Source organism: Brasilonema sp. UFV-L1 (assembly GCF_012912105.1).
Taxonomy (GTDB): Bacteria; Cyanobacteriota; Cyanobacteriia; order Cyanobacteriales; family Nostocaceae; genus Brasilonema.
Genome location: NZ_QMEA01000001.1, coordinates 115,344 through 173,014 on the forward strand (window position 1 = coordinate 115,344; position 57,671 = coordinate 173,014).

At 41.9% G+C, this 57,671-nt stretch carries 45 protein-coding genes and 3 pseudogenes (2 of these 48 cut by a window edge); 14 read left to right on the forward strand and 34 right to left on the reverse strand.

Features of this window, described 5'->3' with window-relative positions:
* Positions 1-878 carry the 5' portion of a TIGR01777 family oxidoreductase gene (locus tag DP117_RS00430; protein ID WP_169216366.1) on the reverse strand. 43 nt of this gene lie to the left of the window's left edge, so 878 of the gene's 921 nt are visible here — the first part of the coding sequence; it begins with the start codon at positions 876-878; its stop codon lies off the left edge, out of view.
* A gap of 208 nt (positions 879-1,086) precedes the next feature.
* Between DP117_RS00430 and DP117_RS00435 the strand changes: the two genes are divergently transcribed.
* Positions 1,087-1,434: a hypothetical protein gene (locus tag DP117_RS00435; RefSeq protein WP_169216367.1), complete on the forward strand. Its 348-nt coding sequence runs from the start codon at positions 1,087-1,089 to the stop codon at positions 1,432-1,434.
* A 135-nt stretch (positions 1,435-1,569) separates the two neighbouring features.
* On the opposite strand, the gene DP117_RS00440 is transcribed toward DP117_RS00435, so the two are convergent.
* The 4 genes from DP117_RS00440 to DP117_RS00455 all read right to left on the reverse strand — a co-directional run bounded on the left by DP117_RS00440 (position 1,570) and on the right by DP117_RS00455 (position 8,625).
* Positions 1,570-2,073, reverse strand: a complete 504-nt coding sequence (locus DP117_RS00440; protein WP_169216368.1) for an FHA domain-containing protein — start codon at positions 2,071-2,073, stop codon at positions 1,570-1,572.
* A 222-nt stretch (positions 2,074-2,295) separates the two neighbouring features.
* Positions 2,296-4,755, reverse strand: coding sequence for a heavy metal translocating P-type ATPase (locus DP117_RS00445; RefSeq protein ID WP_169216369.1), 2,460 nt, complete (start codon positions 4,753-4,755; stop codon positions 2,296-2,298).
* 1,299 nt (positions 4,756-6,054) lie between these two features.
* Positions 6,055-6,330 carry a hypothetical protein gene (locus DP117_RS00450; protein ID WP_169216370.1) on the reverse strand — a complete coding sequence of 92 codons (276 nt, stop codon included), beginning with the start codon at positions 6,328-6,330 and terminating at the stop codon, positions 6,055-6,057.
* Between the two features lie 714 nt (positions 6,331-7,044).
* Positions 7,045-8,625, reverse strand: coding sequence for a CPBP family intramembrane glutamic endopeptidase (locus DP117_RS00455; protein ID WP_169216371.1), 1,581 nt, complete (start codon positions 8,623-8,625; stop codon positions 7,045-7,047).
* 247 nt (positions 8,626-8,872) lie between these two features.
* Here DP117_RS00455 and DP117_RS00460 point away from each other — a divergent pair, with 247 nt between their 5' ends.
* Positions 8,873-9,664, forward strand: coding sequence for a COP23 domain-containing protein (locus tag DP117_RS00460; RefSeq protein WP_169216428.1), 792 nt, complete (start codon positions 8,873-8,875; stop codon positions 9,662-9,664).
* Positions 9,665-9,811: 147 nt separating this feature from the next.
* Here the strand turns inward: DP117_RS00460 and DP117_RS00465 are convergent, their stop codons facing one another.
* From DP117_RS00465 to DP117_RS00480, 4 genes are all read right to left on the reverse strand, one after another.
* Entirely contained in the window at positions 9,812-11,305 is a 1,494-nt protein-coding gene (locus DP117_RS00465) for an inorganic phosphate transporter (protein WP_169216372.1), read from the reverse strand.
* 280 nt (positions 11,306-11,585) lie between these two features.
* Positions 11,586-12,209 carry a heme-copper oxidase subunit III gene (locus tag DP117_RS00470; RefSeq protein WP_169216373.1) on the reverse strand — a complete coding sequence of 208 codons (624 nt, stop codon included), beginning with the start codon at positions 12,207-12,209 and terminating at the stop codon, positions 11,586-11,588.
* Between the two features lie 78 nt (positions 12,210-12,287).
* Positions 12,288-14,030: a cytochrome c oxidase subunit I gene (gene ctaD, locus DP117_RS00475; protein WP_169216374.1), complete on the reverse strand. Its 1,743-nt coding sequence runs from the start codon at positions 14,028-14,030 to the stop codon at positions 12,288-12,290.
* A gap of 75 nt (positions 14,031-14,105) precedes the next feature.
* Positions 14,106-15,194, reverse strand: a complete 1,089-nt coding sequence (locus DP117_RS00480; RefSeq protein WP_169216375.1) for a cytochrome c oxidase subunit II — start codon at positions 15,192-15,194, stop codon at positions 14,106-14,108.
* Positions 15,195-15,852: 658 nt separating this feature from the next.
* Here DP117_RS00480 and DP117_RS00485 point away from each other — a divergent pair.
* Complete coding sequence (locus tag DP117_RS00485; protein ID WP_169216376.1) at positions 15,853-16,827, forward strand: heme A synthase; 975 nt, start codon at positions 15,853-15,855, stop codon at positions 16,825-16,827.
* A gap of 143 nt (positions 16,828-16,970) precedes the next feature.
* Positions 16,971-17,927: a heme o synthase gene (locus tag DP117_RS00490; protein WP_169216377.1), complete on the forward strand. Its 957-nt coding sequence runs from the start codon at positions 16,971-16,973 to the stop codon at positions 17,925-17,927.
* Positions 17,928-18,583: 656 nt separating this feature from the next.
* Here the strand turns inward: DP117_RS00490 and hemE are convergent.
* Positions 18,584-19,639: a uroporphyrinogen decarboxylase gene (hemE, locus tag DP117_RS00495; RefSeq protein ID WP_169216378.1), complete on the reverse strand. Its 1,056-nt coding sequence runs from the start codon at positions 19,637-19,639 to the stop codon at positions 18,584-18,586.
* Positions 19,640-19,785: 146 nt separating this feature from the next.
* Here hemE and DP117_RS00500 point away from each other — a divergent pair, with 146 nt between their 5' ends.
* Positions 19,786-20,517 (forward strand): hypothetical protein, encoded by a 732-nt coding sequence (locus DP117_RS00500; protein WP_169216379.1) that lies wholly within the window; start codon positions 19,786-19,788, stop codon positions 20,515-20,517.
* A 232-nt stretch (positions 20,518-20,749) separates the two neighbouring features.
* Here the strand turns inward: DP117_RS00500 and DP117_RS00505 are convergent, their stop codons facing one another.
* The 4 genes from DP117_RS00505 to DP117_RS00520 form a co-directional block, all read right to left on the reverse strand.
* Complete coding sequence (locus DP117_RS00505; protein ID WP_169216380.1) at positions 20,750-22,477, reverse strand: hypothetical protein; 1,728 nt, start codon at positions 22,475-22,477, stop codon at positions 20,750-20,752.
* 1,052 nt (positions 22,478-23,529) lie between these two features.
* Complete coding sequence (locus DP117_RS00510) at positions 23,530-23,730, reverse strand: type II toxin-antitoxin system VapB family antitoxin (RefSeq protein WP_169216381.1); 201 nt, start codon at positions 23,728-23,730, stop codon at positions 23,530-23,532.
* A gap of 53 nt (positions 23,731-23,783) precedes the next feature.
* Positions 23,784-24,710 (reverse strand): LD-carboxypeptidase, encoded by a 927-nt coding sequence (locus DP117_RS00515; RefSeq protein WP_169216382.1) that lies wholly within the window; start codon positions 24,708-24,710, stop codon positions 23,784-23,786.
* 295 nt (positions 24,711-25,005) lie between these two features.
* The gene (locus tag DP117_RS00520; RefSeq protein ID WP_169216429.1) at positions 25,006-26,085 is read right to left on the reverse strand and encodes a glycosyltransferase family 4 protein; all 1,080 of its coding nucleotides are present in this window, start codon (positions 26,083-26,085) and stop codon (positions 25,006-25,008) included.
* Between the two features lie 614 nt (positions 26,086-26,699).
* Here DP117_RS00520 and DP117_RS00530 point away from each other — a divergent pair.
* Positions 26,700-27,425 (forward strand): Uma2 family endonuclease, encoded by a 726-nt coding sequence (locus tag DP117_RS00530; protein WP_169216383.1) that lies wholly within the window; start codon positions 26,700-26,702, stop codon positions 27,423-27,425.
* Between the two features lie 70 nt (positions 27,426-27,495).
* Here the strand turns inward: DP117_RS00530 and DP117_RS00535 are convergent, their stop codons facing one another.
* Both DP117_RS00535 and DP117_RS00540 read right to left on the reverse strand, forming a co-directional pair.
* A complete protein-coding gene (locus DP117_RS00535; RefSeq protein WP_169216430.1) occupies positions 27,496-28,662 on the reverse strand; it encodes a peptidoglycan-binding protein in 1,167 nt (388 codons plus the stop codon).
* A gap of 313 nt (positions 28,663-28,975) precedes the next feature.
* Positions 28,976-30,049: an EamA family transporter gene (locus DP117_RS00540; RefSeq protein ID WP_169216384.1), complete on the reverse strand. Its 1,074-nt coding sequence runs from the start codon at positions 30,047-30,049 to the stop codon at positions 28,976-28,978.
* Between the two features lie 316 nt (positions 30,050-30,365).
* On the opposite strand from DP117_RS00540, the gene DP117_RS00545 reads away from it, so the two are divergent.
* From DP117_RS00545 to DP117_RS00555, 3 genes are all read left to right on the forward strand, one after another.
* Positions 30,366-30,989 carry an NUDIX hydrolase gene (locus DP117_RS00545; RefSeq protein ID WP_169216385.1) on the forward strand — a complete coding sequence of 208 codons (624 nt, stop codon included), beginning with the start codon at positions 30,366-30,368 and terminating at the stop codon, positions 30,987-30,989.
* Positions 30,990-31,060: 71 nt separating this feature from the next.
* Positions 31,061-31,723, forward strand: coding sequence for an HAD family hydrolase (locus tag DP117_RS00550; protein WP_169216386.1), 663 nt, complete (start codon positions 31,061-31,063; stop codon positions 31,721-31,723).
* Between the two features lie 947 nt (positions 31,724-32,670).
* Positions 32,671-34,014 (forward strand): hypothetical protein, encoded by a 1,344-nt coding sequence (locus DP117_RS00555; RefSeq protein ID WP_169216387.1) that lies wholly within the window; start codon positions 32,671-32,673, stop codon positions 34,012-34,014.
* Between the two features lie 106 nt (positions 34,015-34,120).
* Here DP117_RS00555 and DP117_RS00560 read toward each other — a convergent pair whose 3' ends face one another.
* The gene (locus DP117_RS00560; protein ID WP_169216388.1) at positions 34,121-35,770 is read right to left on the reverse strand and encodes a Ppx/GppA phosphatase family protein; all 1,650 of its coding nucleotides are present in this window, start codon (positions 35,768-35,770) and stop codon (positions 34,121-34,123) included.
* A 275-nt stretch (positions 35,771-36,045) separates the two neighbouring features.
* On the opposite strand from DP117_RS00560, the gene DP117_RS00565 reads away from it, so the two are divergent.
* On the forward strand, positions 36,046-36,927 hold the full coding sequence (locus DP117_RS00565) for a 4-hydroxybenzoate solanesyltransferase (RefSeq protein ID WP_169216389.1): 882 nt from the start codon (positions 36,046-36,048) through the stop codon (positions 36,925-36,927).
* A gap of 81 nt (positions 36,928-37,008) precedes the next feature.
* On the forward strand, positions 37,009-37,497 hold the full coding sequence (locus tag DP117_RS00570; RefSeq protein WP_169216390.1) for an LOG family protein: 489 nt from the start codon (positions 37,009-37,011) through the stop codon (positions 37,495-37,497).
* Between the two features lie 591 nt (positions 37,498-38,088).
* Here DP117_RS00570 and DP117_RS00575 read toward each other — a convergent pair.
* From DP117_RS00575 to DP117_RS00590, 3 genes and pseudogenes are all read right to left on the reverse strand, one after another.
* Positions 38,089-38,259 carry a hypothetical protein gene (locus DP117_RS00575; RefSeq protein WP_169216391.1) on the reverse strand — a complete coding sequence of 57 codons (171 nt, stop codon included), beginning with the start codon at positions 38,257-38,259 and terminating at the stop codon, positions 38,089-38,091.
* A 128-nt stretch (positions 38,260-38,387) separates the two neighbouring features.
* Complete coding sequence (locus DP117_RS00585; protein WP_248277468.1) at positions 38,388-39,260, reverse strand: carbonic anhydrase; 873 nt, start codon at positions 39,258-39,260, stop codon at positions 38,388-38,390.
* 813 nt (positions 39,261-40,073) lie between these two features.
* Positions 40,074-41,033 (reverse strand): annotated as a pseudogene (locus tag DP117_RS00590) (aldo/keto reductase).
* 97 nt (positions 41,034-41,130) lie between these two features.
* Here DP117_RS00590 and DP117_RS00595 point away from each other — a divergent pair.
* Both DP117_RS00595 and DP117_RS00600 read left to right on the forward strand, forming a co-directional pair.
* The gene (locus DP117_RS00595; protein ID WP_169216393.1) at positions 41,131-41,727 is read left to right on the forward strand and encodes a DUF1802 family protein; all 597 of its coding nucleotides are present in this window, start codon (positions 41,131-41,133) and stop codon (positions 41,725-41,727) included.
* Between the two features lie 270 nt (positions 41,728-41,997).
* Positions 41,998-42,258, forward strand: coding sequence for a hypothetical protein (locus DP117_RS00600; RefSeq protein WP_169216394.1), 261 nt, complete (start codon positions 41,998-42,000; stop codon positions 42,256-42,258).
* A 20-nt stretch (positions 42,259-42,278) separates the two neighbouring features.
* Here DP117_RS00600 and DP117_RS00605 read toward each other — a convergent pair.
* The 8 genes and pseudogenes from DP117_RS00605 to DP117_RS00640 all read right to left on the reverse strand — a co-directional run.
* Positions 42,279-42,664 (reverse strand): annotated as a pseudogene (locus tag DP117_RS00605) (gamma-glutamyltransferase); the annotation flags it as partial.
* Between the two features lie 67 nt (positions 42,665-42,731).
* Positions 42,732-44,153: a serine hydrolase gene (locus DP117_RS00610; RefSeq protein WP_169216395.1), complete on the reverse strand. Its 1,422-nt coding sequence runs from the start codon at positions 44,151-44,153 to the stop codon at positions 42,732-42,734.
* 46 nt (positions 44,154-44,199) lie between these two features.
* Positions 44,200-44,877 carry a DevA family ABC transporter ATP-binding protein gene (locus DP117_RS00615; protein WP_169216396.1) on the reverse strand — a complete coding sequence of 226 codons (678 nt, stop codon included), beginning with the start codon at positions 44,875-44,877 and terminating at the stop codon, positions 44,200-44,202.
* A 288-nt stretch (positions 44,878-45,165) separates the two neighbouring features.
* The gene (devC, locus tag DP117_RS00620) at positions 45,166-46,410 is read right to left on the reverse strand and encodes an ABC transporter permease DevC (RefSeq protein WP_169216397.1); all 1,245 of its coding nucleotides are present in this window, start codon (positions 46,408-46,410) and stop codon (positions 45,166-45,168) included.
* Positions 46,411-46,815: 405 nt separating this feature from the next.
* Positions 46,816-48,027 (reverse strand): HlyD family efflux transporter periplasmic adaptor subunit, encoded by a 1,212-nt coding sequence (locus DP117_RS00625; RefSeq protein ID WP_169216398.1) that lies wholly within the window; start codon positions 48,025-48,027, stop codon positions 46,816-46,818.
* A 200-nt stretch (positions 48,028-48,227) separates the two neighbouring features.
* Positions 48,228-48,965: a phytochelatin synthase family protein gene (locus DP117_RS00630; RefSeq protein WP_169216399.1), complete on the reverse strand. Its 738-nt coding sequence runs from the start codon at positions 48,963-48,965 to the stop codon at positions 48,228-48,230.
* Between the two features lie 36 nt (positions 48,966-49,001).
* A pseudogene (locus tag DP117_RS00635) lies at positions 49,002-49,184 on the reverse strand (hypothetical protein); the annotation flags it as partial.
* 9 nt (positions 49,185-49,193) lie between these two features.
* Entirely contained in the window at positions 49,194-49,943 is a 750-nt protein-coding gene (locus DP117_RS00640; RefSeq protein ID WP_169216400.1) for an ATP-binding cassette domain-containing protein, read from the reverse strand.
* A gap of 366 nt (positions 49,944-50,309) precedes the next feature.
* Between DP117_RS00640 and DP117_RS00645 the strand changes: the two genes are divergently transcribed.
* Positions 50,310-50,909, forward strand: a complete 600-nt coding sequence (locus tag DP117_RS00645; RefSeq protein WP_169216401.1) for a superoxide dismutase family protein — start codon at positions 50,310-50,312, stop codon at positions 50,907-50,909.
* A 7-nt stretch (positions 50,910-50,916) separates the two neighbouring features.
* On the opposite strand, the gene DP117_RS00650 is transcribed toward DP117_RS00645, so the two are convergent.
* The 6 genes from DP117_RS00650 to DP117_RS00675 all read right to left on the reverse strand — a co-directional run.
* The gene (locus DP117_RS00650; RefSeq protein WP_248277470.1) at positions 50,917-52,899 is read right to left on the reverse strand and encodes a hypothetical protein; all 1,983 of its coding nucleotides are present in this window, start codon (positions 52,897-52,899) and stop codon (positions 50,917-50,919) included.
* A 71-nt stretch (positions 52,900-52,970) separates the two neighbouring features.
* Positions 52,971-54,014 carry a hypothetical protein gene (locus DP117_RS00655; protein ID WP_169216402.1) on the reverse strand — a complete coding sequence of 348 codons (1,044 nt, stop codon included), beginning with the start codon at positions 54,012-54,014 and terminating at the stop codon, positions 52,971-52,973.
* Positions 54,015-54,427: 413 nt separating this feature from the next.
* A complete protein-coding gene (locus DP117_RS00660; protein ID WP_169216403.1) occupies positions 54,428-55,006 on the reverse strand; it encodes a Uma2 family endonuclease in 579 nt (192 codons plus the stop codon).
* A 46-nt stretch (positions 55,007-55,052) separates the two neighbouring features.
* The gene (locus DP117_RS00665) at positions 55,053-55,475 is read right to left on the reverse strand and encodes a PIN domain-containing protein (RefSeq protein WP_169216404.1); all 423 of its coding nucleotides are present in this window, start codon (positions 55,473-55,475) and stop codon (positions 55,053-55,055) included.
* The gene (locus DP117_RS00670; RefSeq protein WP_169216405.1) at positions 55,472-55,747 is read right to left on the reverse strand and encodes a hypothetical protein; all 276 of its coding nucleotides are present in this window, start codon (positions 55,745-55,747) and stop codon (positions 55,472-55,474) included. Before DP117_RS00670 ends, DP117_RS00665 begins: the two co-directional genes overlap by 4 nt.
* A gap of 100 nt (positions 55,748-55,847) precedes the next feature.
* A protein-coding gene (locus DP117_RS00675; RefSeq protein ID WP_169216406.1) for a tetratricopeptide repeat protein crosses the window boundary here: on the reverse strand, positions 55,848-57,671 show its 3' portion. 24 nt of this gene lie beyond the right edge of the window; the window shows 1,824 of its 1,848 coding nt (coding positions 25-1,848); its start codon lies beyond the right edge, outside the window; its stop codon occupies positions 55,848-55,850.

The following is a 57,671-nucleotide window of genomic DNA, read 5'->3' on the forward strand; positions in this document are numbered from 1 at the left end:
TTGTACTCAAAACCGCTTTCTAAAGTCCGCTTAGGAAGAACTTGTTGACCTTCCAAAACGACCATTGCTCCGTCACCTAAAAGAGCCTCAATAGCAAAAGCCGGAACAGGTAACCAGGAAGGACGATTCATGACTTTTCCCATAGCTTGGCTTAGTTGAGCCATTCGCACAGGATACGGGGCAGTAGCATTATAGACCCCTTGCATTTGGGTTTTGGTTAAAGCTTGCAAAATCAAGTTAACGACATCATCTACGTGAATCCAGGAAAACCATTGCCGACCACTTCCGATAGGACCACCAGCAAAGAGTTTGAAAGGTGTAATCATTTTACCCAAAGCACCACCCAGACCTAAAACAATACCGAATCGTAGAATGACAAGTCGTACACCTGCATCTGTGACTCTTGTTGCTTCTGCTTCCCAAGCTTGGCAGACTTGGGCAAGAAAATCGTTACCTGATGAGCTAGTTTCATCATAGGTAGCCGTTTCACTTGTACCGTAGTAGCCAATAGCCGAGGCATTGACTAACACACTCGGCTTGGGGTTAGCGTTGATTATTGCGTCCACAATATTTTGCGTAACGAACTTGCGGCTGTTTAAAATTTCCTGTTTACGTTCGGTTGTCCAACGTCCTTCACCAATGGGTTCACCTGCTAAATTAACAACACCATCACAACTAGAAATGGCACTTTGCCAAGAACCGGATGTATTCGGTGTATAGGCAACAATTTCTACATTGGGAAAAGCCGTAGGTGGAAAAACTTTTTGGGCATAGGTTGTGTTACGAGTTAACACAAGCACTTTCATACCCTCTCCATGTAGTCTTTCTACCAAACGACTACCTACAAATCCTGTTGCTCCAGCAATTGCGATTTTCATAATTTATCTCCCCCAGACTGTTATTTTAAAGTTTTTTCTCAAACTTTTGGTTTCGCCACTGCAGTATGAAGTGAGAAATTGCTTGTGTACTGTGTACTGCTTTTCTTTTAACTCAAAACTTTCGTTCTTTAATGAATCTATAATGACTTGGCTTTTAGGTGGTTCTATATTATAGGATGGACGGAGTGTTGCAAGGCGTGGGGCTATTATGGCTCGCTATACCTGTTCATTTATTCTTTCTGTTCCTATTGACCAACTTCAATCTTTACTTGTAGAACTTCTGCAAGATTGTCAGTTTGAAGTTCAGTACTATACATCTGACTATATTCTGGCACGGGAATTTCTTGGTTCTGTACCCATTTCCAAGTTAGTGACCGTAGAAGTACTGATTGACAAAAGCACTGCTACTGAAATAGAAACCCGGATGAGTATTGTGATTAAAAACGAGGAATTACCACTTCAAAAAGACAATCACTGCCGACAAGTCTTTGAATACGTTAAGCAGGCTATTGAAAATTGCCGCTATTGGAATCTTATTGAGAGCATTGCAGGCTAGTAGGTAGCTATTGGTACTTGTCCTCAAAAAAGGCGTCTGCTTGGGCTAGCGAAATCACTAGGCTAGCTTATAGTAAAACGCCCCTCCAAAAAATGTGCAGGCTAAGAGTAGAAATATTCCAGAATTAATATGCCTTCAGTCCTCAAAATCCTCAGTCATTCCGGGATTTATGAGTGTAATGTCATATTCACTGGAATCTGTTTGTCCTCCTGTCCGCATACTATCTCGCAGCAAGTAATAAATAGCACGTACTTGAGGACCAAAAACAATTTCGTCCTCATTTTTCAAGTCATGAACTGGTATCTTTCGCCCGTTAATCATCAGACCATTAGAACTTGGTTTACCAGCGTCACCATCAACAATTCGATAATAATAGCTATGCTTCTTATCATCGCGCAGCATCCTCATGAGTGTGGCATGGCGGCGCGAGACAAACTGCGAGATGAGACGGATATCGCAGCTGCGATCCCTACCAATCGAGTAGACAGGGCGATCAAGAATAAATTCTTTGCGTCCTTGATCATCTTGTATTATCAGTAGATGGCTTTCATTTGTTTGTGCTGCCATTGACAAATTGTTACTAAATTCTTTAGTTGAACTGTGATTAATCAAGATGTGTTTAGTATTGTTTGCTGCCATTCTTTGAAGTATTGTTTATGGTAATTATCTTATGTGCATTAAACTTATTTGGTTGTGTAAAAGAGTAGAACAGTTTGTTCTACTCTTTTAACTACTATAGATGTTGTAGCAGCCTCAAGCAGGTTTTGTGCATCTCAAAACACTTATCTATCGACGTAGTTGCACCTGAGACTGGCAAAACCAAATATTTACGTTCATAAATAATAGCTCGAAAAGAGAATATTATGAGTGATGAGCAAAACGTCGTAATAAAAGGGAATTAGTGACGACGCTCACAGAACTAAAAGCCATAAGTGCAGCTGCACCGGATGGACTCAAGACGAAACCGAAACTGGGTAACAAAACACCAGCTGCTAAAGGAATCCCAAGAGTGTTATATGCAAAAGCCCAAAATAAATTTTGACGGATTTTGCTCAAAGTTGCACGACTCAGTAGTATGGATGTTACGACATCAGTTAAGTTATCCCGCATCAAGACAATTTCAGCTGTTTCCATCGCGACATCGGTGCCAGAGTGCAAAGCAATGCCCACATCAGCTTGAGATAGAGCTGGGGCATCATTAATACCATCTCCTACCATTGCGACGACAGAGTGCTGAGTACCTCCTGCCTTTGTTAAGCGTATCTGTAATTCTTGTATCGCAGCAGCTTTTTTTGCAGGTGGAACACCAGCCGTAACATCTGCACAAGTCAGCCCCAGTTGTTTTGCTGTTGCACTTGCTGCGTCTTGCGTATCTCCACTGAGCAGCATAACCCGTAAACCCATTTGGCGTAACTTTTCTATCGTAGCTTTTGCATCTGGTCTTAGGGTATCTTGAACAGCAATCAGTCCGGCTATTGTATCTCCAAGTCCCACGAAAACTATCGTTTTTCCATCTGCTGCTAACTCTTGAGCCTGTTTTTGGACAGTTTCACTGATAGAAATACCATGCCATTGTAACCAGTCGCAGTTTCCTAAAAGCACTAAAGTACGTTCCACGACAGCAGAAACACCAAGTCCCGGTTCTGTGTGAAAGTCCACAGCATGTGGAATAGATAACTCTTGCCGTTGCGCCTCTTGTTGAATTGCTGTTGCTAAAGGATGAATCGTGCCACTTTCTACTGCTGCAGCCATTTGAAGAAGAGTAACAGAAGTTACAGAAGCATTTTTTTCCTCTGCTTCAAAAGGTATGCAATCTGTCACGACGGGACGACCTGTGGTCAGTGTACCAGTTTTATCAAAGACGACCGTGTTTAACTGGTGGACTTTTTCTAAAATATCACCGCCTTTGATTAAAAGACCCCGTTCCGCACCAATCGCTGTTCCTACTAGAATTGCTGTTGGCGTGGCAAGTCCTAAAGCACATGGACAAGCGACGACCATGACAGCAATTGCGAGCTTTAAACTCACCAGGAACGGTGTGTAAATTGTCAGGTGTGGAAGATGAGATGTACTGAGTAACGAGTGATGAGAAGTTTCCATAGCATATGCCATAACGGCATGATGCCAGATGTGAGTGCCGAGAAAGTACCAAAAGACAAATGTTACCAAAGCAGCTGTCAAAACACCGTAGGTAAAGTATCCAGCGACTGTATCTGCTAATTTTTGTACAGGCGCTTTACGAGTTTGTGCGGCTTCCACTAAAGCGACAATTTGAGCGAGAGTTGTATCATTTCCAGTACGAGTCGCTTGAATGGCGATCGCCCCTGATTGATTAAGTGTCCCTGCTGTCACCAAATCTCCTGGTTGCTTTGTCACTGGTACTGCTTCCCCAGTCAGCATGGACTCATCGACTGTTGTTTGCCCATCTACAACTTCACCATCAACTGGGATTTTCTCTCCTGGTAAAACCTGTAACCATTCGCCAACACGTACCAACTGGGCTGGAATTTCTACGACTCCCGCACCAGAAGATAATGAGGAAGTTGTTTCAGTCGTCTTAGGCTTGCCAATTAATCGTGCGACTTGTGGCCCAAGGGCAAGTAATTCCTTAAATGCTGCTGCAGCACGACTTCTAGCTTGTTTTTCTAGTGTCCGTCCTAGCAAGATAAAGCCCAACATCATCACTGGTTCGTCAAAAAAGCACTCCCAACCAAGCTGGGGAAATATTAGAGCAACCAAACTCGTGGTGTAAGCTGTCAGTGTTCCCAATCCCACCAAGGTGTTCATGTTTGGTGCATTGTGTCGTAAACCCACCCAGCCATCCACTAAAATTGGACGACCAGGAAACAGAAGCGCTACCGTTGCCAATCCACAATGAAGCCAGATGTTATGCAAAACTGGTATCACATGACCATTAATGTTACCAAAATGACCACTCAATGAGATAACTACCAGGACGACAGCAATGACCAATTGCCGCTTTGCAGCTTGCATTTCTTGGCGCTGTCGTTGAGCGGGATCTTGTATTGATTGTGTCTCAAGAGCTACTTTCCCACCAAGCTTCCGAGGGTGAGTTGGGAACCCAGCTGCTGTTAATTCCTTTGCCAGTGCATCTGCATCTACCGCACCAGCTTCCAATTCTACAACTGCGACTTCTGTTGCCAAGTTTACACAGGCACTTTTGACTCCAGGATACTGAGTCAGCTGACGTTCTACTGCCCTCACACAGCCAGCACACTTCATACCTCCGACATCCAAAGTCATTTTCTCTGTTGTCGAAGCTTCTTCTGGGGAAAGGTTAGTTTTTGAGACAATTTGCATGGAAAGTTTTTAATTTGCTACGAAACTTTAACGCTTGTCTAAAAGCGTCTCTAATTTGAGCGTAGGCGAAATCAAGAGCTTTGACGGAATGTCAAAGTTGTTAATTTTTGTTAATTTATGAGTATGTCAGGGTACAGTTGTGCATGTCTTATAGAAGAATATTTTCAGTTTTAAATTTCTAATTTAATTGTCTTAGCATATCCATATTTTTTCACCAAAAGGGAACGTTATGATCGACGAGTCCAACGTAAATATGTCACATATATTACTACAACGACTTGTAGTGACATCAAGGTTATTTCACTTTTCCAAAAAGGATTGACTGCCATATTAGATATAGTGCAGAAATACACTAGTCCGAATACGGTGAGTATTGTCCAGGTTACATTTTTACGTTTAAGCGTTAACATTTTGTAAAAGTCAAATATTTGTTAAGTAAAGAAAAACTCTGTTGAAAGTTATAGACTAGAAAAGAACTCCAAGAAATAAATTATTCCGCTTGAAATTGTTGAGTGTGTACAGTTGAGTGTTAAGAGGTCATTTATAAAGTAAATATTAAGTAGGGTGTGTTACGGCTATGTAAGGTATGAAGCGTCTTTAGAGAGTAGGAATGAGCCGCAGGGCACCGCATCTAGTGGTGCGTTACGCGTTGCTTTAACACACCCTACAATTTAAGGTTTACTTTATAAATCATCTCTAAGTGTCAACAACCAACAATTCAATGGGATATTTTTGTATATGGAAGTCCCAAAATATTGGTAACGCAGTGGGATCGCTAGTCGCTTCTATCGGGAGACAAAAACTCGAACTTACGCTTACTGATCACTGAATCACTGATAATTGATTGAATTTTCCGGTTTATGACACATGAGCAAGGTATAGGAAATAGTAGCTCTCAACCGCAAATAGCCATGACATTCATTGCGTCTTCATTCATCAGATAGGCGATGCGTCCATCTTACTGACGTAAAATTATGACCTATCAACAAAGAACTCAGTTCTGGCTGAGGCGCGAATACAGCTTAGTATTGTATGCGACTAGCGAGACAGCCCTGTTCTTTGTAACGTCACGCATTGTCCCCTAGAAATTGAGCCAGCCCTCTTTTTGTGGATCTATCTTCCAAGTCGGGTACTCGTTGTATTAGGGCTGGCTCAATTTCTTACGTGTTAGACCCCGTCAAGAATCAATGAACAATCAACAATGAGCAATAAACAATTATCAAATCGATAATTGATAACTGAATTATGTACTTAAAATAGAACCACTAAATAGAGATTCAATGCTGAAGATAAGGATTGTTAAAACCAGCCCTGCTTTTTAATGAAGTAGGTGTCAACAAACTCATTATGAGATTTGTTTAAATAAATCATGCCTTCAATTAAACCGACAAGTTGCATAATCAGCAATGTTAACCCGTAAGTAAAATAGCTACCGACTAAAGAAATAACTAGCATCATAAATCCTTCTGGTGCATACCCAAGAATGAATTTATGGATACCAAAACCTCCAAAAATAATGCCGCAGTATCCAGCCAAAAGTTGTTTGGTGGCGTGACTAGGGGTAAGATTTGCCATATGTATCAAGCTCCTGCACTTTCTAAGTGATCTCTAAAATCAAAGCTCTATATTTTTATTCAGATAAGTTATGTTTATTTGCTTACTTGGCGTTCATACTTTTTTGAATTTCAGTAGAAACACAACCTAAGCATAAAAACAAATATGGCAAAGCTGCGTGCCACTCGTTTACAAGGTACGCTAAAGTTAGAGTCTAAGAGCAAGCAGGTTTTCAGAAAGCATCTGAAACTGCACTCCTCAATAACCCCTCTTTCTTTACTTTAACGAGAAATTCTAGTACAGCAGTTTTGCAACGAAATCTTATTCCCGAAAAGAATCTTCGGTATAAGATGCGCACCGTTTACTCTTTACAATTTAAGCAATGTTATTTCCGGAACTTTTGAAGTTTTGTTGACATACGAATAACATACAGATCTGTTTTTAAACGCTTAATTACCTTCCATAAGCAGATAAACTTGTGCATCCCACATCACACGCCTCTTAAGGATTTGTGAAAAGTGGAGTTGCCAATTTGTTTGTTATTTCATCTTATGAAGGGTTTCAGCTTTTAAACTTACTACTAAACTTACTACAAATTGTAGTAAGTTTTACCCTTAGCTATATGTGTGCATTCAAATTAGCACTGATATGCACCAAATACCAATAAGTTATTTGTAAATTTTTGTAAAATCAACGACACTTTTTTGAAGTCTTGTTAAAGACAAACACAAAGTCTTATTGACTACTACTGCCTAAAACAAACAAGCTTAACAGAGTGCCGCTATTCCAAAGGCTGTGGAGAAGGATGGGAGCAAGGAGGTTGCGCGATCGCGTGTAAACAACACCCAAAACAATACTTAGAGCAAACAGCGGTAAAATTTCTGATAAGCTGAGGTGAGCGGCGGCAAACAGAAGACTACTTGCCAGAATTGATCCCCACACAGGTAGGTAACGAGTGAGGGAGGGCAACAAAAAGCCGCGAAACAAAACTTCTTCAAAAATTGGGGCAGCAACAGCAGCGGTAGAGAAGAATATAGCAAGTGCCACAGTATCTTGGCTTTCTAACGCCAGTTGCAATAAGGGATTGCTACCACCTTGTCCTTGCCATAGCTGTTGATTCACTAAAGACACGATCAAAACTACAGGGAAAGCTACGCAATAGCCACCCAGCCCCCATAAAAACCATCTACCTTGTAACCGAAAACGAAACCAGTCCTCTGGTAGAGGAAAAAAGCGTTTGATAGAGAAATACAGCACTAATAGGGCACCAAATGCCACTAACAGGTAACTGACCAAGACATATAATGCCTGTATTCTCACATTTTCGATAGGACGCGGGATGGGAAGTAGGGATATTGTCAGAGGCACAATAATTTGTCCCATCAAGAAAAAGCCTAGGACAAAAACTTGTAAAATTGTCTCACCATTCCAAGGTGTTGACCAACGCACATCCCAATTTTGAGCTAACACAGATGCTTTCCCTTTGACAACACGCTGACCGATGAGAAAAATCAGCAGCCCTACACCAAAAAATGCTGTTAAGGCGGGAACAGTTCCAATAATTGCTAATTTCAAAATAGCTTGTTCAGCAGCTTCTTGCTGAATGCTGTTGAGTTCTGCTAAAGCATCTTGACGTTGTTGAAGTTGATATAGCCGCTCTAGAGCAGTATAGCGAAACCAACCTTCTAAATTATTTTGAATCGGTTGCTCAGCATTAGGCAAAATACGCGGGGGATTACTCCAAAGCCCCGCTAACACAGCAGCAGTGTTATCGAATTGAGGATTAATGTCTGGTTGTTGCTGCAATTGACTCCAAGTTTTGAGGGCTGTTTGTGTCTTTGCTTGCTGTGCTTGTAAAATTCCTAGCCGCAAGTCCAATTCAGCAATCAATTTTTCCAGTCCTTTGAGCGATTGTAGCAACTGTTGTTGCTGTAACTGACTAGAGGTGTTAGTGACAGGAGGATATTCCGATTGAGATTTAGGGATTGTAGGAGTTTTAGCGGGTTCAGACTGAAGCTGTGCTAGTTGCTTTTTCGCTTTTTCCAAATTCGTTTGAGCAGAGTTGCGCGCCTGTTGATATTGCTCTGTTGCGCTTTCAAGAGGTTTGACGCCAAGGAGTGCATCCTGCAATGGCTTGAAATTCGTCTTGTTATCATTTGGTGCTTCCCAAGAAGCAGCTTGCAGCACAATATTTGTTTGGTAAAGTTCCAAGCGACTTTGGAACTGAGGTTCTTGCCAACTACCTAACAAAGACGAACCTGCAAACAGTATGACAACCAACGTCATTATAATTAAACCCAATCGTTTGAGAGTCATCTCTCCTCCGTTTACTAGACCAATGTAGAGCGCGATTCGCTCACCAAGCTGACTCCTTGGGAATTATCGCAAGAAAATGCCGTCAGAATATAGATTTCTGAAATAGAGACAGTGTAAGGCTGCTCACAGCAGCTTTACTATATTAAGGGACAAATCATTGCACTCGCCGATGAATCAAAATCACAAGATTATTCGTCACGAGAATTATCAGCTTCCGACTTCAAATTCACCAGTGTTAGAACAGTCTATGCTATCTCAACCTCTAAAGTTTATTTTTTTGAGTGGTCTTAGTTTATCCTTTGTTCTGGGTCATTGTGCTGCCTTTGCACAAGTGAATCGCTCTGGTGATGTTGTCGTACCAACTTCACCAGCAGGAAATGGTACAACAACAACTACAACCACAAGAGATGGTAGATCCTCAACAACGACAACAAATACCTCAACACCGATTGATAGCGATAATCGGTTTTTCTGTCAGTCATACAACGGTCAGTATACCGTTATGTATCAACCACAAAGTCAACCTGGTCAATACTTCGCTTGGGCGATTCCCAGAACTTTGGGTGGTGGCTGGAGTGCCCAACAGCGTTGTGAAACAATTGCCCAGCGCCTAGAAACATATCGCCCAGATGGCTTAGTGGAACTGAAGACAGCGGTAGAGAATAGAGAAAATATTCTCTGTGTCACTACTGAGGTGAATCCTGAGTGTCGAATTGTACTGACAGTACCTCCCGAAAAAGATCCTTATGTTGTCCGTGATAGCGTTTTCCAAAACTTAGCATCTGCTGATAACGGACAGCAAACTATTGGCGTTAACACTTATACAAGTGGTAATGATAATCTATCCAATATAGGGCGAACAATTTTTAATGGTGGCAAAAAACCCTCTGCTTCTTCTAAAAATCCCATCAATCTCAAACCTTTTCTGGATCGTGCTGATCGCGGTACCGGAGAAAAACTCCGTAATGGTGTATCGCTGAATCGTCAGCAGTCTCAACCTCAAACTGGCAATCGTCTAGATCCTAAAAAATTCCGTTAAATTTAGTTTTTCGGTCTTGACAGTATTTGGTTAACGTCGGACTCTCCGGCTATAGAGTCGCGTTTTTGACAAAAAAAGACCTAGCGTTCGCCTAGCAAACGCTAAGCATGATCATTTGGTGCAAAAATTTTGCACTCATGCTTTGTGTCAATTCATACCAAATACATTGAGAATCAAGAACAGACCAGCTGCGAATGTCAATGCGCCCAGAAAAATGCAAGCGGGTAATGTGAGAACCCAAGCGAGTAAAAGATTCCGGACGGTTTCCTGCTGGATTCCAGATCCGTTTGCTGTCATTGCGCCTGCTACCCCAGAAGACAAAACGTGTGTTGTGCTCACAGGCAAACCAAATTGATCAGCACCTATAATCGTGGACATCGCAACAAATCCAGCCGAGGCACCTTGAGCATAGTTGAGCTGATCTTTGCCAATCTTTTCACCGACTGTGACCACAACCCGCTTCCATCCAATCATTGTGCCTAGTCCCAGCGAGAAAGCAACGGCAACTTTCACCCAATAGGGAATGAACTCCGTGACTTTTTCTAAATCTTTCTTGTAGTCTACTAGAAATTTGTCCTCAGCTTTTTCTGTAAACGTACCTTGGGAATTGAGTTTACCGATTGTCTTACTGAGTAAATAGATGTCACTTCTCAAAGTGCGGCGATCAGCTTTGGAGATGTCTTTAATGCTGCTTTTACTAGATAACTGGGCTGAGATCTCGCGATTTTTAGTAGCCAAAGCGGCAAACGTCTTGTCGTCGGCATAACCTGATTTGAGGAAGTTAGACAGTTCGGGGTCTACGTCCTTCCCCTCCAAAGACACCCCAGACGGAACGTATTTGTCAAGAGTCACAATAGCAGCTTTTGACCCTTGAGATAACTGGCTGAATGTTGCCGGATCAACATTCAAATCTAATGCATACAGACCTGGCAGAATGCCTATCAAAATGAGCATAATCAGCCCCATCCCTTTTTGCCCGTCATTCGAGCCGTGGGCGAAGCTGACTCCTGTACAAGTTAGTATCAGCAAACCTCGAATCCACCAGGGAGGGGGAGTCTCTCCTTCTGGTGCTTTATATAAGTCTGGCTGCTGAATGAGTGCCTTGGCAGCAAAGATAAGCAGTGCTGCAGCAGTGAAGCCCACCAATGGTGAGAACAATAGTGATGTGAAAACTTCTAACGTTTTTTCCCAGTTCACGCCTTCGCCAAAACTGCCATTCGTCAAAATGGAGTTCGCAAAACCAACTCCGAGGATAGAACCAATGAGCGTATGTGAGCTGGATACAGGTAGCCCCAGATACCAGGTGCCAAGGTTCCAAATGATAGCTGAAATTAACAGACCGAACACCATCGCAAATCCTGTGCCCGAACCCGCGTTGATCACCAACTCAACAGGTAACAGTGAGATGATCCCGAACGCTACCGCTCCTGTGGAGGTTAACACTCCCAATAAGTTCATACAACCCGACCAGATAACGGCGTAGACTGGCTTGAGTGCATTAGTGTAGATGACGACAGCTACCGCATTTGCAGTATCGTGAAAACCATTGACAAATTCAAAGCCGAGTGCTAAAGCCAAAGAAAGCAGTAGGAACAAACTACTGATTGTGGTTAAGTCTCCAAAGAAATTCATACTGGTCATAGAACCCAATTACAAGAGAACTTAGAATTAAGAAGTTAAAATTTCGATAAACCAAGGTTAAAACTCGATCATTAATTCAACTTTTGGCAAAAAAGTTAAGGTTGGGGAAACCATGACAAAACAGCACAACCATTAAAATAACTTACTTCTCATTTGACGCTTTATTGAGAATAAAATCAACATGACCCAAAAAATAAAACCCCCTACAGGGGGTTGACTAGTAAATGTAGATACGTTATGCGCAACGTCTTCAGTGGAGCGAAAAACTCATCACTCACACTCAAAGCAAATACAGCAAACCAAAGAGGATAATCCAAATGACATCAACAAAATGCCAGTAGATTTCGGCGGCTTCTATACCAAAGTGATGTTCATTGCTATAGTGACCTTGAGTGCGCGATCGCCACAATACGGCAAGAATTGCCAAAACTCCAAGAGTTACGTGCAAACCGTGGAAGCCAGTCAAAACATAAAATGCACTGGCAAACAAGTTGGTTGTCAAGCCAAATTCTAGATGGGTGTATTCATAAACCTGCCCCACCAAGAAAATAATACCCATCGCGGCAGTGATCCCGAACCAGAATTGCATTCCCCGGACATCATTCTTTTTGATGGCGGTATCAGCATTGTGGATGACAAAACTGCTAGCAATCAGATTAATGGTGTTCACTCCGGGTAGCAATAGTTCTAATTCTGGCGTGCCTTCTGGTGGCCAAACAGGTACTGTAGAACGCATAGCCAGATACGCTCCGAACAACCCCATAAAAATCATCCCTTCAGCAATCAAGAACATAACCAGTCCAAACAGACGATGATCTGGATGTTCTTCGTGATGAGCTTCTGCGGTAGCAGCGTGATGATGATTAAGGGCTGTCTTTGCTGGGTCAATTGTTTGACTTTGCATGAATTTTCCGTTGAATTATGGATTACGAATTATGAATGATGAATGTTAAAAAATTCTTCATTCATCATTCATAATTTATTAGCGCTCTTCTTTCTCGGCAGTGATAGCGGGATACGGCTCGTCAGGTTCGGCACGTAACACCGAGTTAGGACCGGCAGACAAGACTGGATCGCCAGAAGATAGGGGGACACCCTTTGTTGTGTTCTCTAAACCATAATCGTATGGTCCAGTCGCTAAGACTGGTGGTTTATCAAAATTCTCAATCGCTGGCGGTGAAGTTGTCATCCACTCTAGGGTTAGTGCATTCCAGGGATTATTACCTGCTTTCGGTCCGTACATCCAACTCCAAATCGCATTGATGATGAAGGGGAATGTCGAAACCGCGAGTATATACGCCCCATAAGTACAAATTTCATTCAAAAACGTAAATTGGGGGTCGTACTGAGCAACACGACGGTTCATACCCATCATCCCCAGCTTATGCATGGGTAAGAAGGTCATATTTAAACCGATAATTGTCAAAGCAAAGTGAACCTTACCCCAAAATTCGTTCAGCATCCGCCCTGTCATTTTGGGGAACCAGTGGTAGATTGCCGAATAAATGCCCAAAACACTACCACCAAAGAGCACATAGTGCAAGTGTGCCACTACAAAATATGTGTCGTGAACGTGAATATCAAACGGAACAGCCGCCAACATCACGCCACTGATCCCACCAATCACGAAGGTGCCAACAAAACCTATGGCAAAAAGCATTGCACTGTTGAGGCGAATTTTGCCACCCCACATTGTTGCCAACCAGCTGAAGATTTTGATCCCCGTTGGTACGGCGATAATCATGGTGGTGATCATGAAGAACATCCGCAACCAACCGGGAACACCACTTGTAAACATGTGGTGCGCCCAGACGATGAGTCCTAAGAAGCTAATTGCCAGACTTGAGTAGGCGATCGCCTTATATCCAAAAATCGGCTTACGGGAATGAACCGGGATCACCTCAGAAATCGCCCCAAAGAAGGGCAAAATCATGATGTAAACGGCTGGGTGGGAGTAGAACCAGAACATATGCTGGTAAACAACCGGATCACCACCGCCAGTCGGATTAAAAAATGTCGTTCCTGCAAGTAAGTCAAAGGAAAGCAAAATTAAACCGGCTGCTAACACAGGCGTAGACACCAGAGTTAGTGCTGAGGTTGCCAACATTGCCCAGCAAAACAAAGGCAATTGAAGGAAACCCAAGCCTGGGATACGCATCTTGAGCATCGTCACCAGGAAATTAATTGCCCCCAGAATCGAAGACGTACCAAGCAAAAGAACGCTCAGAATCCAGATACCCTCACCCACTTGACCTGTGACCAAGCTCAGAGGAGGATAAGAAGTCCAACCGGCGTCTGGTGCATCACCCACCACTAAACTAGCGATGAGCAACAAACCAGCAGGGGGAATCATCCAAAAGGCAACAGCATTAAGGCGTGGAAATGCCATATCCTTTGCCCCAATCATCAATGGGATCAAGAAGTTAGCAAATCCTGCGCCTGCAGGCACAATCCACAAGAAAATCATGATTGTGGCGTGCAGCGTAAACAGACTGTTGTAGACCTCAGGGGTGACAAAATCGGTGTCTGGGGTTCGCAGTTCTGTGCGAACCAAGTCAGCCAAAACGCCACCAATACAGTAGAAAATGAACGTCGTGACTAGATATTGAATTGCAATGACCTTGTGGTCAGTGTTGAAGGTAAAGTAGTCTCGCCAATGCCTGATCCCTGGTTCTTCAGTTTGAGCGGGGATATTGGCTTTTTCTTGTACCTGTGCTTGTGTCATAAAAATCTTAGTTGTCAGGAGTCACCAAGTCAGCAATCAGTTGCTAGTAACCAATGACCAATGAGTACCAATGACTCATGAGTGATGGTGAATTTGATGTAGCATTTCTGGATGAATTCCCATATGGCTGGTATGAGGAGCAAGGAATTCATCTGGAGATAGATCAGCAGGATTGACAGCAACTGCTTGCTTGAGTTCTTCAGTGCTTGCAACTAGCTGTTCTTGCATCCACTCGTCAAATTCTTCCGGTTTTTGAACAAAAACTTGTGTCCTCATAGCACCGTGGTAAGGACCACACAGTTCAGCACAAATAAGCGCATATTCACCTTCTTTGCTGGGTGTAAAGCGAATCGCACTTTGCCGTCCTGGCATGACATCCTGCTTCAAGCGAAACTCTGGCACCCAAAAAGCGTGGATGACATCGTTCGCTGTCATGTCTAATTGCACTTCACGCCCAATAGGAACGTGTAATTCACCAGAAACAACACCTGTTTCAGGGTAGGTAAAAATCCAGGCGTACTGCAAACCCGTGACATTTACCACAATCGCGGGTGGTTTCCCTTCATTTTCCGGAGTTGCTCCAATGTTAGGAGCAACACTTCCGACGCCGGGAGCATCCTGCTTTTGGGGAATTTGATCAGCATTGCGGACTGATGCTGTGGCTGGATCTTGCATTGCCTCATCAGATTTTTCCTGATTAAGGTTAGCTTCTGTAGTGGGGGGGGTATCGCTTAAAGTTGCCGCTATAGCCGCCCCAGGCATATTCATCGCTTGTGGCGTCATCGGGGCTTCATGGATTGCATGGGGATTGAAGCCGCCCATTTCGTTGTAAACGTCGAAGCTGTAAACAGAAATACCGATAACAATAACAGCTGGGATCGCTGTCCAAAGAATTTCTAAGGGTACGTTGCCATGTACTGGCGAACCATCTGCATTGTCACCTGCACGCTGACGGTATCTGATAGCAGAGTAAATTAAAACACCTTCTACGAGCAAAAATATACCTGTAGAGACGGTCATCATTGTGTTAAACAAACCGTCTACTAACGAGGCTTCATCAGAAGCTGCTGTTGGTAGTAGACCATGATTTTGACCGTACCAGAGACTGACTAGGGTCAGCCCGATGCCAATAAGTAACGTCCAGATGGAGCTTGGGATTTTCACGGTTTTTTTGAGTTAACGGCTTTACTATATTCGACTGAGCAGTTCACTCACTTACTACACTAGTCCAGCCTAAAAGATAAGTCAGGGGAAGGCGTGAAAATTTTATTAAATTTTATTAATTTTTAGAGTGATATTGAGAATCTTGAACAGAAACTTTTTTTGAGATGTGTGACAAGGCGGATGTGGCTTAACAGGTGAACTGTGTCAAAGATTCAGTATAAGGTTATTCACAAGTTTTCTTTTGCAGAGATGGGGAGCGCGGCTCCTGGAGAGCGCCCTTGAAAGCCGGAGCATCGCGTGCCTTCTGTGAATAAGTGATTGGGCAGATTGTCGTAGCCGTGGGTAGGTAAGGTTACTCAAAACTGCATAGGTTAATGATCAACTGTCGAGTAACACCGAGCCGCGCCGCCTCACGATCAAGTGCTTCAATCATCCATATTCAGAGACGTTGACTCGCCGTACCAAAATAATCCCCCCAAACTCAGAACTTCACAACTTAAAAATCCCTAAAGCTTCCGGCAAAAAGTCGCTAGAGTGATTCACAGTATAGTGAGAGCCAGTCTCGAACCTAAGTTGTACGCTAGGGTGGGAGATGGCTAGGTACTGACTAGTTTTTGAATGTAGATATTTCTCAAAGAGCGGCAAAAGGTATCTTTACATGAGCGAATTTGTCCTAGAACAACAAAACATAACGACTGCGCCGCAGCAGGTTCCACAGGAACGAATTCGTCGCTTGGTGTGGAGAATGTGTGTAGCCACTTTGATTTTGATGGCAATAGGCAGTGCCACCCGTGTGATGAATGCTGGACTTGCTTGTCCTGATTGGCCTTTGTGTTATGGAGAACTCGTGCCAACCAAGCAAATGAATTTCCAGGTTTTTTTGGAGTGGTTTCACAGATTGGATGCAGCATTAATTGGTATCAGCGCGATCGCACTCGTTGGAATGTCCTGGTGGTATCGTCGCTCTTTACCCAGATGGCTGCCTTGGGCATCGACATTCGCCCTATTTTTAATCGTTTTCCAAGGAATTTTGGGCGGACTCACCGTCACTGAACTTTTGCGGTTTGATATCGTCACCGCTCACTTAGGAACAGCGCTGTTATTTTTCACAACCCTACTAGTGATTGGTACTGCACTTACTCCTTACCAGGCAACTGGAACCGTAGGTAACTTACCTTGGGTAGGTTTAACAGCAGCTATCTTAGTTTATCTGCAAAGTCTACTCGGTGCTTTGGTAGGCTCTCGTTGGGCGCTACACCAATGCTTTGGCACATCCCAACTTTGTGCTGTAATGTATAGTCATATTGCTGGCGTAGTACCTCCAACAGTAGCAACATTGGCTGTGGTAATTCTTTCATGGCGGACACCAGCACTGCATCCTGTTTTACGGCGACTAGCAAATATAGCTGCTGGATTACTCATTGTACAACTCCTGTTAGGAGTTGCTACTTTCCGGCTGCATCTTCAAGTCGAACCACTCACCGTCTCTCACCAAGCTGTGGGGGCGGCAATGCTTGGTACTTTAGTGGGTTTCACAGTTCTCGCACTACGAGACTGGATTCATAGTCGTGGGATCAACGCTAACAGCTTGATTATCAACGCAAACACGACAACTGAACAAGCAATTGAATAAAAGCTGTACACAGTACATAGTACACCAGGACAGTGCAGGAAGTGACGACAACCTGCAGCAGGAGGATTTCCCACGCCCTGGTGACAAGTGAACCCGAAGAGTACACAGTTATCTTGGTTTGAAAATAAGGAAATAGTGCCAAAATGATTGAGACTAATGTCTCTCGCCACCATCAAACATTTCTACAGGTTATTCAAAGCTACTATCAGCTGACGAAGCCTAGAATCATCCCTTTGCTACTTATTACCACTGCTGGAAGTATGTGGATTGCAGCTAAGGGAGAAGTAGATCCATTGTTGTTACTCGTTACACTTACTGGTGGTACTTTGGCAGCAGCAAGTGCCCAGACGATTAACTGTGTCTATGATCGAGATATCGATTATGAAATGGAGCGCACACGTCATCGCCCTCTGCCTTCTGGTAGAATACAGTCGCGCGATGCTCTGATTTTTGCTAGTGCTTTGGCTGTCATTTCCTTTACTTTGCTTTACGTCTTTGCCAACCTACTAGCTGCTCTGTTAGCAATGTCTGGTATTGTTTTTTACGTGCTAATTTATACGCATTTTCTCAAGCGACATAGCACTCAAAATATCGTTATTGGCGGAGCAGCAGGAGCAGTTCCGGCTTTGGTTGGTTGGGCTGCTGTCACTGGTACATTAAGCTGGGCTGCATGGGTACTATTTGCAATTGTCTTTTTGTGGACACCGCCTCATTTTTGGTCACTAGCTTTAATGATTCGGGATGATTACGCAAAAGTTGGCGTACCAATGTTACCAGTCATTGCAGGAACTACACCGACGGTACGGCAGATTTGGTTGTACACCTTAGTGACAGTAGCAGCAACATTTTCATTGATTTATCCTTTGCAAGTCAGTGGAATGATTTACGGAGTTATTGCTGTGAGTTTAGGAGGAGTTTTTATTTACAAAGCTTGGCAATTACTGCACAATCCAGAAAACCGCGATTTAGCTAAAGGATTGTTTCTGTATTCCATCTCATACATGATGCTATTGTGTCTAGGCATGGTGATTGATAGTCTTCCCATCACTCATCATGTCATTAATGTTGTGGTAGGTAAGGCGTATTTGTTAATGGGATAGAAGTTAGAGGTAGTGATCGCTCTTTTTGGGCGATCGCCCAAAAGGACTAATGACGACTCTCACCGCAACTGCAAGCAGCATCGTCTAATCACAACAAAAAACCTCGGCGAAACCAACCGAGGTGAGGAGGAGAAGTCCAAATGTCGATAAGTAGCGATACCGAAATCTAAAAATCTTAGCTAACGCCCAAAGCAACCAAAACTACAGCAGTCACGAAAAAGAGTACAAGGCAAGACTGTAAAACATGATTACGTTGTTCTCAAATTGCAGGACACTCAGTGTAGTACATGTTGGATTTAGTTGCGTAGCTATTAAGAACGCTGTCTTCATTAACAGCGGTATAGATAGCTTGGTCTTTTTGTTTTTTTGTATTCTTTTGTTATGTAAATAAATATAACGTTTTTGTTACAAAAGGTCAATAGGACTTGACACAAAAAGACTGATAGCATTAATAAAATTTGCTTATCAGGAAGGAGCGATGATTGTGATGGGGCTTCTTGTGTTGCGTGTTATACACATTGGACAACTTGAAAAACTTAAAGCCGTTCTTAACTGGCAAGAACGGCTTAGAGATTTTGTTGATCAGCTTATATCTGACGTACCGGTAGAAGTGGGTAGGAATTAAGTTACAGTTTCTAATCCCTAACCTCGGCTGCTCATACAACTGCACTACTGAGTTGTTTCGCCGTTTCAAAGAAGAAAGCGACATTCTCTTCTGGAGTTTCCGGAAGCACACCGTGACCAAGATTGAGAATATGTCCTTTGTTACCAGCTTTGTGAACAGTATCGAAAATGCGATCGCGAATAAATTCCTTAGAACCAAACAGCACACCAGGATCAAGATTTCCCTGCACTTTAACGTGCTTACCTAATCTTGCCCGTGCGTCTGCCATATCTACTGTCCAATCTACAGTGATCACATCTGCACCCGATAGTGCCATTCTCTCAAGCAAACCAGCACTACCACTCACCAGTAGAATCAGGGGTGTATCAGGATGAGTTTCTCTCACTTGTTGGAAAACTCGTTGCTGATAGGGTAGTGCGAAAGTTTCATAATCTTGAGGACTTAATTGTCCTGCCCAAGAATCAAACATTTGCACAACTTGTGCGCCACAATCAATTTGATAGCGGACATAAGTTGTGATCGCATCTGCCAATTTTGTGAGCAACTGATGCAGCAAAGCTGGTTCCGAGAACGCCATGTTTTTGATGATGGAATAGGTTTTAGAACCTTTTCCCTCTACCACATAAGCGGCTAATGTCCAAGGTGCGCCCACAAAGCCCAACACAGTTGATTGGTTGCCGACTTCTTGCCGCAATGCCTGTAAGATTGTTTTAATGAAAGGCAGGGATTGCTCAGGTTCTAGGGGATGCAGGTTCTCAACTTGCCCGGATGTGCGAATGGGCGAGTGAATAATTGGTCCTTTACCTTCAGCGATATCCATATCAATACCCAAACCAGGAAGCGGCGTGACGATATCAGAAAACAAAATCACTCCGTCTGGTTGAAAGGCTTTCCACGGTTGTAAGGATATTTCAATCGCTACTTCGGGTATTTCCGAGCGTTCACGAAAAGAAGGATACTTCTCCCTTAAATCTCGGTAAGCTTTCATATACCGTCCTGCTTGTCGCATCATCCATACGGGGGGACGGTCTAACACTTCACCACGAGCTGCCCTGAGAAGATAAGGAGCATTGGAGGAAATACCCATTTAACAGTTCATCCTAAACTCTTTTTTCTGTCATTGTTTAGCTTATCATCCCAGGATTGCCCTTTTTTCAAGAAGCTTTATATAGGGTGCGACTTGCAAAAATTCTACTTAAATTAGACTTAAAACTTAATAATTATTCAACTCTTATGCCACCTGATTCAAAACAACCACCACAAAAAGTTTTTTCTGGTAAACCTAAAGCGCGAAGATTTTTAATACCTCCAATCGAGAGACGGAGTTTCTTCATCCAATTTACCCTCTTGACTGTTTTAGGATGGGTTGTAGGCGGAATTGCCAGTATAGGTATTGAAATAAATATCGTAAAAATAGTGCCACCAGCGATTTTGCAGCAGAAAATATGGTACGACTTCACAAAATACTTCAGCAATTGTGTGTTTGCGCTCATTTTCAGCACAGATCAAGCACTTGTTCTATATAAATACATATCTGGTTGGTGGTGGATGTTTGCCACAACTCTCGGTTGGCTAATTGCTAACAGCGTTTCTGCACAATGGATTCACGACATTGCATCTATTGCTTCATCATTCAATCAAAATTTATCTCCAAAACAAATAGTCATCTTAGGTTTTTTGTCAACCATCGCATATATCCTCTCTGGAATTTGGCTTGGGTTTTTCCAATGGCTCATACTGCGAAGACACACCACAAGTGCTTGCTGGTGGATTTTTCTGCCCTCCATTTCATTTCTATTCATCAGTATTTTGGTAGTGGTGCTTTCCCTTGTGCAAGAGTTTATTCCAGCAGTGAACCGCGATCAAGTTGTATATTTGTGTAAACAAGGGTTGACAGCGGTGGTTCTCGGAGCTGTTCCGGCTATTGGCTTGTGTATTTTGAAAAGAAACTCAGGTTCAACTTAGCGCTGCTCGATTGGCTGTAGAGCATTTAGTCAGTCTTGGACACAGGTGTATTGGTTACCTGGGTGTGGGCGATAAGCGTCCTTTGAGTGCGCCCCTGGAGGGGCTAGCTTGCTGCCAAAGGCAGATCGCAGTAAGTCAAACCAGCAGCGCAATTGATACTTAAGTTCTTGCTTCTTTACTCTGTAACTATCGTTCCTAGCTGTGGAGTACTTTTTTGGTCAACACTTTACTACTACTGCCCAGTCAGGTTTTTGGTCAAGTAGTGCCAACATGGCAGGAAGTCATTGGCGATAGCATCATCGACTTCCCAAAACTCAGCATAGCTATTGTTGGAGCAATAATTGCCAATAAACACGAGCAGTAACTCTTGAAAAGGAAAATGAGGAGATGAAGTCTTGAGTGTTGGATCAGTGCAGAGTTCGTTCACTACATTTTGCAAGTAGAGCAGATTGCTAATGATTTTGGCAAAAACACCAATTTCGCTCGTGATAGTAGGCAAGTATGTGGTGTTATATTCTTGCAAGAAAATTTGAAACAGGTGGGCGATCGCTCTTTTTAAACTAGAACGTAACTCCAATGATTGCACTGGATATCCCAACTTACCCCAATCTCCTAGCATGTCAGATTCTAATACAGACTCCTCAAATGCTGATAATTTGACTTCTAGTAGGGGTTGCAAAACCTGTAAAAATAAGAAGTATAGATCGCTTAACTCCAAATCTAACTTAGTAGGCACATTTTTAAAAACAGAAGAACAAGGCAACTGCTTACTGAATTCAGGAAAGTCTCTGACAAATTTAAACTCTGTTACATCAGCCATTATTTCTGCAATGACATGAGTAAACACAAGCCCTAAGCGTTGCCGAACTTCTCCGTGGAAAAACAAGCACGCTAAATCCTGATTGACTATTACTTGTTCTCCTTTTATCTGAAATAATTCTCGGCAAGTCAATGGCCCATCACAAGTGTAAGCTGTTTTTCCTCCATGCAACGGTTCATTGCAGTTAGCCAATATGGCGTAGTCACTCTTGAACTGAGTTAACATCGACTGCCAATTGTGTCCCCAAATGTCGTGAATTAAATATTTTTCAGCATTTTGGGTGGCAAGTATACTAACTGAGCAACTCAAAGCCTGAGTGATTTGAAAGCGAGTCAAGCCCGTTAACACAGCGAGGTGTTCGATCCACTTTGGATTCATTTGAGCCGAGTCACATAGACTAAAAGTAGGAAAATGGCGAAACTTTTCAAAGGTAGATCTATCCAGCGACTCAAGAAACTCTTGCAATTTCACTTGCTGTGGGATTTCCAAACGATTCCAACAGTCTGGGTTACACAGTTGACTATCCTGGTAGTCAATACAAAAAAAAATTTGAGTCTGCGTATATATACAGCCAATCGCCTCTACAGGCATGGGAATTTCCCCAAACAGTTTATGAAATAGATCCACAACAGCATGACTCTTCTGTGCATTCGAGTCGGCTATCAGATTTGCATCTGTGAGTACAGCCTGAATAATCTGCTTTTGTTGAGCAATTTGGCAATCAACTGTCTGCACTAAGGTAGCAATGTGTTCCTCATACTCAGCACAAATGTGAAAAATTTGACACAGACGGGCTAGCGTTGCTTCTGAAATCAATCCATCAGCAATCGTGTCAAACCTGTATTTACTCAAGGTAGGGGAAAATAAAGTTCCTTTCCAAGCCCCACCTCCTAACTCGTGATAGCGTGTTACTAAAGCTACCGCTTTAACAAAGGCTTGGCGTACTGCAATTGGAATTGCATCTACAGGATAAGCCTCACGGCGAATAGGGTGGGCAAATTTTCTCACAATCTCCTGCTGCAATTCAAGTAGCCGTAGTTGCCGTCGTTGTTTTTGGGCATCACTAGTACTACTATCATTAGCCAGAAACTGAGATAGTTGTATCACCTCAGTTAGCAGATTGTGTCCAAAAAAATTCATACAAGAGGCTTCGTCTATTTGGAGATTAATGGTTTAGCATTGACTTGTCCTTTGAAACTGCTAGACCAACAGGATTTTAACAGCTAATATCATGTTACTTGCAGTTTTCTTCAACTAGCTCCGCAAGGAGTCCCACACCTTATCTATTGATTCGGTGTTACGCATTTGTCCCCTAGAAATGGGGCAGGCTTTCTGGGTTTCACTGTTTTCAAGTCGCGTATTTGTGTTGCTACTAAGCCTGCCCCATTTCTTACGTGTAAGACCTCGTCGGGACGGCAGACGCTTCAAGCCGGGGAACCCGGACGCCAGATACCTCTGTCGGGAGACACTCATCAAGTACTGGCTCTCCAACGCGCTGCCTCAGGAATTGTGGGTTTGGTTTGTTGCGTCCTGTGACCAATTTCTCGCATAGCGAGAAAAGGAAGGGGGTCGAGGTCTTACACGAAAAAAATTGGGCAGGCTTCGTTTGGTTGATCTGTGGGGCAAGACGGGTACTCGTAGTAATAAGCCTGCCCAATTTTTTAGGGTCTAGCACGACTAGGCTTTGTTGGCATAAGTGGTTTTCCGTCTTTATCTAATACTGGTACTCGCATAAAGTGATAAACCTCCGAGTAGAGTTATAAGTCCCTTAGCCCAACTTGTTTAGCATGTCCTTTCTAGAGCCAGCGCCTTGGGGAGCCAGCCTCGTGCGGGGGTTCCCCCCGTTGAGAGGACTGGCGTCGGGTTTCCCGACTTGGGGCGTCTGGCGTCAAGCGCCTACAACCAGTAGGCTTGGAGATAATCCGAACTAGGGAAACATTCAGAAGTCCGTAACAAAACAAGTCTCGTGGGCTAGTCATCTCTTACGTTGAAAGCTGGTTCTTTCAAGCCCACACTATACACGAAGTGTTAGTGTGGGTAGTTGACCAGTTTAATTTCCCAAACTCAAAATCCCCGCGCAATCCGTATTCCTTTCACTCAAGTAAATTGAAAACTCTCAAAATCCTTAATTGCTTCTGATGGAGTATTTCGCCGCAGTGCCAACGACCATACAGAGGTGTCTACGACAACTTTCATTGCCTCTGTCGCTGCTGTTTGTAGTTGTAATCAGAGTCGTAATCAATTGTCCCAAACAAATCCAGTATCATTCGTTGCTTGCGACGTTGTACATATTCGCGTAGTGCTTCTTCTACCACATCACGCTCTGTTTGTTGATTCCCAAGAGCTAGAGCTTCTTGAATCAAGGCTTCGTCTATTTGGAGATTGATGGTCATGCACTTGCTTTTGGAGAAACTGCTACACCATCAGGATTTTACCAGCTAACAGTTTAATTTCCCAAACTCAAAATTCCTTGCTCTGCATCCAAAGTTGCCAATACACCAACTGGTAAAGCCGCGTTGGGGGCTTCATGACCAAAAGGCAAGTTGGAGACAATGGGAATATTTAAATCACCTAGGCGATCGCGCAACACTTCCTCAACACTAAAGCTAGGAACATTTGGAGGCGCTTCACAACGGCTAAAGCTACCCAGCGCAATTCCACGAACTTTTAATAAGACACCACTCATCCGCCACTGTGTCAGCATGCGATCAATGCGGTAAGGAACTTCTGTCACGTCTTCCAGTGCCAAAATCACACCATCCATATCTGGTAGCATTGGCGTACCAAGCAGATGAGTTGCCACTGTGAGATTCCCTGGTAATAGGATACCATTCACCACACCTCCACCCCAACCACAACCTTTTAAAGCTGCAAGAGGACGACCTTCCACACAATCAAATAATCTTTGGATTGACCAATCTGGTTCGCAAGCAAGAGTTGTCAGCACGGGACCATGAACGCCGGAAATTCCTGCTGTGTAAAGGCTCCACAAAAGCGCGGTAATGTCAGAAAAGCCTATGAGCCATTTAGAAAGTGTTGAGTTTTCTAAATCGTGCCAAGTCCAATCTTCCAAAATACGAGTGCTACCGAAACCACCTCTAGCACACAGGATACCACGACACTCTGGCTCTTTCCATGCTGTTGCTAGCTGGTCGCGCCTGTATTCATCTTTGCCTGCTAAATATCCCCATTTGTCTTCTATCTCTGGAGGGATTTCTACTCGATAGCCACGCGCTCGCCAAATTTCTACCCCTTTTTGGAAAGCCTCAAATTCTCGTAAAGCACCGCTAGGAGCAATCACTCGTAATAAATCACCTGGTTTGAGAGGTGGAGGAAGAATTTTAGATTTTAGATTTTGAGTGTTGGATTGCATCAATAATCTTGTTTAAGAACAAATGATAATAAATGTTGATTGATACGCGCGTTGCATTCATGACTTACACCCTCCGGAGATGACCTCCGGTCACGCTGCGCTAACGCCAGATGCAGCCCGGTGGGAAAGCCGTCATTCGCACTGGTCTCACCTCACCCCTATCCCCTCTCCTTGCTAAGGAGAGGGGTGCCCGAAAGGGCGGGGTGAGGTAATTGAGCCAATAAGTCAATTCGCTATTTATATCTTTTTATCCGTGCAAAATCCAATATCAAAGCCAAAGATATGGCTGATGAATTCAAAAATCTAAAATTTTCATGAACCATTGTTCAAAGCGATCGCCCAAAGCTTCCAGAGAAAATTCAGTTTCTGCCCAAGCGCGACAAGTTTGACGATTGATTTCATCCAGGCGAGAAATAGCATTCACTAACCCAGGAATACTATCGGGTTCGACCAAAAAACCTGTTTTCTCATCTTGAACAATTTCCGCCGGACCACCACGACGATAAGAAATCACAGGAACTCCACAAGCAAGTGCTTCTATTGCAACATTTCCGAATGCTTCCACCCAACGGTGTGTCATCAACAACGCCCGACATTCGCGTACAACTTGTTGCATTTGAGAAGTTGATAGAAATCCTAAATATTCTAAAGGTGCATTTGGGTAATCTTGACAAATCTGCTGCCAGTATGATTCATCTTGGAGTTTACCCATAATTTTCAGCGGGATGTTAGTGATTTGTGCCACAGCTACCGCATCTTCCAAACCTTTCTCTGGGGAAATTCGACCTACCCAGGCTAACTGTTGCTTTGGTTGAGCACAAAACTCATACACTGAGACATCAATTCCATTACTTAAACAAAAAAATTGTTCGTCGAGAGCGAAAGTGTCAGCTTGTGCAAGACTATGAAAACCAATTGTACCAGGAAACTGCTTGCCAACTTTTCTGATAATTTGGTCTAAGGCGTCACTAAGCGAACCCATACTAACCAAATGGGCAATCGGACATCGAAAAAAAGGTGTTAAGTAGAACGGTAACCAATCATAAGCAAAGTTGACAATCAGGTCGTACTCATCTTGAACCTGACGAGCATAATCCCACATATTCGCCAGCACAGAATTTTCTGGCATAGTAACAGGGGCTGTGCGTTCCTGACTCTGGGCAATGATTTGTAAATTGCCGGGAATTTGTACAACAAATAAAGAATCCCATGTAGAACCAGAAGGGGCAACTATTTGCAATTTATGACCGCGCCGAAGCATTTCTTGGGCAATGTTATGCAAAGTTAATTCCACACCGCCACCTAGTCCAGTACCAAGTGGTCCAACAGATGTGGAGACAAAGAGTAGTCTCAGAGGTTTGGAAGTCATCTGCATTTCCTTCAGCAGTGCCACTATCTTGTGATTAACATATAGTAGTATCCCCTTTTGCGGTGTAAGTATCGAGGATTGCGAGATGAAATTATCAGACCTTTCCCCAGAAGCGTTGGATAAAATTAGAACTGTTCGGTGGGATCGTATTATTGAAAAACATCAAGGTCCAGAAAATTGGGATTGGTGTTCTTAAATACTATGAACCAGAATTTATGATAATTGAGGAGCGCTCTGTACTTTTACCTGTCAAGAAATCTCATCATTCTAATATTACTATTCTTCGCTCTATTTAGAGTGCTGATGGAAAGTCATTAACTGTTTTTCTTAAGGACACTACTTATGATGATGACCCCTTTTTCTCTGGTTATGTGGCAGTATGCGATCAAGTTGCAGGTGATGATTTCTTTCTGGCAACTCTCTATCATGAGTGGTTTGTGATTGAGCGATCTGCCGAAGCGCGTAGCGTGCGCTTTGCGCGTAAGGCAAGCGTTAGCGCAGGCCCCCTAAGGGGCTAGCTATCGCCTATATTCGCTTAATCAATGTTAAAGACTTCCTGAGATTTGTATTGAACTTGAAAAGTCTTTCCAGATTTACTTTTATATTTTTAAAAACAGTACATGGTAAAATACGACCCGTTCTCTAAACTACCAAGCAGTGCTGAACTTCCTTGTTCAGACGACACTCCTGTGGATAACGAAAATCAAAATTTTGTCCCGAATTTATTGTTATTTTTGCTCAAGTTTATCTGGGCTAATCGCTTAGATTGGTTTTTTGGGGTTGATATGGCAATTTATCACACAACAGGTGTCAGTCATCTTGTACCTGTTGTGCCAGATGGTTTTTTAAGTTTAGGAGTAGAACGATTTAAAGGAAATGTTTTACGTAAAAGCTATGTTCTTTGGGAAGAAAACGATGTTGTCCCGATTTTTGCTTTAGAAATTGTCTCCCTCACCTACGGCGGCGAATACGATAAGAAAATGTCAGTTTATGCCCGCTTGGGTGTTCTATATTATGTTATTTACAATCCTGAATACTGGCGACGTGACCAACATCAGCCACTTGAAGTTTATCGTTTAGTCAATGGAGAATATAAGTTACAGATTGGAGAACCTTTTTGGATGCCAGAAATTGGCTTAGGAATTGGTAGAGGAAGCTACATTGATGGAGAAGTAGAACTGGAAGTGCTTTATTGGTATGATGCACAAAGCGTTAGGTACCAGACACCAGAAGAAGTTGCACAGCAAGAGCGTAATCAGCGACAACTCGCGCAACAGCAAGCAGCAGAGATGACAGAGTTACTTGAGCGCTATCGTCAACGCTTTGGCGAATTACCAGACGCTTAAATCAGTACACAGTACACAGTAAACAGTAAACAATGAACAGTGATAACTGATAACTGATAACTGATAACTGTTAAAAATTCTCGTCTTCCTCTTCCTCCTCTTTTGTATCTTTATCCCGCTCATTTGCATCACCAGGCAAAACACGGATACGATTCATTTGTGAAAGAGCATACTTTGCTGTAGCTTGCACGTCTGCATCAGAATCTCGCAAAGCATGAGATAAAATTTGGCTCATTTGAGCCATCATGTCATAGACACGAGTTAAGTCACGAATGGCATTTTGTCGGACTTGTGGACTTTCATCTTGCAATGAAATTGCCAAAGCACGATTCATAGGTTTGAGTGTACGACTGCTAATTTCTGCTAAAGCAGCTAAAATCAAGCTGCGTTGCTGAGAATCTGCATCCACCATCAGATCAACCAACGGCTGAATTGCTCGCGAGTCTCCTTTTTGACCTAAATCCCAGATAGCTTTGCGTCGCAGTGTTGGATCAGGACTACGTAAATCATCAATCAACTGATCAATGATGTCAAGTTTGGCAAGCCGAGATGTTGTTTCCATTGGCAAAAGTTGTTTTGGGGGTGATACGGTTGTTTCTTGTGTACTGATGACATCAGTATTATGAAACTCCCCATCGTTTTTTACATGTAACTTTTGTATGGTTTGCGGAACTGGACTGTTATTTACTTGACTATAACTTTCTGGGTATTTTGCAACTTTTGTACCCTTCTCAAGCCTTCTTACTATATAGAGTAACGCCCCAATACTTCCCAAAACACCAATACCTACGAGTAACCACCAAACTATGTCTGTTTGTGTTTCCTTCTCAGTCGTCGGTTGTGCTGTAGAACTGATTGCAAGAGAAGAAGACGGCAATTCGTTGTTTATTGCTGTCTGAAGACTCTTTCTTGTTATATCACCAAAGATACCGTCTACAGTTAAACCATTTGCTTTTTGAAATTTAGTCACAGCAAGGCTTGTACTTTTGCCATACTGTCCATCTATCTCACCATCGTAGTATCCTAACTTTTGAAGTCGGGTTTGCAATGACTTCACCTGTACACCTGTGCTACCAAGTCTAAGAATGGACTGCTTGGCAGTATCTTTAGAACTGACTTGAGCAAGTTCTAAGTTTCTTAAAACGAGTTTAGGTGTAACTGCACTTGTAGGATGTTGGTTAAATCCTAAGCAAGCAAGGCAAGCAATGAAAATAAGTGAGGAATAATGTAGCCGTATCATCAGAGAACCAAAAAACGGAGCACAACTGATTATTCTGGGAGAAATCAGAACGCATAATTATATCCATCCGATAAGTGGAGTTTGTTGAACTTGTTTGGCAGTCCACCTATTCTCTGCTTGTTTATGCGGATTGCGTCGTTTTAGCGACTACCCTCATATAGCAAGTTTTAGCCAGAATGTGCATTGGAAGCCATACACACCACAATAACTATAAGCCATGCAATATCAAATGTCTTGTTGGCTTCAGTATATTTAACACACGCTGACTAATACTTAATTCAATTTTTAAAAATCTGTTTACGACTTTTGTTTAAATGTCAGGTTTAGATTCTCTTACAAGTAAGGTGAGTGTGTTCATCTTCTTTGTAGACACTTCTGAAAGTTGTTGTTGCTGTGTGATAGTTTTTTCATTCGTAACAACCTTCTTGGTTGCACCTGGGAGAGTTTCGCGTTGGTTGATGAGATAGATACTAACCAAAGTCAGGCTAACTCCTACCCACTGTAGAGGACTGAGAACTTCTTTAAGTAATAAATTGCCAAATAACAATGCGAATACGGGTGTGAGAAAGGTGAGGGAACTAAGACTGGTGAGATTACCGCTAGAGGCAAAGTAGAAAAACAATCCGTAGGCGATCGCACTACCAAATACTGTGGCATAACCCAGCGCCAACCAGTCAGATGGGACAATATTCTGCCACTGTCCAGATTCTACAGCTGATGAAATTCCCCATAGAGGCAAACCACCAATAATCATATGCCATCCTGTAGCCATCACAGGGTCAGCATGATGACTGACGAACCGGATTAATACTGTTCCTACTGCCATACTCAACGCTGCTAAAAGCATCAACCACTCACCGCTGGCAAACAGTTGTTCTAGAGAGATTGTACGCAACATCTCTACAATCGTGTCTGAGTCTAGAAAATGGAAAATCAACTCATCTGGTAAACCAATCAAACTAATGCCTGTGACTCCTAATCCTAGCCCTAACCATCCCCAAAAACCGATATGTTCTTGAAATAGCCACAAAGACAGCAACGCTACAGCCAAGGGTTGAGAGTCAATCATCACAGATCCTAAACCAGCACCTGTTTTGAGCAATCCTTCTGCTAAAAAGCCTTGAAACAGGGTTCCGTCCACCAAGGCAAATAAAGCAATCCACAGCCATGCTACCCAACCCTTGGGCAAAGGTCTACCCATGAATGCTGCTGCTATCAAAATAAGTACCCCAGCGGGTATCAAACGCACTCCCGCCATAAATAATGGTGTCGTGTGGGGTATCACTCCTTTCATCGCCACCATTGCTGTACCCCATAAGAAAAACGGGGCTATCAAGAGTACGGATGAGAGGGATAGTGGAGATGCACTGACCTTCAGTTGCATGGGATTGCTAATGCCTTGGTTTTACAAATATGAAAATCGCTTTAACTAATTTTACCGAATTATTGCGATTTGTGAAGGAAAGAATACTTAGTGATGAAGGTCGCGATTATATTGTTGAGTGGCTTTGAGTGGGTTGTATGTAAGGGCGGTAACTCAATTGACAGCAGAAAATGTTCCATGTTTTGTTTGTCTAACAAACAAATTATGATGACATCAACAATCAGTACGAGCAAAGTTGGTTAGATTCTCGACAACTTTTGCGAAGTCGGGGATCTTGCAGCCCATTAATTAAACAATCCTGGAGTAGAAATCTAAAATGAGTTATGAGTGGTTAGAGTGGGCGCAACAACTGCAAGCGATTGCCCAAAATGGACTGACATACAGCGAAAATCCGTTTGACCTTGAACGCTACCAACAACTACGCCAGATAGCAGCCCAAATCATGGCGACACACTCTAATACTGAATTTAGCTATATCCTTGATTTGTTCAACAGCCAAGTAGGATATGCCACGCCAAAAGTTGATGTCCGGGCTGCTGTCTTTCACTTTGATAAAATTCTCTTGGTTCAAGAAAAAGAAGATCGCTGCTGGACATTACCGGGGGGATGGGCAGACATAGGCGAATCGCCGAGTCAGGCAATCGTCCGAGAGGTCTATGAGGAATCTGGATATCACACACAAGTAGTCAAGCTACTCGCTGTCTATGACAGGAATCACAGCCGTCATGGGCATCCACCAATGGCGCACCATGTTTATAAGCTGTTTTTTCTATGTGAATTGATGGGTGGAATGCCGACACGAAGTCTTGAGACTGAGGACGTTGCCTTTTTTGGAGAACTGGAAATTCCAAAGCTGTCGCTGACTCGTGTTGTCCCATCTCAGATGACTCGGCTGTTTGAACATTACCGCAATCCAAACCTTCAGACAGATTTTGATTAACGGAAGTTTATTGACGAGTTATTTCCGACGCGAAAACATGACGAGAGAGTAGTAAGTAGCAGAGTGTAATCATGAAAGGAACTATAACCTTAAAAGGAATTATTTTTGACTTGGATGGCACGCTAGCAAACACCTTACCTGTTTGCTTTACAGCCTTTAGGCAAGCTTTTTTTGAATATTTAAACCGTCATTTCACTGATGAAGAAATTTCATCGTATTTTGGACCAAGTGAGGAAGGTATATTTCAGCGACTAGTGCAGTCAGAATGGCAAGCGTGCCTGCAAATGTATCTAGATGAGTATGAGAAAGCCCACGCAATTTGCGAGCAACCTTTTCCTGGAATTGAAACAGCCTTGAGTTACTGTCAACAGAAAAATATTGCTTTGGGAATTGTCACGGGAAAGGGGAGAGATAGTGCTGCTATCTCGTTACGATATCTAGGATTAGAGGATTATTTCGATACTATAAAAACAGGTTCTGCCAATGGTGGAATTAAGCCTTTGGCAATTAAAAGTGTTCTGGAAAAATGGAAGATTGCGCCAGAGTGCGTCGCTTATGTTGGTGATTCTCCTTCTGATATGGTGGATGCAAAAGAAGTGGGTGTGATACCTTTAGCAGCTGCTTGGGCAAAAACCGCAAGTTTTGAGCGTTTAGAAGCAATGGCTCCTTTGGCAACATTTAGCACTGTAGAAAATTTCATTGATTGGATTCGTCTTCATGGTCAAATTCAATAATGTAACGTGAATTCGACAGTTCTAAAAACAGCGCAAAAACAACAGTGAGTTCGTGATTGATGAACTCACTGTTGTTTTTTACTGAAATTAAAGTCTAAAAAATGACATTGAAAACGCTTTTATTTTGTAAATATACGGTGATTTATATTATCTTTCACTGAGATAATATTTGTTAGCTTTAGTGCTCAACTTGACATGATATTTCGTCTGTAAAGTTTATGAAAATTTTATACTACTGCATCTTGATTTTTTAACCGTAGTCATAGTAAAGTTTTACAGTCTGTCGTAATTGCAACTTTACATAAGGGATAAAGGTTTTTGTCAAGAAGACTCAGCTTGCATCTTAGTTTTGTAAGAGTGTTGACCAGTTCTGTATTAGCGCTTCATATTGCGCGCATGATACAAATCTCTATCCTTATTTCTTGGTAAAGAAACTTTTGTATTCAGAAAATAAAGTTTTTGATGAATACAAAAAATTGCGTGATGTTATCAGAAAAATGCACAACGAGATTTTTTATATGGCTTGTGATGAATAACCTAGCAATCTTGTTTTGTTCTAGTCAAAATCAATGAACAATGAACAATGAACAGTGAACAGTAATAACTGATAACTAGTAACTGGTAACTGATAACTGATAATTGACAATTGATTAGTCAGGTCTTTTTCATCACTCCCAAAATTTAAAGGTGATTTTTCACGGCATGTGAAAAAGTCATTTTGAGGCTTGAGAAAGCCTCAGTTTTGCAGTTGCTTATTTTCATGAATTCACAACTATCAAAAATCAGACTGTGGAAAAGACCACGCTGTTTTGTGGTTTGGAGACAAATTGTGAAAACTCAGACCAAAAGACAAGCGATCGCTTGTTACTGAACTCTATCAACAAAGCCAAATCAGCGATGAGGAGTTATACAGACTGTTTCATTTACTCAAATTAGGAAGGTGAAAAATGAAAAAAATCTTCATTTTGTACTTGTTTGTCATTGGAATTGCTTGGGCTATATTCACCCAAATACCGCTTCCACTACAAGAAGGATTCTCCACAGTCGTTTCTGCAAGACAACCAAAAAATTTATCTTATGAGGTTTGGGCGATTGACCAAGCAAATTCTCTTGATGGTACTTCTTTAGGAGGAAATCTCTTTGTTCTGTCGGGCGAGGACCAAGATTTTATAAGAGGTAAAGCAAAGATTGAGCAAATTAACTTGGCTGCTAGCGCTGTCAAAAAGGGTCTTCAGGCAGGTCAAAAACCTCACTGGATCACTTTCAATCAAGGCGCTACACATGCGATTGTAGGACACGCTACTACAGCTCAAGTCTACGCAATTGACGCGTCGAAGCGTGAAGTTGTAGATTCAATTCTTCCACCAGGATTACCAAACTCTAATTCTCACGCTGTTTACCTCTCAAAGGACAACAAATTTGTATTTGTTGCAGATACTCCAGGTCAACGAATTCATAAGATTGCCACAAATTATGAGGCACCTGGAGGTAAAATCTTTGGTGATGTTCAAACATTGGACTTCAATACCCCAGAGACGAAGACAGCCTTAGGAGTACCTACCACTGGTGCTACTGCCCGACCAGTAGTCGCTCAAATCGATGATACAGGTAAATGGGTTTATGTCACTTTTGCTGATGGTGGGGTGGCGATCGTAAACGCAGAAACACTGACTATCGCACACATTTACAATAGTACAGAAGCCACCTTCAATGGATTAATTGCTTATCAGTTTGGTGACACCTTTATAACTAACGCAGGTAATGCCGATCCTGAAAAAGCTGACTTTGTCTATGTTTATAACCACAAGTCTCTACTAGAAAATCCCTCACAACGTCCAGCTTTTATCAAAGTTCCTCAATCTGGTAATGATGTTCATGGTGTGGATATACTCGGTGGGAAATATTTGTGGCAACTTAACCGTGCATCTAATACTATTACAGTACATGATGTCAAGTCTAATCTCTTTGATCCAAACATTGAAGGCTCAAACAAGGTTCGTGCAGTTAATCTTATCGAACTGGCTGATACAGTCTTAGGTCCTGATCCTACACCAGACTTAATAGATACATCACCCTCCGAAGAAGTTGCCTTTATTACACAGCGTGGACCGAATCCTATTTCAGGAAACGATCCAGCATTTTTCAACAGTGTGGGTATTTATCCAGGAATAGGTGTCTTGCAAGTTGAAAACGATGGTAAGGATGCTAAACCTGCTTATCTATATAGATTCGATAACGTTGTGGATGGAGTTAATATTGCTGACTTCCACGCCCTTGCTGTTCGTAAATAGAATTTAAGAACACAAGCAACAAGCCAAAAATTTTTGAGTTGTAAATCAAACCTACATTCAAACTAAATGAAAGTGCGTTAAATTATTTTAACGCACCCTACTTTATCTAATTAAGTACCGTGACCTTAGGCTCTAAATTGACGACTAATTTGACTTGAAATTCTGATTCAAAAACTTCTTTTTTATAATCTAAACTCCATAGTTCTAAAGCACAGTCATCATCAGCGCGAGATGGGAATATTCTGAGATGAAATTCTTGTTGTTCAGTCAAATATTCACACTCTACTCGTGCAATTGCTCCAATTTGCCGCCGATCCAAAGCAACTGCTAATCTTAAAATAGCACTCAATTTATTGACAATTTGTCGATGATTTTTGCTCGTAATATTGCGGTAATTCTCGTGCTTTTTCTTAGGACCAGATTTGCGATGATAACGCGCTAAATTAGCAATGATTTCTATCTCTGTTTCGTTATAGCCTAGTAATTCACTATTGCGAATAAGATAGTAAGAGTGCTTGTGGTGAGAAGAATGACTGATATAATGACCGCAATTGTGTAATATTGCCGCAGCCCAAAGCAGTTGTCGTTCTTCTGCTCCCCAGTAGTGGAGTGTTCCTTTTGTTTGGTCAAATATGCTTAAAGCAAAAACTGCAACTCTATCGCTGTGTTCTAAATTGACGTGGAACTTGTTAGCAATTGTGAGCACACTCCGCTGGCGTACTGTACTTTGATAACGTAGGCGATCTTCAATCAAACCGTGTGTAAGCATCCAGTCTACAATGACACCTTCTCTTAGGGAACGTTCGCACACCGTGACTGATTCAACGCCCAAAAGGTTCATGGCTTCTTGTAGGATGACTGCACCTGCAAGTATAACTTCGGACCGTTTCTCCGGCATACCGGGAATTGCAGCTCGTTCTGAGTTACTCATTTTCCGTAGACGATTGACCGACTCCCGCAAATCTTTTAAACTCATTTCGTAACCATTGAGCGTGGAAGGAACAGAGCCTAGCTTTTCCCGTGCATGAATCATGACCAGAGTTTCAATTGTGCCGGAAGTTCCCACTAAACGAGGTAATTCTTCAACGTTGAGGTTGGCTTGTATTTCTTCAACGGAACGTTCTAACATTCCACGTGCATAAGCTTGTAAGTATTGAAACTCATAGTTGCTAATTGGATCAGTGGTGATTAACTCACCACTCAGTCTGACTGCACCAATTTTTGTACTGGTGAGAATTCGCTCTTCATGACTATCGCCCAAAATGATTTCTGTGGAACCGCCACCGATATCTATGATAATGTGGGGTTGATTGTTAAGTTCCATCCCCGACAGTACACCTAGATAAATCCGTCGCGCTTCTTCTTGACCGGAAATCAGGTCAACACTTAAACCTAACTCGTCTTCGATTCTTTGCAAAAAATCTTTGCCATTGGGGGCTTCTCGTACGGCGCTGGTTGCTACAGCTATGATTGTTTCGACGTTGAGAGTTTTTGCGATCTTTTGGAAGCGTCCCAAAGCGGCGATCGCCCTTGAAATCACTTCTGGTTTCAAATTCCCCGTCTCAAGATCGCGATCGCCTAGTCTAACGGTTTCTTTTTCTCTAGCGACAATACTAAAAGATGGCAGTGTAGATTCAATCCCTACAACTACCATATGTAATGAATTCGTTCCTAAGTCAATAGCAGCAATTGTTCGGTGTTGCTCAACTGTTTGAGTTGGAAGACTCTCCCAGTTAGCTGAAATTAAATTCACCATAAGCACGTTTCTCTCTATATTAAGGATGGTAGAAGCTGGCGATACCAACGGTATTGGCGAAAAAATGTATGTTGTACTACACAATTGCTTTCAGGTGAGTCATTTTGTGAACCTTCCTGATTTGGGAGATGTACCCTGTTAGCACAACGAGAATGACTTCCTTGTTGTATCCAAAGTTGCCAGTTGCAATTGTGATTTTACAAATATCAGATAAAGATATTCTATAGATGTAAATATGTGTGAACAAATCTATCTTTAGTCATTGTTTACGACCTATGCTAACTACAAAAGAACACAACACCGAACCCATATGGCTTGTGATTATCCGGCTTTTGCGGTGGCACAAACCAGCAGGACGGTTGATTTTAATGATTCCCGCTTTATGGGCTGTGTTTTTAGCAGGCAGTGGAAAACCACCTTTACCACTGGTTGGAGTTATCATCCTGGGTACTCTCGCTACAAGTGGTGCTGGATGTATCGTTAATGATTTGTGGGATCAAGATATAGATCCACAAGTGGAAAGAACTCGCGATCGCCCTCTTGCTTCTCGTGCGCTTTCTGTGAAAGCCGGCATTGTAGTTGCCATAGTCGCAATGGCATGTGCGGCAGTTCTTGCTTTTTATCTTAACGTGCTCTCATTTTGGTTGTGTGTAGCAGCAGTTCCAGTCATTTTGCTTTATCCCGGCGCAAAGCGGGTGTTTCCCATCCCGCAACTGGTTCTTTCTATCGCTTGGGGCTTTGGTGTTTTGATTAGCTGGAGTGCGGTGACACATAACCTTTCATTTCCCACTTGGCTGCTTTGGGGTGCTAGTGTCATGTGGGCATTGGGATTTGATACTGTTTACGCCATGAGTGATAAAGAAGATGACAGCCGAATTGGTGTGAATTCTAGCGCTTTGTTTTTTGGTGATTTCGCGCCGATTGCAATTGGCATTTTCTTTGCTAGCACTGTCTTTTTACTGAGTTGGCTAGGTTTAGTCATGCACTTGCACCTGACATTTTGGATCAGTCTTGTTATTGCTACTGCAGGTTGGATTTGGCAGTTCACACGGCTAAGACAGCAAGACTTGCCTAACTCTGCTTATGGTGAAATGTTCCGACAAAACGTGTGGATTGGTTTTATTGTACTTGCTGGGATGATTGTTGGGAGTTTATGACATCCTGGGTGGGGGATTCCAAAGATTGCTATGTGGGTTTGCTGCTTCCACGAGTTGGCTGACTTGAACTATGAATTGACAATGAGAAAAATCATTATTGGAGTGATGGGACCTGGAGAAAAAGCTACAGCAGTGGATATGCAAAAAGCTTATGAACTTGGGAAACTCATTGCAACACAAGGATGGGTTTTGCTGACTGGCGGGAGAAATGTTGGAGTTATGGATGCAGCAAGTCGAGGAGCAAAATCTGTAGATGGTTTAACTATTGGTATTCTTCGTGATCATGATAACGATGGCATTTCTGAAGCAGTTGATATTGCCATTTTTACTGATATGGGAAACGCTCGTAACAATATTAATGTCGTTTCTAGTGATGTGGTGATTGCTTGTGGAATGGGTGCGGGTACTGCTTCAGAAGTTTCCTTAGCTTTGAAAGCCAATAAGAAAGTTATTTTGTTGAGTGTAGATGAAGAAACTAAAAACTTCTTCCAGAAACTAGTTTCAAAAAATCTTTATTGTGCTAACGATGTGGACAATGCAATAGCAATAACCAAGGAAATTTTAGCTTAATCGGGGTGCGTCCCCCAATCAATATCAACCTTCGGTACAGAGAAACCAAGAGTGAAAAACTAGTCAGTTCCCAGAAAACGCGAAAACCTGGTCAGGAGGGGCCAGGTTTTTTCTAAAGAATTTCGTAATGAACAAATTGCTTTTATAGTCAAGAAATACAAACGTTATGCAACTAGGGTGAACAAAAACAATCACAAACGCAGCATATCTTTGTTTTTCCGCTTTGGGATTTGGCTTCGCCTTTCAACTACAGACGCTGTGCCACTTAATCATCAGACTTATGCTGACATTTGCTTGGGCGGATGACGGAAGGACACCGGGTCATTTGCCCTTTTTAGTTTGGTTGTGCCAAGTTTTGTGTCCTATTTATAAAAGTATCACCCAATTGTGGAATTGACAGCAGTTGTTTACTGAAGTTAACAAGTTGTAGAACTTCTCAAACAAGTAGAGAAGTTCTTGATTCGTAATCCCTACGACCAAGATTGCCCGGTTTTTTCAGGGAGCATCCCATTTGATTTGTGAGAATTGAAAGCCTTGAACTCTCCACGCTTTGAAAAACGTGGATTCCGGACTGTTGTTGCGAAGTGCGGCTCAAGCCACAACGGGAGCAACGTTGTCCTGCCCCAAAGGGGCTTTGACTGGTTCAAACAGTCCTACCCGCCTCGACCAATTTTTGGCTGTGCGGCTACTTTTGTTTTTGCTTGAAACATTTAACTCTACGTTTTGTTTTTGGAGTTTTTCATCCTGTAGTGTTAAAGTCATCCCATATTAACACATACATGGGATGATGCAACGGTACAACCTAAGATTATCGGATAAAGAGTATGAAGACTTGAAGAAAATTTCAGCGTCAACCCACAGGTCAATTAATGACTTAATTCGAGAAGCAATTAGAGAGTCGCCCGACCAATTTGTGTCGCTTTAGGAACCTCATTTAATTTTCCGGTCTTGACATCGTAAATGTAACCATAGATAGGAATTTCGTCCGGTACCAATGGGTGGAATCGAATTCGTCTAACATCTCTAGCAACACTTTCTTCCTGATTGGCGATAGTCAACCAGTTAATGTAATCTCCTTCAGTCGAACCCGTTCGTGCTGGTCCAACGTCAGTAAAAGTGCCGTCCGAATTCAGAACTGCTGTTGTCAGACTATTTGCTAGTAAATTACGTATGATATCGTCTGTGAAGAATTCCATGCCACAATTTGTGTGGTGAATCACGAACCACTCCTTAGTGCCGAGTAATTTGTATGAAATCACCAGGGAGCGAATTGCATCATCACTAACGCGTCCGCCTGCATTACGAATGACATGAGCATCCCCTTCAGCCAGTCCAGCAAATTTAGCCGGGTCAAGTCGAGCGTCCATGCAAGTGAGAACTGCAAACCGTCTCGCAGGAGGTATAGTAAGGTTAGCTTTGTCGCCAAAGGTCTCAACGTAACGCTGGTTGGCTGATAGGACTTCTTGTAAAACTTGACTCGATTTGCCACCGGCGGCAACATTCTGTGCATTCTGTGCATTGTGCGCTTGGGCAACATTTCCTCTGATCTTGGAAGAGACCAGAGGAGACATCACCCCCGCAGCAACACCAGTAGCAGTAGCAGTCAACACACCAGCGCGACCAAGAAATGAGCGTCTACTGAAGCCACCTGTGAGTAAGCGCCTACGACTTCCATCAGCAGTAATAGTTCTGGGATTTGTGATTTCGCTTTGCGCTTGTGTATTTTTTTGAGAAGCGTGATCAGAATTGGAATCAGGTTGCATTTGTATTTTCTCCTTACCTAGGAAGTGAAATATGGAATTGTGCTACAGGAAAGTCAATACCTGTAGATATGAAATGCTACTATTTGGGGCTGATCGCATGAGTATTGTGCTGATGATGCTTCATCCTCAGTACAATCACTTGTCATTTTATTTTAAGTATTGCTAGTAAATGTACGTAACTTTTGGCTATGCCTTGAGCAAGTCGCTATCCTAGCTTGCCAAGAAGGTATTCATACACAAGCTCGATAGGGAGCAATTTGATTTGTTTATTGAGAGATAAATCACCTGTTAGTTTATAAGTTAACCGTATTTTACTGTTAAATGACAATTTCGCACAAGTAGATATAAAAAAGCAAGAAAGAAGCAAGAAAGGCGAGTGTAGGCAAAAAAAGAACTGGCTATATTTAGAACAACCAGTCTCAGACTTGCATAGGGTATTTTCGGAGATGTCTTTTGATGAGTGCAGGAGTAGTCAAAAGACTCAGCGAACCAAAAGCCAAAAGCAGTGAATGGCGCAAAGTCTGCCGGATGGAATCTTTCAGCTGACTCGCAAAGCGAAGTGTACACCAGAAGAACGACTTGGGTTTAAAGCTTTCAGATTTATCGTAAATTAAGGGTTTGAGACCACGAGCGTCTATACGAAGCACGCCAGATACCGGGCTGTCGGGAAACCCCCCACAGCACTGGCTCCCCAGTTTCAGTCAGGGTTGAAATCCCCGTTTGAAACTGTGTTCAATTTTGAATTTTGAATTTTGAATTTTGAATTGTTAACTGTGGAGATATTCAGCAATTGTGACGAATGACTTGTTGTTCTTACCAATTCCACATCACTGGACTATCGTCTAAATGGTCGGTCACAATCCGCCCAATGGAATCTATTTGGTGCAGATCTTCAGTGGAAAGTTGAACAGAAGCTGCTTGAGCGTTTGCGGTGACTTGTTCGGGATGACGCGCACCAGCAATTGCATGACTCTGTGGTTGAGCAATTAACCATGCTAGCGCTAACTGAGCAAGAGTACAGTTGTGAGGTTGTGCAATGAGGCGCAATTTTTCCAAAGCTATTTGAGCTGGTTCAAAATTTTCTCCTTGAAACAGCTTATTCTTGGCGCGGTTATCTTGTGGGTCAAATTTGTGATCAAAACCAAATTTTCCTGTCAACAATCCTTGAGCTAGAGGTGAATAAGCAATAATCGCAATCTTGTTTTCGATACAATAAGGCATTGCATCTTTTTCTACAGACCGCCAAAATAAAGAATAGGGAGGTTGTAAGCTATCAATACGTCCGTAGTGAGATGCTTCTTGCAACTGTGTACGAGAAAAGTTGGAAACACCAATACTCCGAATTTTCCCTTGCTTTTTGAGATGGTTAAGAGCGCTCATTGTCTCCTCAATTGGAACAATTTCAGAACCAAAGGAGCCAGCGGGCCAATGAATTTGGTATAAGTCTATGTAGTCGGTTTTGAGGTTTTTCAAAGAATGCTCACAAGCCTCAATCACTTGGTCGTACTTGAGATGGTTAGCAAACACTTTCGTGGCATACTCGACTTGATGGCGAACATCAGATAAAGCTTCAGCAACAATTCTTTCAGAGTGTCCGTCACCATAAACCTCAGCGGTATCAATGGTCGTAATACCAGCTTCAAATGCTGCTCTGATTGCTTTGATCTAGTCAGTGTCCTCAACTCCCACCCACATTTTTTTACCAGCTTGCCAAGTTCCCATGAGAATAGGCGTTATTTTTACATCCGATGTACCCAGGGTTCGCTTTTCCATAATTAATCCTTAACTGTTCCTTAATTCATTTGGTGCCGACAGTGACATAGTGTATCGGTCTTGGAGTCAAATTAAATCAGAGTTAAAGTAGATACTTATGCAAGAATTAACTATGACGAATTATGCGCTCAAAGAATGGGCGGTTGCTATCAATGCCTTGGAAACAGGCAAAACAATCATGCTTCTGCGCAAGGGTGGTATCCATGAACGTCATGGACGCTTTGAGGTTGATTCTAAGCAGATTTTGCTTTACCCAACGTTTGAACATCAACAGCCTTTCTTACTCAAACCTGAGTATACTAATTTAGTGATTCCAGTCACACCTGGTTGGCATCCAGAAACAGTTCGTATCAGCAGTTGGGCTGAGATTACAGATATTTTCCCCTGCTGTGAAGAGTCAATAGTCAATGCTTTGCTTCCATTCCATATTTGGAACGAGTACTTTATTAGCGATCGCCTCAAATGGAAATCGCGTCAGCCACTCTACATTCTCCTACTGCGGACTTACAAACTTCCCCAAGAACAAGAAATTCCCTATCACTCCAAGTATGGTGGCTGTAAGTCATGGATTGAGATCGAACAACCAATTTCGCTAAAAGGAGCACAACCAATCTTATCTGATTTGGCATACGCCCAATTAGTCACTCAAATTCGTAACATTGTGAGTGATAAACTATATGCCCCATTCGTATAAGGCATAACTATCAGAAAAAGTACTCAAAAATACATCAATTTTTGTGAAGCATAGGATAGCATTGGCTAAACGCAATCCTATTGCTGCGTTTTTTTCTGTACCCTTTCGGCTGTAACGCTTTTGGAGCTTACATTTGCTTTGAATTGTGTGATTCGTCTTGAGGTTAATAGTTGTGAAGGATGAAAAAAGTACCCCAAAAGGGCGATGTTCCTATTGACATATGTCTGCGATTATGCTTAAAAGCTAAATAACATACACAAGGAGTTTGCCATGCATCAAAGAATGTGCTGGTTATCAAAGTCTGACAACAGCGGGGAAAAAATTTTGCACTTGCAGACTGCACCGAATCAACCTTGGCGTCCTTACACAACTTTTCCACAATATGCAGTTCCAGATTATGAAATACCAGGCGGTTCCAAGGGTTGGGCGACTTATCAAAAACTGTCAAAAGCTGGTTGGACTTTGATACCAAGTGCAAGAGCAAACGAGTTTTTCTCATCCACAACTTCGGTGCGTCAAGAAAAAAAATAAAAATAGAGAAGTTCTTGACTTTATAAACTCCTAGGAGAACCTTCATCACAAAGGTGAAGCTGCGCTTTCTAAAGTTCTATCTGGTATGATGACAATCGAGTTGACATTACCCCAAGGCTCAGTTTGTTTAATTTTGTGTTTTTGACGCAGCAACTGGGCAAAAGTCAGAGCTGACAAACCAAAAGGTTCTACTCTTAATTCATCTGGTAACCACTGATCATGTATGCAGGGTGCAAAAAACAGCCGCGCCAACATCCATGTTGTATTCCAAGACATTCAAGAGAACTTGCAGCACTTGAGTGATAATGGTAGCACCACCAGGGGCACCCACTGCCATACGAAGACGACTGTTTTCGGTGACAATAGTTGGAATCATGCTGGATAAAGGTGTTTTACGCGGTGCGATCTGCCGAAGCGCGTAGCGTGCGCTTTGCGCGTAAGGCCGCAGCGTTTGCGCAGCGCCCCCTAAGGGGCTAGCTATCGCCCTTGGTAAATACGATATCTTTGAAACTTGGTTCTAGAGGTATACACAAGCTGTTAATATTGCCTTTGGTATCGGTTAAGAAAGATATTAATTTAGGAGTTTCAAAAAAATCAAATGTCAATTCAAAAATATCATAGTGATAGTGTCGTAGTTCGTAAACTAAGGAATTATGAGTTGCGATGAAATGGTCATCTTGAATTTCAATCTTAACGACACCGTATGCTGGATGCTCAAACTCACCAGTATAATCTTCTAAGGAATGTGATGGTTGTGTTCCAGTTTTTCGCTCCGAGTTCATTTTCTCCTTTGTTTTTTCAGCAGCTTCTTTGGCTTCAGCAGCTTCCTTATTCTTCCGTTCATTCCAGGGTATCGTCTCTAGATTAAGCAGTTGGTCGCACACATAATAAACCACAATTTCTCGTACTGGCGTTTTATGTAAATTCGTGAGAACGACAATACCAATATTGTCTTGAGGTAGCAAAGCTGTTAGAGCAGAAAAACCATCAATATTGCCTCCATGCTCAATTAATTTATGTCCTCTGTATGCAGTAATATACCATCCTAATCCATAAGAAGAATGAAACATTTCATTATATTTGATAGCATCAGGAATAATGAATTGTGGAGAGTACATTGAAGTGAGATTTGTTGTGGAGATAATTTGTTTGTCTCCATACTTACCTTGATTAAGATGAAGTAAAAGCCACTGAGCCATATCAGTGATGTTGGAATTCATAGAACCTGCAGGTCCAATGGTATCCATATTCCGAAAAGGAATTTTCTTAACTTCTTCATCTTTCTCTTTATAAGGAAATGCAAAATCATTAGTTTTCTGTGATGTGACAACAGAAAAATTGCTGTTTCTCATTCCTAAAGAATTGAAAATTTCCTGTAGAACAAATTCTTCCCAACTGCTTTGTGCAATTTCACCAACTAAATAACCAGCAGTCATGTACATCAAATTTTGATATTGAAAAGTTGTTCGCAATTCTTGAGTGGGTTGAAGATATTGTAAACGCTCAAATATTTCTTGACGGGTAAGCGGAGAACCATACCAAGCGAAGTCGTGACGCGGTAAACCAGACCGATGAGTCACGAGATCACGGGGTGTCATATGTTCAGTTGCATAAGAGTTATAAAGTTTAAAAGTGGGTAGATAATTTCTGACAGGTTTATCCCAGTCTAATTTTCCCCTGTCTGCTAAAATGCCCATCGCCATTGTGGTAAATGGTTTAGTACATGAAGCAACAGCAAAGAGAGTTTTTGGGGTGACTTTTAAGTTGTTTTCTACATCTCGCAAACCAAAGCCTTCACAAAAAATTATTTGGCTATCTTTAACAATGGCGATCGCCAGTCCTGGTACTTTCCACTCTTGCATTGTCTTGTTGATGAATTCACTCAAATCTTGCATGAGTTACTCTCCCTTTGCACTAAGTTTCATGTCAATTTTCTCTAATTTACTGTCGTTGTATTCGACCATCTTCCATATGAACAATGCGATCTGCTATATCTAAGATGCGGTTGTCGTGAGTCACAAGTAAAACAGAACAGCCTTCTTCTTTTGCGAGACGTTGGATGATATCAACGACATCTCGACCTGTTTTACTATCTAATGATGCTGTAGGTTCGTCTGCAAGTAATAATTTAGGTTGAGCAACTAATGCACGGGCGATCGCCACCCGTTGCTGTTGTCCTCCTGACAAATTCGCTGGGTAAGAGTCCACTTTATCGCTCAATCCTACTGCTTGCAATGTTGTAACAACTCGTTGTCGATGCTCTTTTTTGGGAATTTCTGGATGCAGTTTTAGGGACATACGGACGTTACCATAAGCGCTTAGGCATTTTAACAGGTTGTGGTGTTGGAAGATAAAACCAATGTTGTTTCGGACTTTAGTGAGTTGTCCTTTATTGATACCACGTAGTTCTCTACCAAGGACTTTTAAACTACCCTCCTGTACTGAGCGCAATCCTCCAATGAGTGATAATAATGTTGTCTTACCACTACCAGAGGGACCTGTGAGGATTACAATTTCTCCTGGGTAAATGTCTAAATTCACATCGTTGAGTACAGGTTTACGTAATGTTCCTTGACCGAAAGAGTGATTAAGATTGCAGACAGCAACAGTAGATTCCATAGTATAGTTCTTTCACTTCTCACGACTAACCAGTTCCCGCCAGAAGAATACCTATTTTTTAACCGCAGAGGACGCAGCGGAAAGTCTGAGCGGAGGTTTCCTCCGTATGCGCTATGCGCACGCCCAAAGGGCTAACGCGCAGCATCTCCGATAGCGTTAGCGCAGCGCCCCTTTTGGGGCTAGCGTGGCCCAACGCCATAGGAGAATCAGAGCTTTTCAAGAGAGAGGACACAGAGAAAGACAAGAAAGAGAGGAGAATATGTTACGAGTGATTTAGGGCTGCTATAGCTAAAATACATCGGCTGGATCGGCAGAGCGAAGTTTACTTGTAGCAATTGCGCCTGAAACTGCACACATGACTAGAGTCAGAATAAATACTTGAAGGGCGACACTCGCTTTCATGGTTAAAGGGATTCTTGTGAGTGTGACAAGCAAATTATAGATACCTACTGAGGCGATAAAGCCAGGGACAAATCCCATCACACCAAGAATGATCGCTTCTTGAAGTACAACCATCAGCAGTGAACGATCTGAATAACCCATTGCTTTGAGGGTGGCGTATTCTGATAAGTGGTCGCTGATATCGGCGTAAAGGACTTGATAAAGGATGATGACTCCAACGACGAAACCTACGATAGTACCAAACTTCAAGATGATCCCTTCTGGCTGTGAAGCATGGAATTGTTGTTCTCGTTGAATTAATTCCTCACGAGTGAGTACTGCAACTTCTTTGGGAAGGCGATCGCGCAGCTTTGCTTGTACTGTTTCAATATTTGCTCCTTTTTCTACAGTCAAAACTCCTATCCTGACTTGTTGCAAGCTATTTTGCCCGTTGCGTTGAGCATAATTCCAGTCACTCATGATGACATTACCTTTATCATTCATGGTACTGCCCATATCAAAGAGTCCAACAACGTAAGTGCGGTGATTGTCCATGATTGTTGGTAATTCTTCACGCTTACCAAGCAGTTTTGGAATGTCTCCAAGAGAAGATTGAGAAAGGCGATCAAATAATACAGCATCTGGAATTGCCAGTTTTGCCAATTGTTGATTAACTTCTGGTATTTTAAGTGTAGAAGGTTGGGCAAGATTAAAGGCAATGACTCTAACTTCGTTGCCAAAAAGACGTGAGCGTGGACGTTTTTCTTTACTAAGATTAGCTTCTCCAGAAGAAGAGATTTGATTGGGATTCACCCAATTTGCTCTACCAATATAAACGGGACTAACAGAAGCGACACCTTCTACTGCAGCAGCTTGATAAAGGAAAGCGCGAGGAAAAGATATCCTAAATAGTAAACTTGGACTAAATGAGGAGACTAACAACAAATCTCCTGCCAAACTTTCATGAAGTTTGGTTGAACCATCGGTTAGCATTGCCAAAAGTCCTAGCTGACTAAACATCAGAATATTGGCAAAGCAAACGCCTGTTGTTGCGACAGCAAGGCGAACCTTTTGATGAGACAATTGCGCCCAAGCAAGGGGAGTCTCGAAGTCAATGTTTTTTAAGAATGATTTGAAATAGGGAAATTTCATAATCGAGCAAATAGAGGACAAATCAATTCAAAATTCAAAATTCAAAATTCAAAATTCAAAATTTAGAATTTCTCTCTCTTCGTCAAAATCAAAATCAATGAACAGTTATCAGTGAACAATGAACAGTGAAGGAGTCAGGAGTCAGGAGTCAGGAGTCAGGAGTCAGGAGTCAGGAGCGGAGCCGGAGCCACCAGCCCTTCGGGTTCACAGTCGCCTGTTGTCGGGAAACCCTACCAAGAGCGCTGCTTCACCGCTCCGCCTCCGGTCAGAAGTTGGAATTCTTTATTTCTTCCTTGGTGAATACTGTATTCAGCAATTCTGAATTCTTCAAACTAATAACTGGTAACTGATACTGCGCTTCCTTGGTAACTGGTAACTGATAACTGATAACTGATAATTGATTGGTCACTGGGAATTAGTATCAATCTTGACTCTTACTTGCATACCTGTCAGAGCAGCTACTTTGGGACTATCTTGTGGATCTATGCGGATTTTTACTTCTACTACGCGAGCATTAACATCATTCGTTGGGTTACTTTGGTCTTGATTGAGACGGGTTTTGCCGATTTGTAAACCGATTTGGTCAACTTTACCTTTGATTTCGCCCTGAAAGCCGCCGTATTCACTGATTACTGTAGCTTGCTGTTTTAGACGTACCTTTGTGATATCGGTTTCGTAAACTTCGGCGATCGCATACATTTGATTTGTCCTCCCCAGTTCTGCTATCCCTTGTTGAGTATTGACAAGTTCTCCAACACGGGTGTTGATTCTCAAGATTTGTCCTGCAATTGGGACTCGCACTTGGGTATTATCCAATTCAGCTTTGCGTTGTTCCACCTGAATGAGGGCTTGCTCTAATTCAGCTTTGGCTATTTCTACATCAACAGGACGCACCTCCTGTAATCTTTTCAAATTTGCTTGTTCTTTGGTAAGCTGTGCTTGTAGAGTTGTCTTGGTATTTTCTAACTCAGCTTTGTTGACTTCAAGAGTTGCTGTAGCTTTGTCAAACTCCTCTTGTGTATTATCTAAGTTTGATCGACTGATAGCTCCTTGTTTTGACAAGGCAAGATTACGCTGGTATTTTAGTTTGGCATTACGGAGGGTTGCTTCAACTTGAGCGATCGCAGCTTCTCTCTGTTTCGTTTCAGAACGAATACGAGCCTCTAATTCTGTAATCGCAGCACGTTGAGCTGCAATTTCTCCCTGTTTCACGTCTCCTTGTTGAATTTTCAGCAATTGTGCCCGTTTTATGGCAACATTTGCCTTAGCATCCCTAAGTTGTTGTTCCGCTCTATCTTTTCCTTGTAGAACAGCAATGATTTGATTTGCCTTGACAAACTCACCTTCCTTCACAAAGATTTGGTTCACTCGGCTGTCTTGAGCATTTGCAACTGAAATCTTGATAACATCTCCCTCTGGGACTAATTTACCAAGAGCAACTACCCGAGTCACAGAACTGGGATTTGCTGGAGAAGTTTCAGCAGTCTTATTCTGTGCTTGGGTTGTCGCACCACAAGCGGTACACAAGCCCAGAAAACTGAGAATCGCTGTGTAAGTTACACATAGACGAAGAGCAAAAAATACACCTTGGGTAAATCTATGAGATTGTTGAACCATAATGATAGCGGTTCTCGTTGGATACAAATATCATTCAAGTGTCAAAAAACAAATAATATGCTTAGTACTAATTTTGACAATAAATGGAAACCACCAACGTGTTAGACTCAAGATGTATCTGCAAAGTTCCCACCTGAAAAAGGATAGATTGTAAATTTGTCAAAAGACAAAAGTGATTGTTTCACTTTTGTTTTGGGCTTTTAATTTCGGCTGACAAATACAAATCCTCGAGTCTTACCAGAAGCTGAATCAGTTGTTGCCATAGCCTTCCATAAATCAGCTGTTTTCACCCAAACTGGTGGATATTTGTAACGAGAAACATCCATGATTAAAAATCTATCTGTTTTCTCGTTATATGCTGCTAAAGGTGAAATATGTCCACCTTTTTCTTGCCCAATTTCTTTACGTAAATAATTCACTAACACAAAATTACCTGGCTGTTTCAAATTCTCTGATACCAGTTTTTTAAAATCTTGTTGGTTAGTATCAGCCGCATGGTACACTTTGACTTTCACACCATAAGTACCTAATAATTGCCCTATTTGCTCAAGCGTCATACCCATACGAGAAACAACTTCGGGCGCTAACACTTTTCGCGTAGCTTCGTTCTTAAAAAAGTTTTCTTGAGTAAACACACGGTATGGAGAATACTCAGGTACTTCTGGTGCAGGAATTTGCAAACCATTGAGCACCATAACGATGCTAGCAACTCCACAATAAGCCTGATTATTTTGAGTTACAAATTGCATGCTGAGTGGAAAGAAGTCTTCTCTTGATTGACTTTCAACGAATAACTTTTCACCTTCTGGTGAATTGAAAGCAATTAAATTTTTAGGTAGAGTGAGTGTCTGAGCAAAGACACTTCCAGCAGCAACAACAGTACCTATTATCAAAGTTTTTAAAGGTAATTTGATAGTTTTGAGTAAAATATTCTTCATAGTTATCTGTTTTGAAAAAATCCATAATAGAATACTCTACCAAAACAAGTCATCCATTGGATAAGGAGAAACGAAAACTACAGATGATGATTCAGCTAAACCCTTAGCTTTGGAAAACTCGCTGACAAGTTCTTTAACATCACGTAATTCGCCCTCAACCAAAGAGTTTAATTGGCGCATTTGGGAAGCCGAAATTATGCCGACAAGTTGGGCGATAGCCTAACCTGTTCATAAGACTGGTTTCAGACATTGCAGAAATGCGATCGCCTCTGGGTGTTGAGAACGTAAAAATTCTTCTGGTGTACCCAACACAACTAGTTCTCCTCCACGCATTAACCCAATTCTCGATGCTAATATAAATGCTTCTTGGATATCGTGCGTGACAAACACAACTGTCTTACCTAGTTCCTGCTGTAACCGTTTAAATTCTTGTTGCAGTTCTAACCGCGTAATGGGATCGAGTGCGCCAAAAGGTTCATCCATCAACAATACTGGCGGATCTGCGGCTAAAGCCCTAGCTACACCAACTCGTTGTCTTTGTCCTCCGGAAAGTTCATGTGGATATCTTTGAGCAAATTTATCTGGTTCTAAACCAACTAAATTCAACAATTCACAGACTCTTATTTTAATTTGTTTGGGTTTCCATTTTTCTAAAGATGGAACTAAACCCACATTGCTTTCGACTGTAAAATGAGGAAATAAACCTGTTTCTTGAATAACATAACCAATCTTGCGTCTGAGTTTAATTTCATCCCATTGAGTTGTAGGAATACCATCAAATAGAACTTCGCCTTGTGTGGGTAAAAATAGGCGATTGATTAATTTCATTGTCGTAGTTTTGCCACTACCACTACGTCCTAGTAGTATAAGTGCTTCTCCTTGATGAATAGTGAAATTGAGGTTTGATACCAAGGGGCGATTGTCTCGGCTAAAGGTGACGTTGTGAAATTCGACAGCGATTTGGTTATCCTTTGGCATGACTAACTTGCAAGCTGATTTCTTGTTATTATTTTCTCATTTTATTAATATGTGTTAGCAATATATCATGATCCCAAAGAGAGTGATTATCATTTGCATAAAAGACATGTATGTGTTGTCGTCACAGCATTGCCTTATTCCTACAAAGAAGACGGCAGTTCTGCTTAATTGAGAATTTCTATTATCTGTGAAAAAATGCGTATTTTTCTATATACGTTTTGTATATTTTATTTATGTATTAGTCAAAAAATAATGCGTAAGTCATAAAATATTAAATATCTAAGATATTACTTACTTGAGTGTAAGAACTGCAAAATGTCAGGACCAACTCAAGTTATTTGTCGTGACTTTAGGAGATTATAAATAATGAAGTTTTCTCTACAAAAATCTTTGTTTATTTTTGGAGTTACTCTTTGCTTGGCGCTGGCTTGCGGATTTGCATTGTGGGAACCGAGTATGGCGCAGAGTCAGTTAAAAACACAAGTTGAGGTTACGGGTACAAATATTGCTGGTACTCTAACCTTGATAGAGCAAAACAATGGGGTGGTGCGAATTTCGGGTGAGATTCAAGGTGATCCAGCAACGTTAACTCCCGGTGAACACGGATTGCACATTCATGGTGTGGGTGTGTGCGAACCCAATGCCCAGCCTGCTTTTACCACTGCTGGTGGACATTTTGACCCAGGTCCAGCTCCGTTTGCTTCAGAACTTCCCGTAGAAGCGAACCATCCGTTTCATATGGGTGACTTACCAAACCTTGTGGTGGATGAGCATGGATACGCAAGGTACAATGTCCTAACTAGTCGAGTCACCCTGAGTGAGAGTGCTGTGAGCGTGTTTGACGAAAATGGTAGTGCAATCATCATTCACCAGTTACAAGACTTGCAAAAAGAAGGCGGGACGGGATCAGAAGCAGGCGGACCACGGTTAGCTTGTGGAGTCATCACTCGTAATCATGAAGCTTAAAGAATAACTACGCAATCAACAACCTAGCCTTATCCGCTTGCTCTTGCACAGTTTCCTTAAGCCATTCACTGATAGATTTACCCAGTTTGACAGCGACTGTTTGATCAACAGTCAAAGTCTGTTGGATTTTTTGCTGCAATTCTGGTTTTTTCTGACGGGCTAATTCATCAATTCTTTTATCAGAAACGAAGGCACGTATCCAACCAGGAATATCTGTATCCTTAACTATAGATTCACCAAGAAAGTAAGCTAATATCCCAACAATTGGGGCAATGATTCCAGCAAAAAGTAAGATATGGAATAATCCTGCTAACACAACACCTACAATTAAAGCAACAAGGTGTCCAACAAATATAGAAAGTCCGCTGAAATCATCAAAAGATATAGATGTAGGAACCTTCTGTGTGTGGTCACCTAAGTCAATTGTTTTGCTGACAAATGTGCCTAGTGGTAAACCATACTTCCTACAGATTGAATCTGTTTTTTCTCTGACTTCATTTTGAATTTTTGACAACCACTCAACTAAACAGGTTGTCATTTTGTTGTTAGCATCATTACCTGTAAGCCAAGCTTTCGCTTGCTGCTCTATTTCTGACTCAAGAGATGAGAGCGTGATAATATCTCTGTTACGCCAAGATTGCACACTTGGCTTTATAACTTTGTCTACCAAATCATTTGCCAGTTCCTCTGCTAATTTTTCCCAGAATGCGGGTATGTTATTTCCAACAATACCTGTCAGTTCTCGGTCAAGAAATTGGCTAATTTCTTCCAGAAATCCTTCTGTGCGAATATACACCCGTCCCCAACGTGCCAATCCTCTAGCAATACAAAGTTCAGGTTCTCCATCTCGCTTGCAAGGTAAATCAGGAAATATTTCTTGGCATATTTCCAGAACAAACCACATTTTAGAAGCACTACCTGTGAGGAGAATTGCACTCGGTTGAATGCTTATTTGTTCTAACTTTTGTTTGACTGTTTGCAACTGTTCACGGAAAGCATCACGCCAACTTTTATTGCCAAGTTCTGGCAGAGGTTGACTCAGGATTGCGTTCATCACTTTGCCATTAACCAAGGGCAAAAATTTGAATCTTCTTTGAATATCCTCAATCCCGACATTAACGATGTTTTCTTCGTAAGAATCTTGATAGGTAAAATACTCTTCTTTTGCTTTACGACATCGAAGTTCACAGCGATTTTTGTACAACGGATTTTGCTCAAAAACTTTTTCAAGCTGCGAGATTTCTTCTAACTGCAAAATCTCTTCATCTCTGAGAAGTTCTCCGAGTCGTAAAATTTCTTCGCGTCCTTCTCTATATTGTCTCTGATATTCCAAGGTTTTCTGAAGAATTTGTTTTTCAATCAGGGATGCACCTAAGTCATGTCCAAAATCGATTGGGGTATCAGACATACCCTTGACGAGAGTGTAGTCTGTGGTGGACGAACCAATATCGATAACCAATACTGATTTTTGTAATTCTTCTATGGTGAATATGCCACTTTCTTTAGCATGCATTAAAGCAGCACGTGACTCTTTGACTACAGTTACGTTTGGCAAGCAATCTTCAGAAAGGAGTTGTTTATAACTCTCGATTTCTTCTTGCCACCATCCTGATGGACAACCTATGAAAAAGTCATTGTTATCTGTTGATTGAATTTGTTTAGTCTCAAGCAAATGCTTATAAATAGCATTGACAAATTCTTTCAGATTTTTTCTGTATATTATATCATTAAATTGCCGAGATTTCAACGCAATTTCAAAGATTGTTGCATCCGGCATTTGACACGCCATTTCCCCAATGAAAATTCCTTTTTTGGGATGATGGGCGATCGCGGTGATTTGGCTTTTCCTATTATTAATGAGTAGACTTTGAGGAGTCGTTTCTGGATTATCTGCTCGCACCCATGTTAAAGCCGTTTCTCCGTGTCCCAAATCAAATCCGATGATTTTGATATTGTGATAATCATGCATGAGTAATTCTGTCTGCTCCATAAAATTTATAGTATCTACTTGTTCTCACGCTCTGCGTGGGAACGAGAGTAAAATGATGAATATTGAACGCCCTACGATGCTGAAGATGATGCAGGCTCAATGACGCTACCTGGTAAAAGTACTTGGTCGTCTTTTACAAAGGCGTGTTTTAAGGTAATGTAATCTATCATTTGTGGATCAAGACTCGGCTCAAAGTAGAACATTGACCAAGCTTCCATATCCGCATCTTGTTCTTGTGTAGGTTGATAAACTCGTGTTTCTATTCCGTAGCGTCTCAAAATTGTCGCAGCTTGTTCAATACGTCTACGCACTGCAGTTGGAAGTTGATTTTGTTCATCCAGTGCATCCGCCATCAAGTCTTGTAAATACTCTAACAAGTCCAGATAGTTCTCCAAACCGGGTTTGAATGCTTTCTCTTCCGTTCCCCCATATGCAGCAATAGTTAAATCGATTGTTTGAAAAGCTTGGTAGAGATGCTCAAGTAGTTTATCAATATCTACACCTATTTTCAACTTATTTTTAGGAGGTGTCGTCTGCGAGACAAGACTTGTGTTCTCAGACAACTTCGTTTGCTGAACTAAAATTCCAATCACGCTTCCAGTAATTGCTCCTATCAACCCCCAGGAATAACCACCAGCCAACGTTCCTGTTATACCGCCAGCAACTAGGCTACTCACAACCTCGCGATTTTGCTGTATTTGTTGTAATAATCCTTGCTTGTAATAATCAAGCGATGTCAATGCTTTCAGATTATTTTCTATCTGAACCATTGTGTTAAATGGTGATAAAGTGTTAGAAGCTAACTCAGTTAAACCTAGCTGGTTTTCAGATTGGAAATTGGCACTGTTGTTAGATTTCTCTAGAGTATTTGCGGTTGAATCTTGCAGTTTGACTAAAATTAAAACGCTTGTGTATTGATTGAGCGCCTTTAACATGACTATCGCCAGGCGTGCCTGTGGTGGAGTCAATCCTTGAATGTAATCACCACTGTAGTCTGAAAGCTGATTAATCTCTTCTTGAACTATCTTAACGACTTGCTCTGTTGTTTCTGCACGTTCTAATTGAGATTGTAGCTTTTCTTTTATTTCTTTGTAATACGATATAAGCGTTTTCATAATAGAATTCAAGATAAGAAAATTCAAGGCATCCATCTCTATGGTATCCTTGCTATCTCAGAAGTCTATCTCTAGATTGGTTGGGTTTGCATACCTTTAAAGTCGTATTTTTAAGTATGTATTCCTTATGTTAAGTAAAATACAAATAATTTCCCATAATTAACTATGACTGAGCAATGCACTGCTTTGGTACATTCCTCTGGAACAGATTACCAAAACTGTTAGGTAAATAAAGCGGCGTGCTACTCACTTATATCAAATCCGGTTAATCACTTATTATTCGTCATTGCGAGTGGAACGAAGTGAAACGAAGCAATCGCAACGGTTTAAGATTGCTTCACTCCGCTATCGCTGCGTATGCGCTATGCGCACGCTACGCTAACGCAATGACAATTATTCAAACGGACTTGATATTACTGCCAAATCTCAGTTAAGTCCAAAGTAAATCCTAGTAGCACATCCTCTCCTGAGAGGATGCTGGGATTGTCTAATACTTCCACATCTTGCTCTTGCCTGTATACTTCCACTTTTCGGTTTTTACGATCAATTAACCACCCCAAAGAAGCTCCATTTTCTATGTATTCCCTCATCTTTGCCCGTAACTTTTCTATACTGTCGGACGGTGAACGCAGTTCTACAACAAAGTCTGGGCATATGGGAGCGAAACCTTCTCGTTGTTGGGGTGTGAGTGCTTCCCATCGTTCTAATTTCACCCAAGACGCATCTGGAGAACGATCAGCACCATTGGGGAGATGAAATCCGGTGGATGAGTCAAATACTACCCCTAACTTGGTTTGACGATTCCAAAGCCAAAGTTGTCCTTCAATGTCTATGTTTCGTTTTCCAGCCTCACTTCCAGTGGGGGGCATAACAATTAATTCTCCAGTCGCAGTTCTTTCTAGCCTTAAATCACGATTCACGGCGGCGAGTTCCTTGAACTGTTCATGACTGACTTTGAATGTTTCAGGAATGACGATGGTGGGGTTAACCATACGCTAAAGTCTCGTTAATATCTTAGACTGCTAGGGGATATCTTTGTTACTGTCGAAACACACGTTCAAAAGGCTGGCGACGATAACGACGATAAATATCAAAATCTTTATCAAGAGTTGCAATAGCTGCAATATCTAAACGTTCGGAAATCACAACTAGTGATAAATCTGCAAAATCTCCTGGTAAGTCAGCGTATTGGGTGTTGAGTTCAGCAATACGTATAAAATCCTGCGGTAATAACGGCTCACATTTATAGATGTCAGTTGCTAAATGTGATAAAAACTCATTTTGCACCCGCCAATTAGGAGCAAGAAAATACATCACCTCAGTCACACATCCAACTGTAGTTACTAAATCACTGGTACAACTTACAAAAAATTCACGAACTTGGTTGTGATAGTTATCTGTTGCATTGTAAAAAGCAATCAGTAAAGAGCTATCGACAAGGATAATAGGATAATAAGTCATGCTTCTTGCTTTTGCTGGCGTTGTTCATACCGTTTCTGGAAATACTCCGCCAGATATTTATAGCGTTCATCCCGGTCAGATAAATTACTAGGACCATTGAGTAAATGCTGAGGTTCACCTCCCATTCGCTCTAAAACTGTTTTCCGAGGCTGTAACTTTTGCCAATGTTCATGTATCAGTCGTTTCATCAATTCACTACTTGTGGATTTCTCCTGTGCAAGAATCTCCACTAAATACTTCTCTGTCTCGTCATCCAAGCTTATGTTTATCATAAAAATCCCTGCCTTTGCTTGAGTATAAAATGAATTGTGCGTTTTCAGATTTTCAGTCACCAGGTTCTTTGACAAGAATTGTATTGTAGGCAATGTTTACCTACAAACTTCCCTTATATTCTTCTAACAATTGCGGAATGTAATCATATCCATCCACACCAATCACGGGAATGATGTTAGAACGATTTTTATATAATAATTTCCTGAAAGATTCTTCTCCTATTTGTCCTTGGATAATTGTGAGTAAACCTGCGGATTTATGCCATTCGTTTGAAGCAATTTGGTTTAATAAATACATTCCCAAACAACCAGCGTAGATTGCTTTTTCTGAGTCTTGTAGATGATAATAAGCTTCGGCTAAATTCGCTAAATTCAAAGCTTGAAGATACAAATCACCAGAAATTTGTGCGGCTTGCAAGCCGTCTTCCAAATATTTAATCGCTGTTTGAGGTTGTTCAATCACTAAATAAGCTATACCTAAACTACTCAAACACAAAGCTTTACTTTGAACATCGCCCAGTCGTTCTGATAGTGTTAAACCTTGTTGCAAGTAGTTAATTGCTGTCTCATAAACTTCTGGTTCTACTTGTTCCGTCTGTTGAGCTTGCATAACTTCACTATAGCCCAAGTTTACCAGAGCATTTGCTTCGCCAGTGCGATCGCCTGTTTGCCGACTCAATATTAATGCCCGTTGACTAAAGTCAATTGCATCACCATACATTTTTTGAGCAACGTGAGTACGACTGAGGTGGTTGAGATTGGCAATTTCACAAACGCGATCGCCTGCACTCCGTGCTATTTCCAAAGCTTGCTGATGAAACTCCACAGAACGCCTATATTGTCCGAATGCTCGTTGAGAAGAGCCTAAAAGTGTCAAAATTCTTGCTTTCTCTTGAGTTCCTTCTACCTGACGCAACGGTTCATCCAAATAATTCAGCGCATCTCGTAAGTACTTACCAGAAAAAGAGGCGAAAATTCCCCCGTACAAAGGAAAGTATGAACGCTGTGCAAAGGTTCGCAGAATTTGCAGCATCACTTGAGAACAACCAGCGCTGTAAATTGACGCTGCACTACCAAAACCATTTGCCAGTTGACTCCAAATCACTGCAAAAGTTAAGAAAGTCGAAATTGATAGCTTCGATCCTGCTTTGACATTGTAAGGCTGTTGGTCAAACCAGTTGACTAACCCCCGTTGCAAGTACTGTAAAATGATTGCTATCTCCACCCAATCACGGAGGCTGATACCGCTATGTAGTTGTGCAAATTCTATTGCAGACTTCTCTAATGCTAAGTAGCGAAACAATGCTTGAGGAAACTCACTATTCACTTGCTTTGACCAAGTTGCCCAAGGACCACGTTCTCCCGGTACTCCACCAAATCCCAACGACTCCCGGCTTTGCTCGTACATCCAGCTAACCAAGTGGTCTTGCAGTCGCTGCCAAGCTATTATACCACGATTAATACCATTTGATATATCCTGAAAATCAGAATCAGCTTGGGCAAATTGCTGTAGAGATTTTGATACTTGCTGAAGTTGTTGCAAATTGAGTGCATTCTTCCGGTTGGGATCGATCGCACGTAGAAATGCAGCAAGACGACTTCCCGCTTCTGCTAAAGTCACTTCTCTAATTGCAGAGGTAATAGCTTCTGTGGTTTTATTTTGCTGTTGGGCGCGTTGCCATTGACTTTGAATTGTTTTGATTGCCCGCAGACTCCGGGTTGCTTTCGCTTGCTTGAGTTCGTCTTTTTCGGTGTCTACTTGTTGTTGAATGGAATTGAGGCGATCGCTCAAAGCGAGTTCAAAAACTTCCCCCGTGTCAGCACTCACACCTTTGAGCAACATTTGATAGACTTGCTCTTGAGAGCTAATCTTGCCCTTGAGGGTGGTTTGGATAATTTCGTCGATCAGGGCGAGATACTTTTC

Coding starts and splice junctions, on each gene's coding strand:
- DP117_RS00665 (WP_169216404.1), bottom strand. CDS start 55,475: ATGACTTATTATCCTATTATCCTTGTCGATAGCTCTTTACTGATTGCT.
- DP117_RS00650 (WP_248277470.1), bottom strand. CDS start 52,899: ATGGAGCAGACAGAATTACTCATGCATGATTATCACAATATCAAAATC.
- DP117_RS00585 (WP_248277468.1), bottom strand. CDS start 39,260: ATGCAACCTGATTCCAATTCTGATCACGCTTCTCAAAAAAATACACAA.
- DP117_RS00540 (WP_169216384.1), bottom strand. CDS start 30,049: ATGCAACTGAAGGTCAGTGCATCTCCACTATCCCTCTCATCCGTACTC.
- devC (WP_169216397.1), bottom strand. CDS start 46,410: ATGAAATTTCCCTATTTCAAATCATTCTTAAAAAACATTGACTTCGAG.
- DP117_RS00520 (WP_169216429.1), bottom strand. CDS start 26,085: ATGCAGATGACTTCCAAACCTCTGAGACTACTCTTTGTCTCCACATCT.
- DP117_RS00630 (WP_169216399.1), bottom strand. CDS start 48,965: ATGAAGAATATTTTACTCAAAACTATCAAATTACCTTTAAAAACTTTG.
- DP117_RS00555 (WP_169216387.1), top strand. CDS start 32,671: ATGAAAAAAATCTTCATTTTGTACTTGTTTGTCATTGGAATTGCTTGG.
- DP117_RS00610 (WP_169216395.1), bottom strand. CDS start 44,153: ATGCAAGATTTGAGTGAATTCATCAACAAGACAATGCAAGAGTGGAAA.
- DP117_RS00625 (WP_169216398.1), bottom strand. CDS start 48,027: ATGGTTCAACAATCTCATAGATTTACCCAAGGTGTATTTTTTGCTCTT.
- DP117_RS00435 (WP_169216367.1), top strand. CDS start 1,087: ATGGCTCGCTATACCTGTTCATTTATTCTTTCTGTTCCTATTGACCAA.
- DP117_RS00560 (WP_169216388.1), bottom strand. CDS start 35,770: ATGGTGAATTTAATTTCAGCTAACTGGGAGAGTCTTCCAACTCAAACA.
- DP117_RS00570 (WP_169216390.1), top strand. CDS start 37,009: ATGAGAAAAATCATTATTGGAGTGATGGGACCTGGAGAAAAAGCTACA.
- DP117_RS00470 (WP_169216373.1), bottom strand. CDS start 12,209: ATGCAAAGTCAAACAATTGACCCAGCAAAGACAGCCCTTAATCATCAT.
- DP117_RS00600 (WP_169216394.1), top strand. CDS start 41,998: ATGCATCAAAGAATGTGCTGGTTATCAAAGTCTGACAACAGCGGGGAA.
- DP117_RS00530 (WP_169216383.1), top strand. CDS start 26,700: ATGGTAAAATACGACCCGTTCTCTAAACTACCAAGCAGTGCTGAACTT.
- DP117_RS00500 (WP_169216379.1), top strand. CDS start 19,786: ATGCCACCTGATTCAAAACAACCACCACAAAAAGTTTTTTCTGGTAAA.
- DP117_RS00465 (WP_169216372.1), bottom strand. CDS start 11,305: ATGACCAGTATGAATTTCTTTGGAGACTTAACCACAATCAGTAGTTTG.
- DP117_RS00450 (WP_169216370.1), bottom strand. CDS start 6,330: ATGGCAAATCTTACCCCTAGTCACGCCACCAAACAACTTTTGGCTGGA.
- hemE (WP_169216378.1), bottom strand. CDS start 19,639: ATGGGTATTTCCTCCAATGCTCCTTATCTTCTCAGGGCAGCTCGTGGT.
- DP117_RS00505 (WP_169216380.1), bottom strand. CDS start 22,477: ATGAATTTTTTTGGACACAATCTGCTAACTGAGGTGATACAACTATCT.
- DP117_RS00515 (WP_169216382.1), bottom strand. CDS start 24,710: ATGCAATCCAACACTCAAAATCTAAAATCTAAAATTCTTCCTCCACCT.
- DP117_RS00655 (WP_169216402.1), bottom strand. CDS start 54,014: ATGAAAACGCTTATATCGTATTACAAAGAAATAAAAGAAAAGCTACAA.
- DP117_RS00670 (WP_169216405.1), bottom strand. CDS start 55,747: ATGATAAACATAAGCTTGGATGACGAGACAGAGAAGTATTTAGTGGAG.
- DP117_RS00545 (WP_169216385.1), top strand. CDS start 30,366: ATGAGTTATGAGTGGTTAGAGTGGGCGCAACAACTGCAAGCGATTGCC.
- DP117_RS00460 (WP_169216428.1), top strand. CDS start 8,873: ATGCTATCTCAACCTCTAAAGTTTATTTTTTTGAGTGGTCTTAGTTTA.
- DP117_RS00640 (WP_169216400.1), bottom strand. CDS start 49,943: ATGCCAAAGGATAACCAAATCGCTGTCGAATTTCACAACGTCACCTTT.
- DP117_RS00660 (WP_169216403.1), bottom strand. CDS start 55,006: ATGGTTAACCCCACCATCGTCATTCCTGAAACATTCAAAGTCAGTCAT.
- DP117_RS00550 (WP_169216386.1), top strand. CDS start 31,061: ATGAAAGGAACTATAACCTTAAAAGGAATTATTTTTGACTTGGATGGC.
- DP117_RS00485 (WP_169216376.1), top strand. CDS start 15,853: ATGAGCGAATTTGTCCTAGAACAACAAAACATAACGACTGCGCCGCAG.
- DP117_RS00595 (WP_169216393.1), top strand. CDS start 41,131: ATGCAAGAATTAACTATGACGAATTATGCGCTCAAAGAATGGGCGGTT.
- ctaD (WP_169216374.1), bottom strand. CDS start 14,030: ATGACACAAGCACAGGTACAAGAAAAAGCCAATATCCCCGCTCAAACT.
- DP117_RS00565 (WP_169216389.1), top strand. CDS start 36,046: ATGCTAACTACAAAAGAACACAACACCGAACCCATATGGCTTGTGATT.
- DP117_RS00615 (WP_169216396.1), bottom strand. CDS start 44,877: ATGGAATCTACTGTTGCTGTCTGCAATCTTAATCACTCTTTCGGTCAA.
- DP117_RS00510 (WP_169216381.1), bottom strand. CDS start 23,730: ATGACCATCAATCTCCAAATAGACGAAGCCTTGATTCAAGAAGCTCTA.
- DP117_RS00575 (WP_169216391.1), bottom strand. CDS start 38,259: ATGACTTTAACACTACAGGATGAAAAACTCCAAAAACAAAACGTAGAG.
- DP117_RS00490 (WP_169216377.1), top strand. CDS start 16,971: ATGATTGAGACTAATGTCTCTCGCCACCATCAAACATTTCTACAGGTT.
- DP117_RS00445 (WP_169216369.1), bottom strand. CDS start 4,755: ATGCAAATTGTCTCAAAAACTAACCTTTCCCCAGAAGAAGCTTCGACA.
- DP117_RS00440 (WP_169216368.1), bottom strand. CDS start 2,073: ATGGCAGCAAACAATACTAAACACATCTTGATTAATCACAGTTCAACT.
- DP117_RS00455 (WP_169216371.1), bottom strand. CDS start 8,625: ATGACTCTCAAACGATTGGGTTTAATTATAATGACGTTGGTTGTCATA.
- DP117_RS00645 (WP_169216401.1), top strand. CDS start 50,310: ATGAAGTTTTCTCTACAAAAATCTTTGTTTATTTTTGGAGTTACTCTT.